Origin of the sequence: Anaerotignum sp. (assembly GCF_031981185.1) — a bacterium.
Taxonomy (GTDB): domain Bacteria; phylum Bacillota; class Clostridia; order Lachnospirales; family Anaerotignaceae; genus Chakrabartyella.
Map to the genome: position 1 here is coordinate 16,579 of NZ_DALYUL010000007.1, position 43,977 is coordinate 60,555.

General features: G+C 36.7%; 30 protein-coding genes, 2 pseudogenes and 1 other annotated feature. Of the genes and pseudogenes, 2 read left to right on the forward strand and 30 right to left on the reverse strand.

The window, feature by feature from the left end:
- Positions 1 to 197 (forward strand): annotated as a pseudogene (locus RTK36_RS05320) (class I SAM-dependent RNA methyltransferase); the annotation flags it as partial.
- Between the two features lie 103 nt (positions 198 to 300).
- Here the strand turns inward: RTK36_RS05320 and RTK36_RS05325 are convergent.
- From RTK36_RS05325 to uvrC, 6 genes are read right to left on the reverse strand one after another with little or no spacing between them, the layout of a single operon-like run.
- Positions 301 to 543 carry an HPr family phosphocarrier protein gene (locus RTK36_RS05325; RefSeq protein ID WP_066049829.1) on the reverse strand — a complete coding sequence of 81 codons (243 nt, stop codon included), beginning with the start codon at positions 541 to 543 and terminating at the stop codon, positions 301 to 303.
- Positions 540 to 1,499, reverse strand: coding sequence for a DNA-binding protein WhiA (gene whiA / locus RTK36_RS05330; protein ID WP_312045056.1), 960 nt, complete (start codon positions 1,497 to 1,499; stop codon positions 540 to 542). The genes RTK36_RS05325 and whiA overlap by 4 nt, the downstream gene beginning before the upstream one ends.
- A gap of 39 nt (positions 1,500 to 1,538) precedes the next feature.
- Complete coding sequence (gene rapZ, locus RTK36_RS05335; RefSeq protein WP_312045058.1) at positions 1,539 to 2,417, reverse strand: RNase adapter RapZ; 879 nt, start codon at positions 2,415 to 2,417, stop codon at positions 1,539 to 1,541.
- 27 nt (positions 2,418 to 2,444) lie between these two features.
- Entirely contained in the window at positions 2,445 to 3,353 is a 909-nt protein-coding gene (gene murB, locus RTK36_RS05340; RefSeq protein ID WP_312045060.1) for a UDP-N-acetylmuramate dehydrogenase, read from the reverse strand.
- 12 nt (positions 3,354 to 3,365) lie between these two features.
- Positions 3,366 to 4,295 carry an HPr(Ser) kinase/phosphatase gene (gene hprK, locus RTK36_RS05345; protein ID WP_312045062.1) on the reverse strand — a complete coding sequence of 310 codons (930 nt, stop codon included), beginning with the start codon at positions 4,293 to 4,295 and terminating at the stop codon, positions 3,366 to 3,368.
- Between the two features lie 54 nt (positions 4,296 to 4,349).
- Entirely contained in the window at positions 4,350 to 6,212 is a 1,863-nt protein-coding gene (uvrC, locus tag RTK36_RS05350) for an excinuclease ABC subunit UvrC (RefSeq protein WP_312045064.1), read from the reverse strand.
- A 401-nt stretch (positions 6,213 to 6,613) separates the two neighbouring features.
- Between uvrC and RTK36_RS05355 the strand changes: the two genes are divergently transcribed.
- The gene (locus RTK36_RS05355) at positions 6,614 to 8,179 is read left to right on the forward strand and encodes a CotH kinase family protein (protein ID WP_312045066.1); all 1,566 of its coding nucleotides are present in this window, start codon (positions 6,614 to 6,616) and stop codon (positions 8,177 to 8,179) included.
- 231 nt (positions 8,180 to 8,410) lie between these two features.
- On the opposite strand, the gene RTK36_RS05360 is transcribed toward RTK36_RS05355, so the two are convergent.
- The 24 genes and pseudogenes from RTK36_RS05360 to RTK36_RS05475 all read right to left on the reverse strand — a co-directional run.
- Positions 8,411 to 10,039: a putative polysaccharide biosynthesis protein gene (locus RTK36_RS05360; RefSeq protein WP_312045068.1), complete on the reverse strand. Its 1,629-nt coding sequence runs from the start codon at positions 10,037 to 10,039 to the stop codon at positions 8,411 to 8,413.
- A gap of 28 nt (positions 10,040 to 10,067) precedes the next feature.
- A complete protein-coding gene (gene typA / locus RTK36_RS05365; protein WP_312045070.1) occupies positions 10,068 to 11,897 on the reverse strand; it encodes a translational GTPase TypA in 1,830 nt (609 codons plus the stop codon).
- Between the two features lie 257 nt (positions 11,898 to 12,154).
- Positions 12,155 to 15,172, reverse strand: coding sequence for an EAL domain-containing protein (locus tag RTK36_RS05370; RefSeq protein ID WP_312045072.1), 3,018 nt, complete (start codon positions 15,170 to 15,172; stop codon positions 12,155 to 12,157).
- Between the two features lie 564 nt (positions 15,173 to 15,736).
- Positions 15,737 to 17,383, reverse strand: a complete 1,647-nt coding sequence (locus RTK36_RS05375; RefSeq protein ID WP_312045074.1) for a flagellin N-terminal helical domain-containing protein — start codon at positions 17,381 to 17,383, stop codon at positions 15,737 to 15,739.
- Positions 17,384 to 17,839: 456 nt separating this feature from the next.
- The gene (gene pheT, locus RTK36_RS05380; RefSeq protein ID WP_312045076.1) at positions 17,840 to 20,239 is read right to left on the reverse strand and encodes a phenylalanine--tRNA ligase subunit beta; all 2,400 of its coding nucleotides are present in this window, start codon (positions 20,237 to 20,239) and stop codon (positions 17,840 to 17,842) included.
- Between the two features lie 40 nt (positions 20,240 to 20,279).
- Positions 20,280 to 21,299, reverse strand: coding sequence for a phenylalanine--tRNA ligase subunit alpha (gene pheS / locus RTK36_RS05385; protein WP_331654967.1), 1,020 nt, complete (start codon positions 21,297 to 21,299; stop codon positions 20,280 to 20,282).
- A 50-nt stretch (positions 21,300 to 21,349) separates the two neighbouring features.
- Positions 21,350 to 21,563: a binding site (T-box leader), on the reverse strand.
- Between the two features lie 178 nt (positions 21,564 to 21,741).
- Positions 21,742 to 22,959: a DUF2812 domain-containing protein gene (locus RTK36_RS05390; RefSeq protein ID WP_312045078.1), complete on the reverse strand. Its 1,218-nt coding sequence runs from the start codon at positions 22,957 to 22,959 to the stop codon at positions 21,742 to 21,744.
- A complete protein-coding gene (locus RTK36_RS05395) occupies positions 22,956 to 23,267 on the reverse strand; it encodes a PadR family transcriptional regulator (RefSeq protein ID WP_312045080.1) in 312 nt (103 codons plus the stop codon). The genes RTK36_RS05390 and RTK36_RS05395 overlap by 4 nt, the downstream gene beginning before the upstream one ends.
- Positions 23,268 to 23,551: 284 nt before the next feature.
- On the reverse strand, positions 23,552 to 24,742 hold the full coding sequence (locus RTK36_RS05400) for a DUF2812 domain-containing protein (RefSeq protein ID WP_312045082.1): 1,191 nt from the start codon (positions 24,740 to 24,742) through the stop codon (positions 23,552 to 23,554).
- A 36-nt stretch (positions 24,743 to 24,778) separates the two neighbouring features.
- A complete protein-coding gene (locus tag RTK36_RS05405) occupies positions 24,779 to 26,101 on the reverse strand; it encodes an AAA family ATPase (RefSeq protein ID WP_312045085.1) in 1,323 nt (440 codons plus the stop codon).
- A 12-nt stretch (positions 26,102 to 26,113) separates the two neighbouring features.
- On the reverse strand, positions 26,114 to 27,148 hold the full coding sequence (queA, locus tag RTK36_RS05410) for a tRNA preQ1(34) S-adenosylmethionine ribosyltransferase-isomerase QueA (protein ID WP_312045086.1): 1,035 nt from the start codon (positions 27,146 to 27,148) through the stop codon (positions 26,114 to 26,116).
- 192 nt (positions 27,149 to 27,340) lie between these two features.
- Positions 27,341 to 27,607 carry a hypothetical protein gene (locus tag RTK36_RS05415; RefSeq protein WP_312045087.1) on the reverse strand — a complete coding sequence of 89 codons (267 nt, stop codon included), beginning with the start codon at positions 27,605 to 27,607 and terminating at the stop codon, positions 27,341 to 27,343.
- Positions 27,608 to 27,609: 2 nt separating this feature from the next.
- On the reverse strand, positions 27,610 to 29,229 hold the full coding sequence (locus RTK36_RS05420; RefSeq protein WP_312045088.1) for a SpoIID/LytB domain-containing protein: 1,620 nt from the start codon (positions 29,227 to 29,229) through the stop codon (positions 27,610 to 27,612).
- Positions 29,230 to 29,568: 339 nt separating this feature from the next.
- Positions 29,569 to 30,381, reverse strand: coding sequence for a TraX family protein (locus tag RTK36_RS05425; protein ID WP_312045089.1), 813 nt, complete (start codon positions 30,379 to 30,381; stop codon positions 29,569 to 29,571).
- Positions 30,382 to 31,055: 674 nt separating this feature from the next.
- Positions 31,056 to 32,321, reverse strand: a complete 1,266-nt coding sequence (locus RTK36_RS05430) for a tyrosine-type recombinase/integrase (protein ID WP_312045090.1) — start codon at positions 32,319 to 32,321, stop codon at positions 31,056 to 31,058.
- A gap of 84 nt (positions 32,322 to 32,405) precedes the next feature.
- Positions 32,406 to 32,654, reverse strand: coding sequence for a helix-turn-helix domain-containing protein (locus RTK36_RS05435; protein WP_312045091.1), 249 nt, complete (start codon positions 32,652 to 32,654; stop codon positions 32,406 to 32,408).
- A 37-nt stretch (positions 32,655 to 32,691) separates the two neighbouring features.
- A complete protein-coding gene (locus tag RTK36_RS05440; protein ID WP_312045092.1) occupies positions 32,692 to 32,883 on the reverse strand; it encodes a hypothetical protein in 192 nt (63 codons plus the stop codon).
- 16 nt (positions 32,884 to 32,899) lie between these two features.
- Positions 32,900 to 33,946 (reverse strand): serine/threonine-protein kinase, encoded by a 1,047-nt coding sequence (locus tag RTK36_RS05445; protein ID WP_312045093.1) that lies wholly within the window; start codon positions 33,944 to 33,946, stop codon positions 32,900 to 32,902.
- Positions 33,939 to 34,442 carry a hypothetical protein gene (locus RTK36_RS05450; protein ID WP_312045094.1) on the reverse strand — a complete coding sequence of 168 codons (504 nt, stop codon included), beginning with the start codon at positions 34,440 to 34,442 and terminating at the stop codon, positions 33,939 to 33,941. Before RTK36_RS05450 ends, RTK36_RS05445 begins: the two co-directional genes overlap by 8 nt.
- 285 nt (positions 34,443 to 34,727) lie before the next feature.
- Positions 34,728 to 40,820 carry a phage tail tape measure protein gene (locus RTK36_RS05455; protein WP_312045095.1) on the reverse strand — a complete coding sequence of 2,031 codons (6,093 nt, stop codon included), beginning with the start codon at positions 40,818 to 40,820 and terminating at the stop codon, positions 34,728 to 34,730.
- Between the two features lie 24 nt (positions 40,821 to 40,844).
- Positions 40,845 to 41,312 carry a hypothetical protein gene (locus RTK36_RS05460; RefSeq protein ID WP_312045096.1) on the reverse strand — a complete coding sequence of 156 codons (468 nt, stop codon included), beginning with the start codon at positions 41,310 to 41,312 and terminating at the stop codon, positions 40,845 to 40,847.
- 78 nt (positions 41,313 to 41,390) lie between these two features.
- Positions 41,391 to 41,561 carry a hypothetical protein gene (locus RTK36_RS05465; protein ID WP_312045097.1) on the reverse strand — a complete coding sequence of 57 codons (171 nt, stop codon included), beginning with the start codon at positions 41,559 to 41,561 and terminating at the stop codon, positions 41,391 to 41,393.
- A gap of 15 nt (positions 41,562 to 41,576) precedes the next feature.
- On the reverse strand, positions 41,577 to 41,789 hold the full coding sequence (locus tag RTK36_RS05470) for a helix-turn-helix domain-containing protein (RefSeq protein WP_312045098.1): 213 nt from the start codon (positions 41,787 to 41,789) through the stop codon (positions 41,577 to 41,579).
- A gap of 213 nt (positions 41,790 to 42,002) precedes the next feature.
- A pseudogene (locus RTK36_RS05475) lies at positions 42,003 to 43,977 on the reverse strand (hypothetical protein); the annotation flags it as partial.

The window sequence follows — 43,977 nt, forward strand, 5'->3', positions numbered from 1 at the left end:
AGGAAGTAGAAGAAATGTATCGTGCCTTAGGTGCAACAATGAAAAGTGATCGTACCTGGTCTACCTATGTGATAACTTCAATGGAATACTTTGAATCCTTATTTGGGAGACAGGCTGATAAAAAAAGAAAACTATTTAATGGTCGAATCAAAACAGATTACTATCAATTTGAAGGGCCAAGACCGCCTCGCCCATAATAAAAAAACTGCTTTGCCCTATTGGCATAGCAGTTTTTTTATACTGAAAATAGAAAAACCCTTCGTAAACGAAGGGTGTGAAATTATAAATAAAAATAATAGCTTAGCACAAAACAGCTGCCAATTCTTCAACAGCCAGTGCCTCATCTGCGCCATCTGCAATAATTGTAGCAGTCTGGCCCTCCTTCATGTTTAACGCAATGGTACCCATAATGCTTTTGGCATTAATCTTTTTTTCATCAATACTCACTTGGATTTCCGCATTAAACTTACTTGCAGTCTGCACGAAATAAGCAGCCTGTCTTGCATCTAAAGATGTTTTGATTGTCACTGTTCTCTGTGTCATTTTTCTTCACCCTTACCCTCTCTGAGCGTCTCTGCTAAATTGCTGATTTTACGCAGTCTGTGATTTACACCAGATTTGCCTACAGGTTCTGTTAAATAGGTTCCCAATTCCTTAAGGCTAGTATCCGGATATTCCAACCGGAGCCTCGCAACCTCCTCTAACTGCTCAGCAAGCTTGTCCAGCCCGATAGTTTGTTGGATATATGTAATATCTTCCAATTGTTTGACCGCCGCAAGTACCACTTTATTGAGATTTGCTGTTTCGCAATTGACTTTTCTGTTAATGTTGTTGCGCATTTCTTTTACAATACGCACGTTTTCCAGATTCATCAGTGCAATATGAGCACCAATAACGTTCAACAAATCTACAATTTGTTCCCCTTCTTTTAGGTAAACAATAAAATGATCTTTCCGCTCTACCACTTTCGAGTCCAGATCAAAAGTATTTACCAAATCTCGAAGCTGTATCGCTAATTCGTAAGATGATAAAACAAACTCTAAATGATAGTTTTTTTCAGGGTTGTTTACAGAACCAACCGAAATAAATGCTCCCCGGATGTACGCACGTCGGCAACATATACTGCTGACTACCGTGGGATACATCTTGTTTCGAATGATTGTAGTACCATTCTCGGTCAACCAAATACCCGTTGCTCTAAGTAACCTCTCAACCTGGTCAGAATCTTTTAGTATAAGAACATAGACCTTAGATTTGCGTTTTCTACCGCCGGATTTGATAAATATTTCACTCTTAATATTAAAAGTATTTTTCAATAATGTAAAGCATTTTTTCGCGACAAGGTAGTTCTCTGTTTGAATTTTTAAACAAAAAATATCTTTAAAACAACGAATTTGACCACAAATATTTATAATTGCTGCAAGTTCCGCTATATTGCAATGTCTTGCATTCCCAAATAGTTCGAATAACTCTTGCTTTACCTTAGATGAAAATGACAAATTTGAGCCTCCTAGCAAGTTATTACACACAAGAAAATTTTACGATTGTTTTTTATGACGTCCATCCTTTTCAATATCATTATGCTTTAGTAAAAGCGTGTGCTTTTCTTTATCTAAAGCATTATATAAAGCATTTGCCAATGTGACAGAACGGTGCTTGCCACCAGTACATCCTATGCTAATTACAAGACTATTTTTCCCCTCTTTAACATATAGAGGCAATAAAAATTCAACCATTTCAACCAATTTCTTCAAAAAATCTTGGCTTTCCTGGAAGGACATGACATAATCGCTCACAGGGGACTCGTTCCCCGTCATTTCCTTTAATTCCTGAATATAAAAGGGATTTGGCAAAAAACGAACGTCAAAAACCAAATCACTGTCAACAGGGATTCCATATTTAAAACCAAAGGAGCAGACGGTTACCACCAGATTATCAAACTGCTGATTTTCCACAAAGATTCGATTAATCTGAGCTTTTAACTCCCTCGTTAGCACGTTTGTTGTATCTAAAATATAAGTTGCCCTACTCTTAACTTCCTGCAGCATTTCTCTCTCCAGCAAAATGCCATCTTCGATTGAGCCTTTTTTGGATAGTGGATGGCTCCGACGAGTCTCCTTGTAACGCTTAATCAGGGCATGGTCAGATGCATCTAAAAATATAATTTCGTATTGATAGCCCTTCTCCTCTAGGGAGAACAAAACATGAAACAGGTCGTTAAACAGTTTGCCGCCACGTATATCTACCCCCATGGCCACCCTTTCAATTTCTCCTTCCTGTTCATAGCAAAGCTCGGCAAACTTTGGTATTAATGCAGGGGGCAGATTATCTACACAGAAAAAATTGATATCTTCTAAAAACTTAAGAACAGAAGACTTTCCTGCTCCGGACATACCCGTAACAATAACGAACCTCATATAAAATCTTCTCCTTTGTAATTACACTTAAAATTCCCCAACTATTTTCACTTCCGTCTCCAATGAGACACCGAATTTTTCAAACACAGTTTGTTGGCAAAAGGAAATTAAATCAAGGATATCTTGTGTTGTGGCATTGCCTTTGTTTACTACAAAACCAGCATGCTTCTCGGAAACCTGAGCACCTCCGATGCTCTTGCCCTTTAAATCCGCATCCTGTATTAATTTACCTGCAAAATAGCCCTCGGGGCGTTTAAACGTACTGCCAGCACTAGGAAATTGCAAAGGCTGTTTCTCTCTTCTTTGCTCGCCCAGTTCCTTCATTTTGTTCTTAATTTCATTTAAATTTCCTTTTTTCAAGCGAAGGGTGGCATTTAAGAGAATATATTCTTCTTCAGGTAAAATACTGTGACGATAAGATAGGTGTAAATCCCCAGCCGTAACAGTTTTCACCTCTAATTCTTTTGTTAAAACATCAGCCGAAACTAAAACATCTTTCATTTCGCCGCCATAAGCTCCAGCGTTCATGGTAACGGCACCACCCAAAGAACCAGGAATGCCCGATGCAAATTCTAGCCCCGTCAGACTATTTTCCGCCGCTTTTGCGGACAAAGTCGACAGCAATACACCGCCTTGAGCATTAATGATCTCACCGTCTATTGTGATTTCAGACATTCTACTGCCAATATGCACCACTGCTCCACGAATACCCTTGTCACTTACCAAAAGATTACTTCCATTACCAATGACCAAAATAGGTACTTGATGCTTCTGCAAAATTTCAATGCTTGCTTTTACTTCCTCCAAGCTCTCTGGCATAATAAAAATATCCGCAGGCCCACCTGTACGAAAAGTAGTATGTCCACTCATTGGTTCCGCCAAAGCAACGGCGTCCTCTCCAAGTTTAAGGCGTAACGCCTCCACTACTGTATCCATTAAGTCACCTTCCTATTCTGTACTACGATTGTTTTGTAATATTTTATTCTCAAATTCTACTGCTGTACTTGTTCCCATTTTCTTCTGGCGATTGCTGATGGCTGCTGATTCACAAATTACCGCAACGTTTCTACCTGGGCGAATGGGAATGGTATTACACAGTACTTTATTCCCCAAAATCTCAATATATTCCTCGCTTAAACCCAAACGATCGTAAGAGCATTGGTTCCCATCCCAAATTTCAAGTTTGATTACCAAGTCAATGGATTTCAGCTGTTTTACTGCACCAATTCCAAACAATTCTTTTACATTAATAACGCCAATACCTCGCAATTCAATTAGGTAGCGAATAAGTTCCGGGCAAGTGCCCACAAGGGTTTGATCTGCAATTTTTTTAATTTCCACTGCATCATCAGCAATTAAACGGTGCCCTCTTTTTATCAACTCCAAAGCGGTTTCACTCTTCCCGATACCACTGGCACCGGTAATCAGCACCCCTTCACCATAAATGTCAACCAAAACACCATGCATCATGACACGATCCGCCAGTTCCCCACGTAACCACATAATCAGTTCTGCGGCAAGGTCTGTGGTGGTTTTGTTTGTCCTAAAAATAGGGATACCATATTTTCTCCCATAATAGAGCATTTCAGGAAAAACCTCTAAATTTTTGCAAATAATCAGGCATGGAATATGATATTCAAATAATTGACAAATGGCTTCATCCCTTGCTTGGGCATTCAAAGTTTGTAAATACCCATGTTCAACCCTACCAATAATTTGCAATCTATCATTATCAAAACGGTGATAAAACCCTGTAAGCTGTAATGCGGGACGATTGATTTCTTTGCGGGTAATCACTCTTCCTGCAATATCTATTTCAGGTAAAATCGCTTCCAATTGAAATTCTTCTACTATTTTTGTTAGTTTTGCACTGTACATAAAAACCTCCTAAGGCGACAAACTTATACCTACTGCTATCATAACCTAAAAAGGTCAATTTTGCAATTCATCCTGATGGAAAAAGGCATAAACCTGCTCCGCCGAAGGAATGTTCATTTCTGTTACTTCCAAAAGATCTCCCACCTCTGCACGGGCGATATCCTCAATAGATCCAAAATGCCGCATTAAAGCCTTTCTGCGAACTTCGCCGATTCCTTTGATATCCTCTAAAACGGAATGAAGCCCTGCCTCTTGCCTTAGTTTTCGGTGATAGGTGATTGCAAAACGATGAACCTCATCCTGAATTCTTGTAAGAAGTTTAAACCCCTCAGAGGTGTATGGTATTTTGATTTCTTCCCCCTGAAAAAGCAGTCCTCTTGTGCGGTGCTTATCATCCTTTATCATACCGCAAACGGGAATATTCATACCAAAGGACATTAAGACCTCTTCGGCAGCACTTACTTGAATTTTACCACCATCCATAAATATCAAATCTGGCAGACGGGTAAAGCTGCTGGTTTTGCCCTCTGCTTTTTCTTTTAGAGCATGATTCAACCGTCGAGTAATGACCTCTTTCATGGAGGCATAATCATTTGCACCAATTACCGTCTTGATACGAAATTTTCGATAATCACTATTTTTCGATTTACCGTCTTCAAAAACTACCATAGAACCAACGGATTCAAAACCTTGGGTATTGGAAATGTCATATGCCTCAACCCGATGCAATGTCCCTTCGATATCTAAGGCTTGGCGCAGCTCTTCCATCGCCCCTTTTGTTCTCTGTTCTTCCCGCCTAAGCTTCTCGCCAAACTGTTCAAAAATCAACATAGCATTTTTGTGAGCCAGTTCAACCAATTTTTGCTTTTCTCCCTTTATTGGAACGGTAAAAATAACCTTTCCTTCTCTTTTTTCAGAGAAATACTCTGATAGAAGTTCTTTTTCTTCAGGTACTAAGTCCTCTTGCAAAATAATTTCCCGGGGAATATAAGCAGTTCCCGTATAAAATTGCTGTACAAAGGCAGTCAAAATTTCACTACGGCTTTGTTCTTCCGAAGCAGTCATGGTAAAATTCTCTCGCCCTGTCATTTTTCCGTCACGGATAAAGAAAACTTGAACCAAACACTCATGAAAAGCTCGCACCATTGCGATAACATCAGCATCTCCAACAGACATGTTTGCCATTTTTTGCTTTTGTGCTACACTCTGAACAGCACGAATTTTGTCTCTTAATGCGGCAGCTTTCTCGTAATCCATTTTTTCTGCGGCCTCTGCCATTTCAGCTTCCATTTTTTTTCGAATTCCATCATGCTTACCTTCCAAAAAATCCATAGCATCTTTGATAAATTCTTTATACTCGGCGGATGCTATTGCACCACTGCATGGCGCTAGGCATTGACCAATATGATGATTTAAACAAGGACGCTCTTTACCAATCTCTTTCGGAAGATTCTTTTTACATTTTCGAATGGGAAATAGCTTATGCAAAGTTTCCACAGTTTCTTTTACTGCCAAACCATCGGTATAAGGGCCGTAATATTTGGCTTTATCCTTATCCAAACGCCTAGTAATAAAAATACGCGGAAATTCCTCTTGAATGGTCACTTTGATATAGGGATATGTTTTATCATCTTTCAGCATGATATTGTAATAAGGCTCATGCTGCTTAATCAAATTACATTCTAAAATTAATGCTTCCAATTCGGAATCGGTGACAATATATTCAAACTCCACAATTTGAGGTACCATGGCTCTGGTTTTGGCCGTCAGATTTTTGTTGCTCTGAAAATATTGGCGTACTCTATTTTTTAAGTTAATTGCTTTCCCAACATAGATAATTTGGTCCTTATCATTCTTCATGAGATAAACGCCTGGTTTTTGGGGAAGCTTCTTTAATTCTTCGCTGATATCAAACATTTTAACACCTTCTCTGTAGCCTATGTATTTTTTCTATGAATTATAAAAAACTTAGAATACTGCTGAGTTATATTTTATGTTCCATTTTATTGTCGTCATAATTATTTTAATATACTCTTTTTCTTTGCATGTAATGTAACTTTTAAATGAAAAAAGACAAGCCGCAAAGGCTGTTTCTAGCTACCTTCTTCTCGCTTGCTTATTAAAACATTATAAAGGACTTCTTCTAAAATAGAAAGCGTTTTTGTAAATCCTTCGACATTTCATACAGATCTACTATAAATCTCTGTTTTTAATCGATAAATTGAAATTTAAGTATGAATTCTTTTCCATTTTTTTAAGGTACGTTTAATTTATACGCGCTAATATAGTCAAAAAAGATTTGAAAGGATGATGAATGAATGAAACGAGCAATATCAACTTTGGTTTGTTTCACGCTACTGGTTGGAACAACCGGTTGCAATACCACCCAAGGAGCAGAAATTGATACCAACAAATACGCAAATGCCCTTTTTGACAGTAGCCATGTACATACCATAAATATTCAAATAGATAAAGACAGCTGGGCGGATCTACTGGAAAATCCAACGGAGAAGACGAAATATAAATCCACCGTTGTAATTGATGGTAATACAATTGAAAATGTTTCCTTTGCTACAAAAGGAAATTCCTCGCTATCCCAGGTGGCGGGCAGTGAAAGTGACCGTTACAGTTTTAAAATCAATTTCGGTAAATTTGTGGAAGGCCAAACTTATGGGGGATTGGATAAATTAAATTTGCAAAATATTTTTTCTGATCCTACCTATATGAAAGACTATCTGGCGTTTGAGATCATGAAAGAGTCCGGTGTAGCATCTCCGCTTACAAGTTATGTATCTCTTTCCATTAACGGTGAGGTTTACGGCTTGTATCTGGCATTAGAGGATATGAGCAACTCTTTCTTGGAACGGACCTATGGAGCAGATTACGGAGATCTATATAAACCGGAATCCGAAATGTTAGGAAATATGGGGCAACACAATATGAAAAATATGAAGCTCCCCGTGGGTACGGAAATGCCGGAAGGGATGGAACGCCCCGAAAACGATTCGCAAAGACCAGTACCAGCTGATGGAGAAAAAACTACTATGCTCATGGGCGAAGGACAACGTCCAGAAGGAGGCAGGGATATGGGTGGAACGTCAAAAGGCGCTGACCTGGCATATACCGATGATGAATTTTCTAGTTATTCCGATATCTTTGATAATGCCGAAACTGATGCTACAGATGAAGACAAGTCACGCTTAATTCAAGCATTAAAGCAATTATCAACGGGCGAAAACTTGGAAAAATGTGTAGATATTGATGCCGTGGTTCGTTATTTTGTGGCACACAATTTTGTGTTAAATGGTGATAGTTATACTGGCTCTATGCTACACAACTATTGGCTTTATGAAGACAACGGAAACCTATCCATGCTTCCATGGGACTATAATCTTGCCTTTGGTGGATTCCATATGAAAAACAATAATGATGCAACCAGCATTGTAAATACTGCCATTGATACACCCTTAGACGAACAAAATGTAGGAAACCGACCCATGTGGGATAAGGTAATGGCAAATGAAGAAAATTTAAAGCTATATCATGAATATTTTAATACTTTAATTACTGATTACTTTGAGTCAGGTAAATTTGAGAGTACAGTCAATCGTGTTTCCACAATGATTCGCCCTTATGTGGAAAGTGATCCTACTGCTTGGTATACAGTAGATGAATTTGACACAGCAGTAGATACCATTACCCAATTTTGTCTCCTTCGTGCTCAAAGCATTCGCAGTCAGCTTGATGGCACCCTTGCTTCTACCACGGCAGAACAAGAAACAGCAAATTTGATTGATGCCAGTACAATTGACATCTCCGCCATGGGAAGTCAGGGAAAAGGTAGAGGTGATGAGGGAAAAAGAAATCCGGAAGAAGAAAAATGATAAGCTAATTTTAAATTGAAAAGTTTTGAATAAAGTTTATAAGGCTTGAAATTGTTGAGAACAGCAATTTCAAGCCTTATAATTTAGAAAACCTTCTATGTAGTAACAGCGTTTTCAGAAACACAATCTACACAGAAGGTTTAGATATAAAAGATAACCTATCTTATTGAATTTACAGACAAATATTCTATTACCCATGTAATCAGACACATTGACAAGAGAGAGTGCATTTTATATCATACGAAAGCGTCTTAGAATGCCGATGAGCTTCGTGCCCATAGGCAAGCTTCTCAAATCTTCCTCTGTAACGCCGCCAATTAATAGCATTACCAATCCATATATGCCTACAGCAAACAAAATCGAAATTAGCGTCGCTAAAGTATTGCTTGGGTAGAGCATATTCACAATGTGATATATTGCAAGGGATGCGATTCCCATAACTGTTGAACCGGCAATAGGTTTTAAAAATGTGCCCATCATGTCAAATCTGACTCCGGTAATTCTGGAAAGCATGATTACATCAAATACACCTGCTATAAAATAGCAGCCTGTTGTTGATAAAACTGCTCCCAGTACATTCAGCTGAGGAATTCCAATTAAGACATAGTTTAAAATAATCTTAACAATTGCCCCTAAAACTGCACCAATGACAGGAACTTTAATGTGCCCTATTCCTTGTAATATTCCTGTTGCAGTTTGACATAATGCCAAAAACAGGATAGAAACAGCGCCCACTGTTAAGAGTATACCACCGTCTTTTGCATTGGGAAACAGCAACTGAATAATGGGATCGCCTAAAATGCCAATCCCCACTGCTGCAGGTATGGAAATAATCATGGAAAGACGAAAAGTCAAATTCATCTTTCTGCGAACCTGTTTAAACTCTTTTAATTTCACAGAAGACGCAATGCTGGGCAAAGCCGCAGTAGCCAATGCTGTGGATATAGATACAGGCAAAGTAGTTAAGGTTACATATTTACCAGAAAGTTGACCATATAGATATAAGGCCTTTTCATGGGTATAACCTGTGTTCTCCAAAATATGCATTACCATCTTCATATCAATTAAGTTGGTAATACTAAATACCGCTGTACCGGCAATAATAGGCCAAGCTGTTTTCAAAAGCTGTATTACTGTATCTTTGCGGCTTTCTTCATAGGATTGATGACATCTTCTTACCTTTTTTTTAATTGTGGGTCGAATCAAAAGGTAGCTGAATAAAATCACCAAAAGTCCTGCCACCGCACCAATACCTGTACCCATAGTACCACCGGCTGCACCTAAGGGAATGTTTTTCTGGCCCGCAGGCACACCATAGCTCAAAAATAGATAGGCTAGGTAGACGCTGAAAAAAGCATTAAACACTTGCTCAACAATCTGAGAAATTGCTGTTGGCACCATGGTGTTCATTCCTTGAAAATAACCGCGGAATGCCGACATAATTCCCACAATGAAAATTGTGGGCGAAAGGGTTAAGATACAATAATAGCCTTCAGGCGCATTGGAAAAGCTTGCAACCTCTTGGGCGAAAATAGCAAGTAAAACGGAAAACATAAGACCCAAAACGCCCGAAACAATCAAAGCACTTTGAAATACCTTATGCGCATTTCGGTACTCCTTTAATGCTATTCTTTCCGAAACCATTTTTGATATGGCTGCAGGCAAGCCCGCTGAGGAGAGTATAAGCAAAAAGGTATAAATATAGTAGCCGGAACTGTAAATACCATTTCCCGAATCCCCAATCATATTGGTTAAAGGTACACGGTATACAAAACCTAAAAAGCGTACAAGGATGCTGGCCGTCGCTAAAATGGCGGCCTGCTTGACAAAGGAAGTTTTTCTTTTTACTCTTTCTTCCATATCACACCTCATACTCACTCATTAAAAATTAATTACTGCGTGCTTTCTGCTTTCTGCGAAGGTTATTGTCCAAAATCTTTTTACGCATGCGTAGGTTCAGTGGTGTTACTTCCAACAGCTCGTCCTCACCAATAAATTCCATGCACTGCTCCAAAGACATTTGAATTGCAGGGGTCAGACGCAAGGAATCGTCAGAACCGGAGGAACGTGTATTGGTGAGCTGTTTCTTTTTGCACACATTAATATCCATATCATCAACACGGGCATTTCTTCCCACAATCATTCCTTCGTATACCTTTACACCGGCACCGATAAATAAATTGCCTCTTTCTTGTGCGTTGTATAAACCATAGGTAATTGCTTCGCCGCTTTCAAACGCAACCAAGGAACCTTGAGAACGTATGGGGATTTCCCCTTTATAAGGCTCATATCCCTCAAAAATAGAATTCAGGATGCCATTTCCTTTCGTATCTGTAAGAAATTCATTACGGTAACCAATCAAACCTCTAGCAGGAATAATAAACTCCAAACGTGTATACCCGCCCTTGGAGGGATACATATTTGTCATTTCACCTTTTCTTGAGCCAAGTTTTTCAATTACGTTGCCTACAAATTCCTCAGGAACGTCGATAGTAACGAGTTCCATAGGCTCACACTTCTTTCCGTCTATTTCTTTGAATAAAACCTCAGGCTTGGAAACCTGAAACTCAAAACCTTCACGGCGCAATGTTTCAATCAAAATAGAAAGATGCAGTTCCCCTCTGCCGGAAACACGCATACAATCCATGGATTCGGTATCTTCTACTCTAAGACTAACGTCTGTGTTCAATTCTTTATACAATCTGTCTCTTACCTGACGGGAAGTAACGAACTTGCCATCCTGTCCAGCAAAAGGACTGTCATTAACAGCGAAATTCATAGACAAAGTAGGCTCTGAAATCTTTACAAAAGGCAGTGCCTCTGGCTTTTCGGGAGAACAGATGGTATCACCAATCATAATGTTTTCGATACCACTGATGGCAACAATATTACCAACACTTGCCTCTTTCACTTCGACTCTTTGTAAGCCTTCGAAAAGATATAGTTTTGAAATACGTATTCTTTTCAATGAATCTTCATCATGCATATTTAAAACAACAACCTCATCATTCACATGAATCGTGCCGTTTTCAATTTTGCCGATACCAATACGTCCAACATATTCGCTGTAGTCAATGGTAGAAATTAACGCCTGTAAAGGCGCATCTAATATACCCTTGGGGCCTGGAACATGATTGATGATTGCTTCAAACAAAGGCATCATATCCCCTTCTCTAGCAGAGGAATCTGCGGAAGCATAACCCCCTCTTGCAGAAGCAAAAATAAAGGGAGAGTCTAACTGCTTTTCACTGGCATCCAGCTCCATAAAAAGTTCAAGTACTTCATCCACAACTTCATCGGGACGTGCTTCGGGTCTGTCCACCTTATTCACGCAAACCACAACGGGATGGTCTAACTCAAGAGCTTTACGCAATACGAATTTTGTTTGAGGCATAGGTCCTTCAAAAGCATCAACAACTAAAACAACGCCATCCACCATTTTCAATACACGTTCTACCTCGCCGCCAAAGTCCGCGTGCCCGGGGGTATCAATAATATTGATTTTGGTGTCATGAAAGTTTACGGCAGTATTTTTTGAAAGAATCGTAATTCCTCTTTCTCGTTCAATATCACCACTGTCCATTACACGTTCCTGAACTACTTGGTTTGAACGAAAAATACCGCTCTGGCGTAGTAACTGGTCAACCAGCGTTGTTTTACCATGATCAACATGGGCGATGATTGCCACATTTCTAATATTTTCAATCTTTTGTTCCATAACAAGCTCCAATCGTTTCTAAAATTTAAACATCGTTATATTGTAGCACAGGGTTTGTCGCTATGCAATTATTCTTTGTCAAAAAAAGTAGTTTTTTTTAACTTTTTTCAATTTTAAGGAAATTATGAATTAATAATAGTAAAAGCCCCACCAAGAATTATTCCCAGGGGGGCAGTTGAATACTCTATGTTTTATGGTTTTGGTGCACTTTTGTCAAAAGCTGCAACCACAATCTGCCACAACCATAATATTTAGAGTCAATTTTTCATAGTTTGCATGTGTTCACTTTCTTGCAGATAATAGATGATTAATCTTTTACCATTCAAAATTGTAGGCTTTGCCTTTAGATGCACTTTCATATCGGCGCTTTTTAAATACTTATCTTCCTCATATAGCGCATCTGAATAATCAATATTTTGGAAAGAAAAATCGAAGTTTTGATTCATCTCGCCGAAAATGTCTGAGCAATTGGCACCTATACAGCTTTCCCTTGATTTGTCAATTAATTTGCAAGCCGTATCGTTAATATAGATAATTTCTCCGTTTAATGTATCACATATGAATACACCATCAGAAACTTCATCCAGAAACATAAAGGTCTGTTGCTGCTGCTCTTCATTTAACGGTGCCTTCATGCCTTCGTCGTAAATGAGAAACCGTTTTTTGCGGTTTACCCTAGCATTTAGCAAAGCAATTTCCGCATTATTGTACAGATCTTCGTAATTTGTAGCATGGTCTGGTGAGAAACAAACACCTGCGGAACAAGTAAGGGATAATTTTAAGTTTGCATTATCATATGCAATGGCGTGGCATATTTTTTCCAACTTTTGTTCCAAAATTTCCTGTTCTATACGGGAAGGGATAAATATTGCAAATAAATCCCCATCCATTCTGCTGATAAAGTTGGTTTCTTCAAAAATAGATTCCAACATTTCCCCAACGCCACATAGAACTTTATCCCCCATGCCATATCCTAAAGCAATATTAATAGACTTAAAGTGGTCAATATCGATTAAAATAAATACCCCTGTAAATCCTTGATTGCGGTTGAAAAAGTCTTGAATTCTGATTTTTAATTCCGAACGGTTTAACAGCCCTGACAAAAAATCAACCTCTGCGCGTTTTTTCATTTCTGCAATTGCGTCGTTAAATTGAACCTCTTTTTGAAACTGAGCAGTTTGCATACGGCACAAAGTATTGCTTACTGTGTTATCAAGGGTTTCTGATAAATACGGTTTTAAAATGCAATCCAAAGCTCCAAAAGAAACGGCTTTCGCTACCAATTCCGTTGATGCGTGAATTGTAATCATGGGTATATCAAATTGTTTCGCCAAATAACTGATTTCCTGTAAGTTCTCCGCCATTACGTTTTCAGTAACAGAAAAAATCAAAATGGCTATATTAGATCTCTCTTCCTTTAAGATATCATGCAATTCAGGTAATTCTTTTACTTGTAAAAGAGCATACCTGCGGGCAAAAACCCCCTGAAATCTTTCAAAATCTTCTGAAGTTGGATCGAATATCAACATATATTTATTTTCGATATCAAGTTTTAAAATATTCTCATTGCTGGTTGCAATAAGTTCTGCCTCGGAATCAATCAGGCTCAAATTCACCTCATTGATTAACTCTTCAAAACTATGTAAGGGTAAGGGTTTGGAAAAAAAATACCCCTGCACGCTGTGGCACCCAAGAATTTTCAATAAGTTCACTTGCTCTTCAGTTTCAACCCCTTCGGCAATTACCTTTAGGTTCATCCATTTTGCAAGACTGATAACAAAGCTCATGACGCTTCTTTTATCTCTGAATTTTTCTTGATCCTGTACAAAACGCATATCCAATTTAAGAACATCAATGGGTAGCTCAGAAAGCATATTCAAGGAAGAATATCCACTTCCAAAGTCATCCATTTCGATGGTAAAGCCCAATTCCTTTAACTGTTTAATTCCATTGATAATCTGTTCTGAATTTTCTGTATATGCACTTTCTGTGATTTCGATATAAATATGATTGGGTGTTAAATCGTATTTCTCAAGCAAAGATAATAAAATCCCATCAATATTGGGATTATAAATATCAGCCCTTGACATATTAACGGAAACAGGTATCGCAGGATTCCCTCGATCCATCCAAGAACGAATCCAACGGCAGGACTCTTCCAACACATATAAATCCAACTCGGTAATAAATCCATTATCTTCAAAAATTTTAATAAACCGATTGGGTGGAATCATTCCTTTTTCAGGATGCATCCAACGAACTAGAGCTTCGGCACTACAAATTTTTTCATTCATTAAATCATACTTTGGCTGAAAATAAACAACAAATTCTCTATTGTTTAATGCAGTCTTCATATTTGATAAAATGAATTGTTCGTCTAATAACTTTTGGCGAATATCATCTTTATAAAAAGCCAGATATGAGGCATATCTACCTTTGATTGACTCTAATGCAAGGCAAGCTCTGGCACACATTATGCTAACGGGTAACGTGGGATCATCTATTGTATAAATTCCAAATTTTATTACGCTATGTAAATTTTCGTTAAAACGGTTGATATACTCAACGCAATCAAAAAAATCATTTTCGTTATATTCTTCCCTATGCTCTACAAGAACTGCAAAAATATCCCCACCAATTCTGCCGCAGATACCACCCTTTTGAAACTTATCTCGAATCATAAGGGCTACATATTTTAAAAGGGCATCCCCTTCGCTAAACCCGAACAGCTCGTTGACCAATTTAAACCTCTCGATATCGCAACAGATGATGTCATATCTTTGTTCAGGATTTTGTTTTATTATTTTTTCTGCAAAGCTATAAAAGTGCTTTTTAGAATACAAACCCGTAAGGGTATCTCTCTGAACCAAATCAAGAATATTTGCAGTCTTTTTTAGCAAAACAGTGTTCTCTACCCTACGCTTAATTTCATCAGGGCCACATGCCATCTGAATAAAATCTTGTACGCCATATGAAAGAGCCTTTGCCTTAGCAGCAGCATCCAGAACCTCATTTTGAGAGATGACAACAACAGGAATACTGCGTAAAAAAGCATCTCTGTTTATTTCTGCTAAAAGTTCATACCCATTCATAATGGGCATAACCAAATCAAGCAGTATTACAGAAATGCCTGCATATGAATTCTGCAAAACTTCAAGGGCTGCTTCACCGTTTTCTGCTTCCATTATCTCATATTGAGAGCCTAAAATTAAGGATAGCATTTGTCTATTTACTTTATTATCATCAACAATAAGGACAGTCTTCGTGAAAGACACAGCAATATCCTCCTCAATTTTTTGGGGAAATCTGATTATCATTCTTTTTCTTCATAAATTCTAATTGTAAAAAAGCAATATAACCAATCATTTTTTTCAATTCCTTTACCTTAATTAATAGAAATACCATTTTGAAATCAATATTTTTTGTATTGATAAAACATGAGTTTTCCATTAAATTCTAGCATTATATTCGACAAAAGTCAACCAGTTTCAAGGTTATAATAATTCATCAGCATGCATTAAAAATAGGCATCATAGAAAAAGAATTTGATGAAGTCTTTTGTGAAAAAAATGCTCCAGTTCCCCATGGAACTTCAATTTTTTTCCTTTTACATCTTTCCTTTCTAGGTCTATTTAATATCACTTCCTACGAATTTATTAAAGTTCTCATTTATTATTCGTAGAAAATACACTTGTTTTTGAGTTTTATGGGGCAGAAATTTTCTTTCTTTATCATCTGATAAAATAAAAGTGAAATCAAAATAAAGTAATTTGAAAAAAGAAAAGCCCATACCAAAGGTATGGGCCTTAAATTTAAAATATGTACCGTTGCTTTTGGAATTACTGCAGTAACTGCAATACACCCTGAGGCAACTGGTTAGCCTGAGCAAGCATTGCCTGAGAAGCCTGAGTTAAGATGTTATTCTTTGTGAAGTCCATCATCTCTTTTGCCATGTCAACGTCACGGATACGGCTTTCAGCAGCTGTCATGTTTTCTGTTGTAACACCTAAGTTGTTGATTGTGTGCTCAAGTCTGTTCTGGATCGCACCCAAATCGCCACGAGTTCCGGATACTTTGTCGATAGCTGCTTTGATTTTGTCAATCGCTGCAGAAGCGCTATCCTGATTCGCAACAGAAATACCTTCGATTCCCAAGGATTTTGCGCTCATATCTTCAACGCTTACAGTAACTTTCTGGTAGCTATCGCTGGTATCACCTACCTGCAAAGTTAATCCGCCAGCTCCAACAGCTTTTCCTTCCGTGGAAATACCCAGAGTTTTTGCAAACTCTCCACCGTTTTTATCCTCGAAACTTAGCTTTTTATCTGTTGTATTTTTAAATTCCAAAGCGCCATCGGAGTTTAGTTTTACTTTGATTTTGCCTGCAAGAGCATCATCACCTGTTAAACCATTTGAATTGTCATAGTTTCCTAATGCCGTATCAATTGCACTTTGAAGTGTACTTTCAATAACAGAAACTCCATCACCAGCATTTAGACCAGATAATTCCACTTCTAAGGTCTGATCATCCAATTTCATTGTAAATTTACCATTAACATCTGTTTCAGAAAACTTCAAACTTGTTGTAGGCGCAGCAGATGCAACTTCAGATGTTCCCATTGTTGCCCCCAAAACGCTGCTTGCAGTACCGGTAAAGGAAATCTTAGAATCTCCGTCTTTCTGACCACTTGTAAAAGCAAAGGACTTAATAGCACCATCTGCGCCGCTTGCTTCAACCTTAATTTCGCTGAGGTTTGTACCATTTGTAGCATTGTGTTCTTTAATGGCCTCGTTGATTGTGTTCTGCAAAATAGTTGCTGCAGTTTTGCTTTCTGTTGCAGTAGTAGAAGTATCATCCCATTTTTTATTAAGTGCAGCTTTATCCGTATCACTAAGTTTAGACCAGTCAACTTTAACCTCTGTGCCATCAACATTAATTGTATCCTTTTCAAAGAAATCAATAGTTGCAGCACTAGGGTCAGCAGCAGCTACAGCACCAGTTGTAGCACCTTTGTATGTAACAATAGAAGCACCTGTCAGGCCACCAGCAGCACTGGAACCACCAACAGAACCATCCAACAGCTTAATGCCGTTATAGTTTGTGGATTCGGCAATACGATCAATTTCTGACTTTAAGGATTCAACTTCCTTCTGAAGGTTGTTACGATCTGTTTGGTTGTCATATGTACCGTTGGCAGACTGTGTAGCCAATTCAACCATACGATTCAGCATGGAGTGAACTTCTGTCAAAGCACCTTCAGCTGTCTGAACCAAGGAAATACCATCGTTTGCGTTCTTTGTAGCAGTTTCCAAACCCTTAATCTGTGCTCTCATTTTTTCGGAAATAGCCAAACCAGCAGCATCGTCACCTGCTCTGTTGATTCTGTAACCGGAAGACAATTTCTCAAGGTTTTTGCTTACTGCACTGTTGTTTGCGCCCAACTGTCTGTGGGAGTTTAAAGCTGCGATATTATGTTGAATTCTCATAATGTAAAACCTCCTTGTTTGTTAATGGAATGCATCCGTGCATTCCGTGATTTATTATCCAAGCAAAGCCCGTGCACTGGCTTCGCCTGTTAAATTGGTACTGATATCAATTACCAATGCATATACAACACTTTTTGTTGTACAACTATATTATCGGTAAAATTTTCTACCACTTAATAGTTTTTTCTAAATTTTTTTTATTTTTTTTCGATTTCCTGCAATGCACTTCTATTATAAATTCTTTAAGACGGCTTATTTTATCCACATAAGAAAAAGACCCCACTATCCAAAGGTAATGAGGTCTCTTTCTTCTTAGATATATATCTTGCTAGAAAGCTTGCACAGCTCCATGAAAATTCCGTTTATTCTGCCTTACGATCGGTGAAAAAATTCACTTCAATAAAGTCCAATTATCATCTATACGGCATTTCTAAACTGTTCATTTGTTGCTTTTAATTATTTATCTCTCAACTGCGCATCCAATTCTGTAGACAAACCGCTCAAAATTGCTTGCATTGCAGCAGAAATATCTGCATCTGCCAAGGTTCTCTCGGCACTGCGGAAGGAAATGGAATACGCAACGGATTTATATCCAGCTTCAATTTGAGCACCTTTATAAACATCAAACAGGGTTACCCTTTCCAGATATTCTCCACCGTTTTTCTGAATAATATCGCTGATTTCCTTAACTGTAACATCCTCTTTTACAAGCATAGCGATATCTCTTGTCATGCCGGGGAATTTAGGCAAAGGCTTATAGGTTACATTTCTATCTGCGTAAGCAGTCATCTTTTCCAAATCCAGAACTGCCATGTATGCCTTTGTGCCGATTTCATAATTTTTAGCAACAACGGGGTGCAATTCACCAAAGTAACCTACGGTTTCTCCGTTTATTTTCAAGCATGCAGTTCTACCGGGATGCATCCAAGGAGTTTCCTTTTCGGGCAAATATTCTGCTTTTCCAGCCAAGCCCAAAACATCAACCAAATGCTCCACAATTCCCTTTAAGTCGTAGAAATCCATATTTCCATACATACCAACGGTTAATGTGGGGATTTCGTGAGGCAATTCTGTCAAAGGCAACGCCTTAGGCAAATAAACCCTTGCAACCTCGAATAAGCCTGCCTGTTCGTTACGTCTATTGTAATTGGTGGACAGAGAGTTCAAAATTCCATTGAAGGAAACGGTACGCATAATGCTATAGTCTTCACCCAAAGGATTGGAAATGGTAATGGTTTCTCTCAATTTGCTGTCAGCGGGAATCAAAATCTTGTCGAATACCTTAGGGCTTTCAAAGCTATAGGTCATTGCTTCACAAAGACCATCAGCAATCATAGTATCCTTTACCAAGGAAGTAATGGTTTGCTCATAATTTTTCTTACCAACGGTAGGTGTGCCCGATGCTAAAGTATCGGGGATTTTATCATACCCAAAGAAACGAGCAACTTCTTCTGATAAGTCTGCCTGTGCTTCCAAGTCAGGGCGATAGGTTGGTACAATTACTGTATGCTTCATAGGGTCAACAACCATACCCAAGCGTTCAAAGGTTGCCTGCATTTCCTTCTCAGTAATCTCTGTTCCAAGGAATTTATTAATCCATTCTGGAGAATAGGAAAGCTCCCAAGGCTTACGCTGATTGGGATAGCTGTCCACCATGCCTGGAACAACCTCACCAATACCCAGCATTTCAACCAACTGAACTGCACGGTTTACCGCATCAATTGCCAAATTAGGGTCTAAGCCCTTTTCATATTTGCTGGAAGCATCTGTACGCAAACCAACATTTTTTGCAGTAATACGCACGTTAGGGCCATTGAAATTTGCAGATTCAAATAAAATTGCTTCCGCATCTTCACTAATCATAGAGTTTTCGCCGCCCATAACACCTGCAATGGCAACTGCCTTTTCAGGATCAGAAATCACCAGCATAGATTCATTCAGTGTTCTTTCAACCCCATCAAGCGTTACAATTTTTTCATCGGCTTTTGCATTTCTCACAATGATTTTTCTATCTGCAATACAATCAATATTGAATGCATGCATGGGCTGACCCATTTCCAGCATAACATAATTCGTAATATCTACAATATTATTGATGGGACGAACGCCTGCGGCTCTTAATCTTTTGCGCATCCAGCGTGGAGAAGGTCCAATTTTTACATTCTTTACTGCTCTTGCAATATATCTGGGGCAAAGGTCTGGGTTTTTGATTTCAACGGAAATCATTTCTTCAATTTTGCCTGTTCCCTCTTCTTTAACTGTGATTTCAGGGTATCTGAATTCAGTTTTATAGGTTGCAGCAGTTTCTCTTGCCAAACCTAAAATGCTAAAGCAATCGGGACGGTTGGAGGTAATTTCAAATTCCACAACCACATCTTTGATGTCTAACAATTCTAAGACATCCTTGCCCAATTCAACCGCTTCGGGGAAGATATAGATGCCATGTTCAGGTGCTTCGGGGAAATCATGACGATCACAGCCCAATTCTTCTACAGAGCAAAGCATGCCTTGGGATTCAACTCCACGCAGCGCACCAGTTTTGATTTCTTTTCCTCCGGTAATTACAGAACCATCTAAAGCAACGGGCACGTAATCCCCTACTTTGATATTTTGTGCTCCTGTTACAATGGTCAAATCCTTACCTTGACCTGCATCGATAGTACAGATTTGAAGTTTATCCGCATCAGGGTGCTTTTCAATGGCTTTAATATAGCCAGAAACAACATTTTTAATTTCTCCCGCTAAAGTAGTATAACCCTCTACCTTAGAGCCGCTCATTGTAATATCTTCTACATATTCTTTAATGCCTACGTTTACATCGGCATACTCTTTTAACCAGGACATCGGTAAATCCATGATAATAACTCTCCTTTCAAATAAAAGCTTTTGGGTTCTCTTAGAATTGTTTCAAGAATTTCACGTCGTTTTCAAATAATAAGCGCATATCGGTAATTCCATAGCGCTGCATTGCAACACGCTCAAGACCCATACCGAAAGCAAAACCGCTGTATTCATCGGGGTCAATCCCACTCATTTTTAATACCTTAGGATGCACCATGCCACAGCCCAAAAGCTCGATGTAGCCTTCACCCTTACATACACGACAGCCTTCACCGCCGCAAGCAAAGCAGGTTACGTCCATTTCTGCACTAGGCTCTGTGAATGGGAAATGGTGAGGACGGAAACGCACCTTTGTATCTTCGCCAAACAATTCTTTTGCAAATACAGCCAAAGCGCCCTTTAAGTCACCCATGGTAATGTTTTTATCAATTACAAGTCCTTCTAACTGATGGAAAACAGGAGAATGGGTTGCATCTACCTCGTCAGAACGATAAACTGTACCGGGGGAAATCATACGAATAGGCATTTTACCCTTTTCCATGGTACGAACCTGAATGGGAGAGGTTTGTGTTCTCAATAAAATTCCATTGCCGATATAGAAGGTATCCTGTTCGTCTCTTGCGGGATGGTTTGCAGGAATGTTCAAAGCCTCAAAGTTATAATACTCCTGCTCTACTTCGGGGCCTTCAATGACTTCATAGCCCATTCCCATGAAAATATTTGAAATCTCATCAATTACAATGCTCATAGGATGCTTATGTCCACTGGGTTGAGGTTTCCCAGGCATGGTAACATCAATCTTCTCATTTTCCAAGCGGTGGGTAATTTCAGCCGCTTCCAAGCGCTTCTTCGCTTCCTCCAATTTATTCTCAATGTCCTGTCTTACTTCATTGGCCAGCTGACCAATAATGGGACGTTCTTCTGCGGAAAGCTTTCCCATTTCTTTTAAAATGGCAGTTAATTCACCCTTTTTTCCCAGATATTTCACTTTCATATCTTCAATATCTTTCATTTCCGTTGCTTCATGGAAGGCCGCAATTGCCTTGTCATGGATTAATTTCAACATATCCTTCATAACGCTTCTCCTCTCAATTCTTTTTCCAAATAAAAATAGCCCTCATCCGACAAAGGGACGAAGACTTCCGTGGTACCACCCAAATTCCTGCAAACACAGGCACTCTTATGCGTAACGAGCATGAATCGGATTTTCCTACTATGGTTCAGAAAACCAGCTCCGGTGGGAACTTCTACAAGCTTCTGTGCCAAAAACGCTTTCAGCCGATGACGTTTTCTCTCTGCTGCCTTTTACTTGTATACTTTTCACCTTCATAGCCATTCATTCTTTCAATATCAAAATAATTTTATCACAACAAAATAGAAAGTCAAGGGTAAAATTAGATTACACTTAAATTCTATAAAAAAGAATAGCAAAACTTTTCTCAAATTTTATTGGGTGCTTGAGGGCAAAGCCCTCAAGGCTTTGATAATCTACCCTTGCTTTGAGTTGAATTTTCATATCAAACATTATTATCTTTGAAATTCGTTACTGCATCATAAATTTGTTCGACCACAGACTCAAGGCTACCGTTTCCGTGATATGAAACATAAATCACATCTTCCCCCGCTCTGGCAAACAGCATCTGAATATCCCCTGAATCAACCAAAGTTACTTCATCAAATTCTGTATTTTGCATTTTATGGTATTGCACTATATCATAGGAACCTTTTTCAACTTTATTTTGAAGCATTTCATCAAAAAGTATTTTAGAAAGGAACTGAAACCTCATATTATAATATTCTGTTTCCATTAAAGGAGAAGAGACTCCCGCGTTAGCTTTCTTCATTTTACCCTCTAGTCTTCCCTGCTCCTTAATTTGATAAGCTTGTGGTGATAATTCCGTCCAGTGATGGGAAACATAGCTAATATTATCTCCAACAAAATCTTTGCCATATTCAATTGAAAAATTAGGGGCAATTTCTAAAGCGGTGATGGATATGGTTGGAAGGTTACCATTGTAAGTAAATAAACTCTCATCCCAGTAGACTTTCTTGTTATACTGGGATGCTAAGAACATATAAGCGAGAATGATAATTGGCACTGCCAATGAAAAGTACTGCCTATAAGAAGGCTTATATTTATCATCGTGTTTCATTTTAATTCCCGCTTCCAATTGCTGTTTTAGCTTTTTTATCTTTCTATAATCCCAAAAGGACGAGCAAATAGCATAAAGAAACATTAAAATCATTGGGATTTGTGCAATGTTATATATTGATTTCACCCTATTATAAACAGGGTGTATATGTAACAAGGCGTATAAAGTCACACTGATGCAAGTGAAGGAAAGTATTGCTATATACCAAAACATATATTTTACACGCTTATTCAAACTAGCGAAAGTTTCGCTTTGGGTAATGGGTTCTGTATGAATTTCCATTGCATCCGTTCTAATTGCTTGGTAAATTTGAAAGAAGCAGAAGGTACAGATATATTTCCAACCTTGCGTTTCATAGTACTCACGTATTTCTTCATCTGGTTTTTCACGCTCTTTCTTTACTGGTTCTAACCGATATTTCGTTTTTTCCGGAATACCTTTTTCAAAAGAAGTAATCAATCCAATTTTTTTTATAAAAAAGCCTTTGGATGCCATATGGCTAAGGTACGCTTCTGTTTGAGCTATATCATATATATTTCCGGAAAGAAAATGTGCAGGTATTATTCTTCTTACAGTTTTCATAAAATGTCCCCCTCACTATCAAAAATGCAAGTCTTCAATCGCATAAGTTCGTCTTGATACATACCGTATCCCTTTTCAGTAATGCGATAAATACGTTTTCTTCCCTCCACAGCTGTTTCTTCAAAAATTTTTTCCTCTTCAAAACGAGCCAGAATAGTATATAGTGTGCCCGGACCAATTTTCACTCTACCCTTTGTTCGATGGTTAATAAATTGGGCGACATCTGTACCGCACATTTCCCTTTGTGAAAAGGCCATTAAAATATAATACATACTTTCTGTTAGACCTTCAAAAGCTTTTTTCGCCATGGTATCACCCCTTATAATATCAATAAATGATATTAATTCTTAGTATAATATCGTATAACGATATTTTCAAACAATTTTTACCATTTATTTCCTTGCAAACTGCAAAAATAAAAAAGCAACCGAATGCGGTTGCCATTGTATATCAAAGAGTTTTTATCATTCGAAGGGGGTTGAAAACGAAGGATTATCCGAATGAAATCTAAAGTATAAGAATTCTAAGTAACTGCCATTTATTATCTTTTTGTAGCAGGAACATATCTATTCATTGGAAAGTTGCCTTCATACTATTTAGAATACTCAAACTGGATAAGCGATTGATAAATCTCATCACCAAATTTGGATAAATTCTTATCCTCGAAATCAGATAAGTCCTCATCACTATAGTACTGCACACAAATCACCTTATTATCTACGGAAGCAAAGAATCCTTGATAGTATCCAGAATGACAATAATATGCTTGATCAAATTTTGTATTTTCTATGCTTTCCCATTCTATGTCTTTCATATAATAGAAACTTTTTTTGTATTTCATATAGTCATTTATAAATGGATCCACAAGAAATTGAAAGCGAAGGGTATAGTAGTGCGTATCTAGTTCCATTGACTTTTCTTTCCCTTCTATCTGTCCACTTTCTTCCACCTCATAAATTTCCGGTGCCAATTCAGTCCAACGATATTTAATTATACTATGCCGAATTTCTTCAGATGTATCTTTATCTTCCAACTGCAAATGAGGGTTTGTTTCTATTGTAGACAAGGAAATGCCAGGATGCTTACCTTGATATTCTACCAGAGGCTTTTCCCAGCCAGCAAGGTGGCTATAAAAATAGATAGAAATCATAAATATCCATAATAACATAAATGCAATGTTAGTGAGTACCCGTCTATATTGGGTGGGATATGTATCCTTTTGACTATAGTCACAGCCAAATTTTAGACAATGCCTTATGTTTTTAATATTCTTATACTCTAAAATTACCGCAAAAATCCACATAATCAGCAATATTAAAATGTATAAAATACCGCTGTCCTCTATTGCGTAGTAAGCTGGAAACTCAAACAAAGGGGCATCATATACTATAAAAGACAAAATTAAAAAATAAAGTATGAGGCACAACAAAATATTTCTGTTCTTCTTTTTAGCTTTGATCAAGTTCTCCTTTAAGGCATCAGGTTCAATGGTGAGTTCTTTCGCTTCTTCGCTCTTGGCTTTTAAAATGTAAAGAGAATTATCAATTTTACATATATATTCCCATCCTGCTTCCTCAAATGGGGTGAGTTTTTCTTTATCCAGACTTCCACTGGAACCATCTAGGAACTCTGCGTGATATTTTGCTTTCTCTCCTATCCCTCTTTGAAAAATTCCAAAACCAAATACTTTCTTTAAAAATAATCCTTGCTCCGCCATATACGCCAAATAGTTTTCCAGTTGCGGAAAATCATAAATATTAACAGGTATTTGTCGTAAAACCAAAAAAGCACCTCCTTGCTGCGACAATAAAAATTATATTTAAGAATCCCCTTTCAAGCGTCTCATATGTTCTTTAATTCTTTTTTCCACCCCACTGTCAGATAGTTCATAATAAACTGTTCCTAACAATTCATCAGGCAGGTATTGTTGTTTCACATAATGGCTGGGATAGTTATGAGCATACAAATAACCAATACCATCGCCCATTTCTTTTGAACCACCATAGCTGGCGTCTTTTAGATGGGGTGGTACCGAAGAAATGCGAATGTTTTTTACATCCTCTAAGGCTTTATTGATTCCCATATAGGCTGCGTTACTTTTCGGCGCACAGGCAACATAGGTCACTGCTTGAGCAAGGGGAATCCGTCCTTCTGGCAATCCAATAAAATCAACAGCCTGCATGGCCGCAACGGCAACCTGAAGGGCATGGGGGTCTGCATTCCCCACATCCTCAGAAGCACAAATTATGATCCTTCGGGCAATAAACTTTGGGTCTTCTCCGGCATAAATCATTTTTGCCAAATAATATAAAGCGGCATCAGGGTCGGAACCCCTCATGCTTTTGATGAATGCGGATATGGTATCATAATGGTTATCACCATTCTTATCATAGTTTAAAGCCCTTTTTTGAATGCACTCTTCTGCAACTGGCAATGTAATATGGATTTTACCATCACTCCCTTTGTCGGTAGTCAGTACCGCAAGCTCCAATGCATTTAATGCCGTTCGGGCATCCCCATTGGCAGTGTCTGCAAGAAAAGCCAGTGCATCTGGATCGATCTCCCCTTGATAAGCACCCATTCCTCGCTCAACATCACTTATTGCCCAAAGTAGAAGTTTCTCAATATCCTTTTGCGCTAAGGGCTTTAGCTGAAAAATAATAGAACGGGAAACAAGGGCTTTGTTCACTTCAAAATAGGGATTTTCTGTGGTTGCTCCGATTAATATAATGGTACCATCCTCCACATGGGGTAAAAGGGCATCCTGTTGGGTTTTATTAAAACGATGAATTTCATCAATAAACAATATGGTTTTTGTTCCATACATCCCTTGTCTGTCCTTTGCATCAGATACAACTTCTTTAATATCTTTAATCCCCGCGGTAGTTGCATTGATTTGTCGGAATTCACTTTTCGTTGTGTTTGCAATAATCTTCGCTAGGGTAGTTTTCCCTGTGCCGGGAGGTCCGTAAAAAATAACGGAACTGATTCGGTCCCCTTTGATTGCACGGTATAACAACCTATCCTTTCCCACAATGTGCTCTTGACCCACAAATTCCTCTAGGGTTTTTGGACGCATGCGGGCAGCCAAAGGAGAATCCCCATTTCCTCTTAAGCTTCGGTTATATTCAAAAAGATCCATTTCCTCACCGCCTTATGGTTTTGTCAAAAACAAACAAGCATCTCCAAATGAGAAGAAACGATATTTCTCCTTCACTGCCTCGGCATATACAGTCATGGTTAAATCCTTTCCAACCAAAGCAGAAACCAGCATAATTAATGTGGATTCAGGCAAATGAAAGTTTGTAATCAGGCAATCTACTATTTTAAAGTTATAGCTTGGATAAATAAAAATCTGTGTCCAGCCACTTTTTGCCTGTACTAATCCATTTTCATCCGTAACAGATTCTAAAGTTCTTGTACTGGTTGTTCCAACAGAAAAAATGCGTCCGCCATTTTTCTTTGCTAGATTAATAATATCTGCCTGCTCTTGCTCAACCAAGTAATACTCCGAATGCATTTCATGCTCCAAAATATCTTCGGCTTTTACCGGTCGAAAGGTTCCCAAACCAACATGTAAGGTAACATGGGCAATATGAACTCCCATTTCTTCAATTTCCTTTAAAAGCTCAGGGGTAAAATGCAGGCCTGCCGTAGGTGCAGCAGCAGAACCTTCATGCTTGGCATAAACGGTTTGGTAGCGCTCTTTGTCCTCCAAGCGGTGAGTAATATAAGGTGGCAGCGGCATTTCTCCCAATTCATCCAAAATTGCTTCAAAAACACCTTCATAGGAAAAACGAATGATTCGATTTCCACCTTCAATGACCTCTAAAACCTCAGCAATCAGTTTGCCATTGCCAAAGGAGATTTTGTCTCCCGGCTTAGCTTTTTTTCCGGGTCGAACCAATACCTCCCACGTATCCAAATCTTTTCTTGTTAAAAGGAGAATCTCCATCACTGCTCCAGTGCCAACCCGCTCTCCATATAGGCGCGCAGGTAACACACGGGTGTCATTAATAACCAAGCAATCCCCTTTACGCAAATATTCTTTGATATCTCTAAAATGTTTGTGATGCCATGTCCCAGTATCTTTCTCAACAACCAATAGTCTGGAAGAAGCTCTATCCTCTAATGGTTCCTGCGCAATTAATTCTTCGGGTAAATCATAATAAAAATCACTTGTTTTCATGTTAAACTCCTAAATTCATTATTTTCTGATAGTAATATTATATTTTTATGCTCACTTATCTTAAGGCATAGTATTCCATTTTATACCTTTCCCTTTAAAACAAAAGGAACAGATAAGTTTATTATAATAGGCAATAAACTTATCTGTTTTAAATTTTTTCTAAAAAAGTTTGAAGTTATGCCACTGCTAAGTTTACTTCTCTTTTTCCCAGACTTCAATATGTTTTAAAACTTTTTGCCATAAATTATTTTTCCCACAACCCAATAATACCTCTTCAATATGCTCTTTGTCACAGGGAATCTTTCTTGCTGTGCCGCCGCAACGCAAGCCTTCATCAAGAAAAATCCAAAATTCATTATCCTTCGGTTCTTCTGTTAGACCTCTATCGGTAAAATAGACTTTGTTTTCACTATCATCTGCAAAACCATGCTGTTGCAATAAGAATTCTCTTAATTCCATGCTTATCCCTCGATTGTAATGCCTGTATAATAGTATTTCAATATTTCGTCATATTTATAACCCAACTTTGCCATAGCCTGCGCGCCTTTTTGGCTTAATCCCACGCCATGCCCTCTGCCGATTCCTTCAATGATAAAACGGCCACTATTGTCAACTGTACTGATGTCCACAGAATAAATTTCGTAATCCGAAGATTGGGATACATATGATCCAGCGGTACTCCCTCCAGAAATGGAGATGTTTCTTCCATTCATTGCGGATAAGGAGCCTTCGGTATTGGCGACAATACCATTTTTTGCAGCAACTTCTGCCAAGGTACCGCTACCTGTATTTGAAGTTTTGTTACCGCTTACGCTTCGCTTACCATTTTCGCCATATATACCAATTTCGCCACCCTTACCATTTATTGTAAACATTTTCCCTGGAAGACTGCCGCTGGAAGCTGCGGAAAAATAGGTTCGAATGCCTTCCTTGGTAAGTGTTTTTGAACCTCTAGAACCTACAATCTTCATTTCCTGCACTCTTCCACCCGTGGAAAGCTTTGTAATCACAATATCCTCAGCACTACCAATATTCTCACCCTTTGCCGAAAGCAGTGCATCTAAGTCGTTTAGAGTTAAGGTAACTTTCCAAGAGTTATCTCCATCCTCTGCTATCTCAGGTACCGCCCTCAAATATGGCAATGGATTGGCCCAAACATTTTCGCTATTTTCAGTATAACCCCCTGTGGAAGCACTGAAATATGCCTCAATAGGACTTCCGTTGTAAACAGCAATCTCTCCTGACGTTGCATTTACAGCCTGAGTGCTTCTAGCTGACTCACCACTATATCCATTGTAAACCTGACAACTTATTGTATCATTAAATTCATAACCTAAGCTACGATAAGCGCTAATCTTCATCATCGCATAAGTTCTAGCAGAGATTGTCTGAGCCTTTAAAGCCTCCATTTCATAAGAAGCGGGCATCTCGGCAGGAACAACCCCATATAGATACATGTCCAAATCCACTATGTTTACCGCTGTCATCGTTCCACCATGCATGACAAATGTAAGCATGCCCCTGTAGCTCTTGCCATTTATGCTAAAGGTATCCTGCTCTCCTGTTCCCATAAATGCAGGGTTTATATCCGTGGGGAAAAGAAAAGATGTTTGACTTCCATCTAAACGTATGCCTGTAAAATTCACTCTAGTTGCACTGTATCGACTGGCAGATTCCACCTCAGAAACAGAACTGCTAGAAACATAAACCGTCCATACGTCATTCCCCAGATAGGCCAAGTATGCCTGTTGACCTAAGCGTGACAAAATGTCTGCTAAATCAGAAGCATTCCCTTGACTCATTTCTTCCTCAATTGCAACATATTCACCGGAGGCAATGTTAGCGGTAAAACCTGTGCTTGAGGAAATTGATCCCTCTTCCCTGAATGAGCCATTTTTTTCTGTTCCAATCAATAACTCTCTTCCACCGATTGAGGCAGTGGCTTTGTTTTTGCAGATACTTTCCAGCCCGATTCGTACAACCTGAGGTACATCATAAGCAAAAGCAACTTGAGACATGGTCGATAGCCCAATTGTCAAAGTCAATGCCGCTGTAATCAGTTTTTTAAAATTCCTATTCATGGCAAGTTCCTCCGTATACCATCTGTATTATTTCAGAATAAAATCTTTTTTCAGTATACCAAAATGTAGTTGTTTTCGATAGAGTAATTCTCAACAAAAACACTACAGTTTTTCCAATTTTTTTACCAATTATTGGATCATATATAAAAAGTATTTTTTATCTTTCCTTCAAAGACAAGGTAAAGCAGCCGATCAAATCAGAAAGAGTTTTTACAGTATCTTACAACAAGAACAACGGGAACTGCAACCCAAACGAACGCAGGATATTGAGTTATAAAAACAGGGTAGCAGGATAAGTTTTTCTCCTATCTTGCTACCCTGTTTTTATTTTAGTGAACCTTATACTTTACCCAAGACAAAGTTGGCTACGTAAAACAGCAAGAACGTATGTGCAGGATAAAAAACGTAGAAAAAGTATTTCATACCATATCCCTTTTCATTATTGTAGCGCAACATGAGAGGTAAAGCTGCTATCATCAGCCACTGTATGGGTATCCCGAGTTCACCATAGACCACCTCATTGCTGAATTGCGCAATAGAGAAAATGACATACATGACGCAGAACAAGCTCTTTTTTTCCTTGAGGAAGTACATCAGAATGCCCAGTGCGATAAATTCAAAACCATATTCATTTAGGAAAATATTGGGGATAATGCCGGCTATCGTATCACCACTCAATCCAGGCATAAAGGGAAAAACGGTGTGCAATATTATCTCAGCATAGAAGTATAGAATTTGTACAGCGAATATGGCTCCAAGCATGATGCCGCCTTTTGTGCGGTCTTTTTGAAAAATTTCAATTGTACTGATAAGCAACCCTACCCAAAACATATTTAGAAAGATATTGTGATTGCCATACCCAAATCCATTGGTGGGCAAATAATAGTCAATGGCATATGCAAATCCTGTCATAAACAAGCTACACAGGTAGAGCCGTAGCAGATAGATTTTTCGATTTTTCGTATAGTGATAACCCCAGACCATGCAGAACAGGAACAACGGATACGCAACCCTCCCAATACATGTGAGTATTAAAGGCGCTCCTACAGATGGAGAAAAGAAATATAGATAGATGTGGTCAAGTAGCATAAATAACACGGCTAGCATTTTTAATGTAAAGGTGTTCAAACCTCTATTTTCTCCTAATATCATTTTTGCATTTTCTCCTTTTCATACAACGTAAACTATATAATTGATTATAGCAGGACTTGTTTATCTTTACTAGCAAAAATGTTATGGCCGTTCTACCTATCTGGTGTGGCGGTCGGCGTTAGGTTTTGCGGTGGCTGAGCCCCACGCCCCCAGACCTAAAAATCACGTACATATTTTTAATATAATGATGGTCCATTTTCTGCTATAACTTCCCTGTTTTATTGTTATTTTTCATCATTGACAGCAGTTGAAATATAGATTTTGGCTACCTACTCCATTTAGTCTAATTACTTTTTTTTATTTAATTAGGAACTAAAATAAGTGCCTGCATGGTCATATTTCTATTCACACACAGACACTTATTCAAATGTCCAAAATAATATTCAATGGTCTTTTCAATAGTTGTTTTTAATAACTTATCGTACCCCCATCTGTACCCCACTTTCGCACAAAACGGTACTGTTTTGCGATACTTTACGATACTTATCCAATCATGTGAATATCCTTAAACCCTTTAATACACTGTATCATCTATTAATTTTCGTAATATCATAGGGAGTCGTCTGATAGACGTAGTAGGAATATCATAGTAAAGGGTTGATGTTATCTAAAGCACCTATTTCTTAGGGTTTTTAGCGGTTACATACTCCGATTTAAATGGGAGTACCCCATTTTTACCCCACTTTAGAAATATCAATTACTTTGTTTTCATTATTTTTTTCTTTTACGAATCTTGCTTCTACAATGCTGTCTCCGCTCGCAAAAACTGCATCCAATATATTTTCTAATTTCTGCATGTCTTCTTGTTTTTGATTTCCTAAAACATGTGTATATAAATCCATGGTCATTTGTAAGGTCGCATGACCTAGAAACTGTTGTACTGTTTTAGGTGGAACGTCTGCCTCGAAACATCTTGTCGCAAATGAATGTCTAAAACAATGTGGAGAGAAGTATTCAAACTGCTCCAATTCATCCCTGCAAAGATTTATTTCTTCCAATACTCTTTTGAGTGCATCAATCATTATTTGGTCATTAATAGGTGTCCCAAACTTTGTTACAAACAATAGATTTTCATAGCCTTGTAGCGGTTTAGCAGATTTTTTAGCCATTACATTATTTCTCTGTATGAATTGTTTCTTCAATGCCAATTCACATTGTTTGGTAATTGGAACAGTCCTATTACTCGTTTTTGTTTTAGGTGGATTGGTGTGAAAATTTTTTCCACTATCACCTTCTAATTTTTGATACAGGAGAGTCTTATTAACGGTTATTTCCTTTTTATTGAGGTCAATATCATCCCATGTTAAAGCGCATAATTCTCCTTGTCTCAAACCTGTCGAAATTGCCACAACAAAAAGGTTATCATAAAATGTGCCTTTACAGCATTCAAAGAATTCTGTTTGCTCTTCTCTTGTTAGAACCCTCATATCTTTCTTTTCATCTCTCACTAACTTGATACCCTTGCAAGGATTCTTAATCACATAGTTATCAATCATGGCTTTATCGAATATATCCAAAAGCATGATTCTAACTTTATTCTGTGTTTCATACTTATATCCCTTTTTATCAAGGTCTTTAAGCAATGATTTGACATTTAACTGAGTAATCTCTTTTAGCTTTTTTCTACCTAATGTTGGCTTAATATGTTTTTCGAATATCTGCATATAATGCATTTTCGTGTTATTGCGAATAACTTTGTATTTATGTATTTCCATCCAGCTTTCGAACCATGTTGTTAATGTAATTGAATTATCCACAACATTGTTTCCTTGGGCATCATCATACACAGCGGTATTTAATTTCCGTTTTAAATCAGAAAGGTTTCTATCATACAACTCTTGTCTTTTCCCGAATCTATCAACATATCTAGCTGAATACATCCCATTAGGTTTTTGTCTAAGTCCTGCTCCTAATTCTTTTCCTTTAAGGTCTTTTCCCATTTGCTACCTCCCTTTACTAGTAATAAAGAAAAGACCACTAAATAATAAGTTAATCTTATTATAAAATGGTCATATTTTCAAGCCTTAATATTTATCACATTGTTCTAATAACCAACTATCGAGTCTTTCTTTATGAGCATACCATTTAGCTCCAATTTTCAATGAAAATCCATTTCTTGGCAATTTTAATAATTCTCTTGCTTTTGTTTCTCCAATACCTAAATAAGCACATAATTCATTGATTTGCAATAATGTTTTATCATTCATTACTTTTTCTATATGTGTCACAACCTTTCTTAAATCAAAATGCTGTTGTACGTGGTTATAAAACAAAAAGCACCTACTGGTTAGGTAGATGCTTTGAATACTATTATTTAACTATTTTTAACCTATCTTTCGCTATTATCTTAGAATATCCATTGCCCAGTTCAATTATTTCTGAATTGTTTCTGTAGTCGATACACTTTGATTTTACCATTCTGCTGTGTAAATCATTTTCCTGATGTTGATTTGAAATGTATTCACGAGTTTGCCGCTTTGAGGAAATAGTTACTCTCTTCATAGCAATTCCACCTTTCTTAATCAATCCCTCCTACAATCTCACTTAATTTTTTATCTAAATCACCATGTTCAGAGCTATAATCCAAGCAATATCCCTTCACTTTAGTAGCTTTACCAGTACTAAGTTTTTTTCTTAAACACTCAATATGATTAATTTTAGTATTTACATTAATGTCGTATCTATATTCCTCAGTGATTTTGGTGTAGGGAGTATTATTGTCTCCTGTGTAAATCCAATCCAAACTACAATCAATTGTACTTAAGTCATTCATCAATTCTATAGTATTTTGATATCTCTTAGTATGGTCAACTTCTAAAGCTTTTAACACTATTTTTTGTAGTTTTTTAGGAATGTGTGGCAAAAAGTTCTTCCGATCAGGGAATTTCCCTTTTAAAACTGCTATTCGTAAAGAATCCTGATTTGTAATCCCTTGTTTTCTTAAGGTGTTTTGCAATATATCTATACCATTACATAACCTATATATTGTTAACCCGATCTGATAGATATCCGATTGGACATCTCTTCCAGAATGCTGATACCATTCTGGGTCTGCATGTACTAAATATGTATTTGGTTGATCAGCAATTCCATTTTCATCTAAATATTTCGATAACCCAAAATCAGTAAGTAATGCTCTTCCTGTAGTATCAATTAAAATATTTGTTGGTTTTATATCAAGATGCACTAATCTTTTAGAATGTATATAACTAATACCACTTAATAAATCTAAAGAATATTTAATAATTTCTCTTACTGTCAAATAACGATGCTTAGCTAAAGTATTCAACGATCCCTTACTATAATATGGCATTGCAAGATAAATGTTGTCTTTGTCTTGTGACGCATATTGAATTTCTACAATGTTAGGATGTTTACAGTTATATAGCATTTTTGACTCGAGAAAATACTCTTCCGACTTGAATTTCTTTTTATCCAATTGTTTAATTACCAATTCTACACCTAATTGATCATCTTTTGCCAGAAAAACATGAGAATTTTTACCTTCTAAACTACCTATTTCTCCTGTTTTTGTAAACTTAATAAAACTTATAGTATCACTCACCAGTAACACCTACTTCCATTGCAGCTAATGCCACTATTACAGCATCCTTATATTCTGCACTTACTTTCTTATTATCATCAGTTTTATAGTTGTCTATATCAACTACTGCCTTTAACATCTCTTGAGCATTACCTTTTTTTACTTTTAGCACAGAAGCAATATTAGATGTCACACCTAGAAAATATTTCCTAATAGTGCTATTTGAAAACAATTCCATTAATCCTCCTTCTACATTAAATCTAAAAATCAAGGCATTGTTTATGGATCCTCTAGCATTACCTTCAATTAGCTTAATGCCCGCATAACAAATTTGATATTGTGATATTATTGTACTAATTGTATTTCTAATATAACTGAGTTGACTTGGAAGATCAATAGATACAGGTATTTTTAATTTTGATATGCTAATAATTTCGAATTCTTCTTCTAGATTGGCTACTATCGAATAATATATCTCAGTTGGCGTCACTCTAAAGCCAATAGCTTTTTCATTCATTTTTATCCCACCTTACACACTTCGCGCTTAATTATAATATTTTGATTTATTTACATATTATAACATTTTCATCTGCAAGTTAAAATACTTTTAATGGGATTTAGAAAAATATTTTTGTTTGACTAAAGTTATTCTTAAGAATTTAGAATCTACCATTACGCACTTTGTTTAATCTTTTCATGCGTAGTCCTGACTTTCTCTCCCATCGTATAACCATAATAACCCAATCTATACATGATTATTTCATTATACGACAGGGGGTTTTATTTTAATAATATATTTTTCTTATCTATTGTACCCACTTGTTGATTTTTGAGCTATATATTGTGGCAATGTAAGAATTGCCTCTTGAATTTGTTTCACTTCCTGAATATCAGAAAAGTTTACATTTTCAATATGAATAGGTTGTAATGGATGTGTTTCTTTCCCTTGATTTCCATTAACACTATAATCGCTCATAATCCCTGTAGGTACATTGAAATTGTTTGGTAAATACCCAGTATAATTCCCCAAGTTGGAAGATAAACTCGAAAACAACGATTGATTATAAGACGACATCTGATTGAGTCTATCTACAATATTACTCTGCTGTTCTTTTGTTAAAACAAGTTCTCCGCTTTGTCCAATTATAACTTCTTCATCTGATTTAAGCTTCTGGTTTGAAAGCTCAAATAATGCTTTAGATTTATCAGAGGTATCTCCAATAATCCCGCCAGAGTGGTGTTTAGTCAAACTACCAATAACTTTACCAATCCCGCCAATAACCTTACCAATTACTTTGCCAATACCGCTACCAGAACTGCCGCTACTTGAGCTACTGCTCGAATCATCATCGTCAGAACTAGATTCTTTTGCGGTTGCTACGGTTTCTGCCGCACTAACTATTTTATCTGTAGAAGTAATCAGCGTATCATTTAATGTTTCAATGTTATCGCTATTTGTATCAACAGAAGAACTGTTATCAGACAGTTTTGTACTATTGGTATCAACATAAGTGCTATTGCTTTTTACATTTGTTGAGTTATCTTTTACTTCTTCGGTATTGGACTTTTGTCTACTAGATGAAGTTTTTAAATTGGTATTGTTTTCTTCTAATGTGCAAGTGTTATTAGATGTACTACCTGTTAATAAATCAAATACTCCCGTAACTTTACTAACGATTTTGTCCCAAAAACTATTTGATGATTTCTGCTTTGATTCGGATGCAGGAGTTGGAGTGCTTTCCTTATTGGCTGCGTCTGTAACTTCTATTCCAAATGCTCCACCAATAGCTTTCGTCATATCTTCAAATGACTTTATTATTCTGGTAAACTCGGTGTCAAGATGATTAGCTAATTCAGTAGTAATTGTTTCTATGTCTTTAGTCTTTTCATTGATTGATTTTTCTACATCGATATAATCATCCTTAAAATCAGTGAGCACACTAGTATCTTGACCAATGATTTTACTCTTCCAATTTGAACCAAGTAACATCGCTGCTTTTTGTTTATTCTCTTGCTCTTCAACAGCATTTGCTACTTCTTCCCATTTGTTTTTATATTCTTGTAGACTATCAATTTCATCTTGCAAAGCTTTTTGTTTGTCTTTTAATTTTTGCTCTGACTTATAATCCTTAATAGCATTCTGAGCATCGTTTACTGCTGTCTGATCGACTTCATATTCAAATCCACGATTCTCTCTGTAAATATAAGCAGTCTTTTGAGAACGAGCTTTTTCTGCATTAGCTTCTAATTCTTGAAGTTTAAGTTTTCTTTCTCGCTCATCATTAGCTTCAGATAAGGCATCTTTTTCCTTTTGAAGCTTACTAATTTCATCGTCTATCACACTTGTAATAGCAGATAGGGTAGAGTCTCTATCAGATTTTTGTTGCTCTAATAATTTCTTTTCACTTTCAAGTTGTTGCTTTTGTAATTCAAGAACTTTGTCATAATAAGTTTTCCAAGCGTTTTCTAAATCACGAATTTCTTCAATATTAGTAGCATAATCCTCATCAATTAATACCTGTCTTCTTTGCAAGGCTTTTCTTTGCATATTTTCACGAATAGCAATTTGTTGAGCCTCAGTACCACTAACAGAAGATAACAGCTCTAATAAGTGTTCTTGACTATCTACTTCTTTATTATAAATTTCTTCGTTGAGATCTTTAATTTCATCTTTGTATTTAGATAAGTTATAGTAACTATCCCACCAAGACGTAGATGATTTTTTATTTTCCTCATTTAAAGATTGAGTAGACTTGATTAACTCTTCGTATTCTTTGATTAAGTCATTTGTCTTTTCTTGATTCTTACCCTTTAGGTCGTTTAAATGCTCTAAATTGCTAATTTCTAAGTTATTTGAATCGGGATTGTAACTAACATCAAATCCTTGCTGTTGAAGAAGTTTAACATTATTACCAATCTCTTTATCTCTTGCATTGTTGAGATTGTGTAATGCCGATTGCTCCTTTTGTGTGAGAGCAATTCTTTGTTGAAGTAGGGCAATTTTATCTCTTTCGCTATCTGTATTGTCATATTTCTTTTCATTGGCAGAAATGTCGGATTGAATCTTATCTAATTCAGCTTGTAGTTTAGCATACGCATCAATTTCAGCTTTATAAGCTTCAACTTCTTTAGATGATTTAGATGTAGATGATTTAGATGGTGGTGCTTTATAATTAACCTTAATGTCCATAGCACTACTAATGGCGTCTTGCACTTCTTGTTTAGCTGCATTTGCAACATCCGACATTCCAGACCAAGCGTACGAATTTTCTCCCTGTGCTTCTGCTTTCTTAGCTTCATTGAGCATTTTAAGAGCAACAATACTTCCACCAAGTTTTTCAGTAAACTTAATTATATTTTCAATGTCACCATCAAAATTTAAGGCTGTTCCATTAGCTGTCATTTTAGCTAATTGCAAAGCGTCAATCATACTAGTTGTGATTTCAACTACACCATTTTCTTGCAAGAATGATCTTATTTCATCTTCTGTTACATCAACCAAATCTTTTCCTGCTAGAAAAGCCTCTATCTTGCTTTTTGCTAAAGCACTTGAAGCTATAGCACTTGCATTAGCTACGCCTTTTTGTTCCAACATTGCAACAGTTGCGTTATATGTTTCATCTGTAATATTCTTTAAAACATCCTGACCATAGAACCATTCAGTAGCTAAATCATTAAATGCCTTTTGACAAGCTTCAATATCAGTAGGGGAATTGGCTATTGTTTCAATGAAAGTATTATAAGCACCTTCATATTGACCAAATGTGGCTACAAAATTTTCGTTTATTAAGCTACCAAAATCAAGGTCACCTTTGTCTTTTATATCATTGTAAATTGCAGATATTTTTTCAAAGCCATCAGATAAACTTTCAATGCCAGAGATAGTCATGGACATTGTGATTGGTTCTTTTGCGTCTTCTTTAAGTTCATTTACTTCTTTGAGCTTCTCATTTAGCTCATCCCATGTTAAGTCTCCAATATTTCTTATAGAATAAGCAATTTCAAGTTGTTTGTTAGATAGGGATGAAACTTTGTCTTTATCAAAAAGCTTGTTTAAAGAATCAATGTTCGCTACTTCTGGTTCATGATTGAAGTAGCCATCCAATCTATTTTTAATAGACTGTACTCTATTATACATGTCCTCATAACCAGCAATAACTTTGCCAGTGGAATCTACTAAGCCCTCCGAATCTGTTTCAATACCTGTATATGTATCAGAAATTACTTTTTCAGTATTAGTAATAGTATCAGCAATTCCATCAACATTAGAATTCAACCGTTTCCATGTACTATCATTAACTAATTCTTCATTTGTGCCTGAGAAGGCATTTTCGTAATCATAGAGGGCTTGTTTTGCTCTATCTAAGGCTTCACGCTGTTGCTCTGCAAAATCAATATTCTCGCCAACATAGTCTAGCCTATCCACTTTGACAGCGGTTTGAGAACCGCTCCCATAAGTATTAGCTTGAGAAATACTATTTTCAGATTTCTTACCTAATGCATTAGAAGCATCAGTTGCAGCTTCTTTCCCTGCTACATCAGCAAGTGCTTGTTTGATCCGAAGTTCACGCTCAAGTTCATCATTTGTAGATACCAGGCGATCATATTCTTCTTTTTTTACAATAGATAGATTATCATATCCAATAGCATTCAGCTCTTTCAATCTATCAGATGTAGTTTTAATTTCCTCATTAATACTTGAAATCTCTGAAGTTAACTCACTGAAGGCTTGTTTTGATTCATTGGCTTTTTCAGCGTTTTCTTTCATCTTACTGGAAACAACACCAACAAGCATACTTAATGCCATAATTGAGATACCAATAGGATTACTTAGAAATACAGCCTTTAGTGTCATACCAAATCCACTTACCGCTGCTGTCAGACTGAATGTACTTGTAGTCGCTGCTACATTAGCTACTGCTTGTGCATTAGTGGATTGAGTTAAACCCATTTGTGCCAATTTAGCTTGTGCTTGCACTTTAGTAAGACCAGTCGTGCGTAAAATTGCTATACGGTCTACATCATTTAAAGCTTTACTTGCCAATACCTGCCTTAGTTGTGTTTCCGAAAGATTGAGAGATACATTTTTCAATACATTTAATGCATTCTTATATTCAGTTGTATTTTTTGTCATTACAGACATATCTCTAACTGTATTTAAAGCAAAACCAAAATTACTTGCTCTGATAGCAGAATTATGAAAAGCAGCGGATAACATAGTAATTGCTTTTACAGCTCCTATTGCTACAATACCCTTTAAAGAACTTTCCACTAATCCAAGATTGTTGGCAAAATCTAATGATGCAGTCCCACAATTAAGTAATCCCTTAACTGTTTCACCATCAATTACTGATTGGTATGTCTCCGTCATACTAGCCTTGAATCTATTTAATGCCGCCTCACTAGACTGCAAGTATGTTTCATATTCCTTTTGTGCGGAACCGCTGGAATTTAAACTATTCTTATAAATCTCTTGCGCCTCTGCCATATTATTGAGAGTTGCACTAATACCTGAAGCCCTATGCGTACCTGCAATAAGATTAAGCAATGCGGATTGGTCAACATCACTCATATCCTTATATACTTTACCAATATCTACATATATATCGTATATGCTCCGAAATGTCTTCTCATCATCTTCAAGGATATTAACCCCACCAGAATCGTTCACATTAGTTAGTGCTTGAATTTTTTCTGCTAATTTAGAAGTAGATGTTATTACACCATCTGTTTCTTCGCCCATTGCCTCTAATTCAGCCGTTGCGCCCCGAATTCTTAGGGCTGAGGTGCGTAAGCCTAATGATAAACTGTCTGCATCTTGGAATTGCCTATTGCCCGCAGCAAGCAAAGCGATGAACTCATTTACATCAGTATTGGCATCAGCAAAAACGCTACCTACTGCCTGTACACCTTTAGCAATCTCCGCAGTTGTAATACTTGCCGTATTACCTATCTCATTGTATTTGTCAATTAAAGCATCTGCTTTATCAACTACATCCGTAAATCCATCTATGTCATCATAAGCTTGTACACCAGAGATGATTGCCTTTGCAGAATCGGATGCAGTCATATCACCAACATTTGATAAAATAGTAGATTTTTCCGTAAGTTGGTTACTTTTCGATAAATCATATCCCGATTTAGAAAATTCAGTAGCTCCCTCAATAAGTTCTTTTTGAGAAGTTGCTAATTCTTTTGCTTTTTTATTACACATATCAAGATATTCTGGATAATCACTTCTGCTCAATTCATCCTGAACCTTGTTAAGGTTGGTATAAGCCTTATCCAAGGCTAATGCTTCTGTCCACGCATTTCTAAGTTGGCGTATACCAGCCATAATTAAACCATAACTACCGAATAATTCGCCAGCTCTACGTACTCCCCTTTTTAGTGTGTCTGTTAAATTAAGACCCGCTAAACCAGTTGCTTTTAGCTCAGAGCGTAACGCAGATAGCTGAAGTCTAACCCCCCTCAGCTCTTTAGAGGTATTGGCAAACTTTGCACTATCAAGGAGAGCATTATATTTTGATGTTACATCGACATCTTTAAACATGGCACTATTGGTTTTCGCAAGAACCTTAATATCATTTATTAACTTTTCCTTTTTAATTTCTAAATTAATTTTCATCGGTTTTGCTTGCTTCTGCGCTTGCTGAGTTGCAAGTTGTACATCTTTATTTACATTTTTTGAATCTACTTTTAATTTTAGTCCCGTTGATGCATTTAAACTTGATAAGTCTTTGGCAATTTGGGCTTTTGTCTTTGATTTTAGCAAAGTACCAATTAGGGGAACTTTAATTCCCCCTAAATTCTGTGCATCGTTTTTTATTTGTTCCTTACTTTTACGCATATTGAGAGACGCTATGATCTTCATTACAAAATTATTTTGTGACATTTATTTAAATTTCTCCTTTACAATTTATTTGCACCAACTAATTAAGTTTAGTAAAAACTTCTTCAATCCCATTTTCTCAAATACTATATTTAGCTCTGGTGATTTTTCCGCTTCCTCTGCAACCCTAGTGTAACTAGCTTTTAGAACTTCACACGCATTCTGATCATTTTTTAATATCTCGTAAAGAAATTGTCCTTTGTCAATATCCTTCATCTTATCGAATTTTTTAACCAGCTCCAAAGACTCATACTTTGGATGCATTAATTCGTCTCCTAATAAGCGAATCGCAGAAACCGTAAGTTTATGCTTCTCAATTGCCGCCTCGTAGCAATTTACATATTCATCAGCCAGATTCTCATTGACCATATGTGCAATCTCTGAAAGCTTTAATTCCCCTAATACCTCTATGTATTTATCATCCAAGTTATTTATTGCATCAAATACCTCTTTTTCTGTGAATTTCTGTACCTCAAGCTCTTTTGTTGTTTCCATGTTTTTTATCCTCCTTAAAATTTTTCTTGACTTTTCCTTTTGTTTGTTTTATGATTTAATTGTATATTTTACAATTTTTTAATTAAAACTGTTATATAGCCATAATTCCGATTCTTCACCTAGCATTTTTTTCAATTTTTCTATTTGTTTTAATTCATCAATATTTGATGTTTTATAATATGCTTTATTAATTAACTTAACTAAAAACTCTTTTGTAGAATCTTCTAACATAATTTGATTTTTTCCCAAATAATGCCCTCCTCTCTATTCTTTTAAAATCTCACTAATCCTTTTAATACTATTTCCATTCAGAAATTCATGAACTTTTTTCAATTTTTCATTAGGCAATTCCTTCTTCCCGTGTATCCATTTACTACATGATGTATATTCCACGTTAATATACTTACTGAAATGTTTCAGCGTAACCCCATTCTCTTTTAAATATTTACATACCACTTCATTTAAAGTTTCCATCACACATATTTTTCCCCTTTCATATTTTCAGTTTTGTCAAATTTGCATATAAATAAAGGTTGTCAAACTTTATTGCTAAAAATAACAACTTTTTTTGCAAATTTCACTTCCTTCCCTATATAGAAACTCACATAAAAAAAAGAATGTGCTAAAAGGCTAGTAAAATAAGCACTTTTAAACACATTCCATAAATTTCTTTTTCGTTAATTTGTTATCTTATACTTTTTCAACATTTTTTCTTTTTTCATTTCGTAAATCTTGCTTCATTTTATCGTTTGCTTTTGAGCAATTTCCACTACATGTTTTTTGGCTATTTTTTTCTTTGACGAATAACTTCTTGCAGAATACGCATTCTGATACCGTCTTTTCTTCTGTATATTGATATAAATAAGGTAAAGAGTTATATACATCTTTTACTTCTAAAACACTTTTACCAGCATTTGCGTCCTGAGATTTAGGAAACCATATCTTATAGTGTTTTCTGGATTGATAATCATAATCTAAAACTTCATAATTTTTCAGCCTGATAATCGCCTGATCAAAACTTTTAACACCAGCAATCGAATTTACAAGATTTGCAGTTACTTTGCGTTTTGCTTTCTTACTAACATAAAAATAATCTAATGTCCTGTCCTTCCTAGCTTTATACAAGCATAATAGGACAAAGAAGATCAATCTATCATTAGCGTTGTATTTTAATTTACCCTTTTTAGCAACGGTTGAAAATGCTTCTTTATCATTTATTAATTCTAGTTCTTTATCTGAAATGTTTACGGTTTTATCTAAGATGTCTAAGATTCTCTTATCCACTGACTTAGTAAATTCATCGTCATGCTTTAACGATTTCTTGGCTGTTACGTAGGACATTCTAGGTTTGGATTTTACCTCTTTATCTAGTGTTAGATTTCTCTTGATATTGTTCACAATAACATGTCCAAAACAATTAAACAAAATATTTTTGCTTTTATTACAATGATATTTGTTGTAAAATTCAACATCAACCATATAATTTACAGCTAGATTTTCATTTTGGAAACCATATTTATTGGTAAAAATCTTTAGTATTTCCTTTGAACAATGATATGTAAATATATCAAATTTCACCATTTTATCACGATAGTCAATTTCGCAATCGTTTGCTTGGGATAACATCTGTTCTTGCTTTTTTAACTCTCGCAGCAATGTTTCTAGTTGGATATATTTTTCGTCACTTGTATTCACCTTATATTTAGGCTTTTCCATCTTATTTAATTCATTATTTTTCAGCATCTCAGGATTAAACTTCTTATCTTTCTCACCATCAAAATAAGTATAATTATATCTGGAATGCTTTTTAATATAACAACTTATTCTATCAACCACATTGCCTCCAGTACCTAAGTAAGGTTCATTACAACTTTCCTCTTTTTTATTCTTAGCCCAACGGAAAAAATATGGCACTTTAGCATCATTTTTTAGTTGTTTATATAAAACTTTATACCGTCCTAAATCAATATCCACTCCTGTTTTCGGATAATCAATGACGTAATTATTTTTAGCAGTTAAGACATTTATTAAATCATAATTGGGCAAACCCCTCTTATTAAATTCCTTGGTTATTGCATTTGAAATTTCTCCAATATTACTGTTCTCGAATCCAGTTTTCAGGGTTTTATAAATTGTATCATTCGTAATAGTAGTTGGTTTAGCCTTGCTCATTTCATAATATAGAGGTGGTACATCATCTGAAATGTCAAATAATATTGAAGATGGTGTAATTAATATTTCATCCCCGTCCCAATCACACATCAAATATTTACTAATTAAATCATGCGAACTAACAACTGTATCATATCCATGAAACCAGTCTTTGCATTCTTTGGATTTAATTAACTTCCTTTTTGCATATTCATGAGCTGACAAATGGGGACTTCTTAGACAGCATACGTTCTCATACTTTTCATTTTCTGCATAATGTGCGTTATAGACCATATTTTTAGGAATTAGACCTTTTGGTTTCTCTACTCCCATAAACAGCCACTCACAAAAAGCATATAAATCTGGACAAGTATAACAATAAAATCCTTCTACCAGAATCTTTCCAGCTAATGCTTTATGTTTTTCGCCCCTAACAATCTGCTCAATATGCTTTTTAATCCAGCTATGATTAATTAGTTGGGGATACATTGATAACGCTTCTTGAAATGGTTTT

Excerpts from the sequence above, each read along its gene's own strand:
- RTK36_RS05325 (WP_066049829.1), bottom strand. The coding sequence starts at position 543 with ATGACACAGAGAACAGTGACAATCAAAACATCTTTAGATGCAAGACAG.
- rapZ (WP_312045058.1), bottom strand. The coding sequence starts at position 2,417 with ATGAGGTTCGTTATTGTTACGGGTATGTCCGGAGCAGGAAAGTCTTCT.
- murB (WP_312045060.1), bottom strand. The coding sequence starts at position 3,353 with ATGGATACAGTAGTGGAGGCGTTACGCCTTAAACTTGGAGAGGACGCC.
- hprK (WP_312045062.1), bottom strand. The coding sequence starts at position 4,295 with ATGTACAGTGCAAAACTAACAAAAATAGTAGAAGAATTTCAATTGGAA.
- uvrC (WP_312045064.1), bottom strand. The coding sequence starts at position 6,212 with ATGTTTGATATCAGCGAAGAATTAAAGAAGCTTCCCCAAAAACCAGGC.
- RTK36_RS05355 (WP_312045066.1), top strand. The coding sequence starts at position 6,614 with ATGAAACGAGCAATATCAACTTTGGTTTGTTTCACGCTACTGGTTGGA.
- RTK36_RS05360 (WP_312045068.1), bottom strand. The coding sequence starts at position 10,039 with ATGGAAGAAAGAGTAAAAAGAAAAACTTCCTTTGTCAAGCAGGCCGCC.
- typA (WP_312045070.1), bottom strand. The coding sequence starts at position 11,897 with ATGGAACAAAAGATTGAAAATATTAGAAATGTGGCAATCATCGCCCAT.
- RTK36_RS05375 (WP_312045074.1), bottom strand. The coding sequence starts at position 17,383 with ATGAGAATTCAACATAATATCGCAGCTTTAAACTCCCACAGACAGTTG.
- pheT (WP_312045076.1), bottom strand. The coding sequence starts at position 20,239 with ATGGATTTACCGATGTCCTGGTTAAAAGAGTATGCCGATGTAAACGTA.
- pheS (WP_331654967.1), bottom strand. The coding sequence starts at position 21,299 with ATGAAGGATATGTTGAAATTAATCCATGACAAGGCAATTGCGGCCTTC.
- RTK36_RS05390 (WP_312045078.1), bottom strand. The coding sequence starts at position 22,959 with ATGAAAACTGTAAGAAGAATAATACCTGCACATTTTCTTTCCGGAAAT.
- RTK36_RS05395 (WP_312045080.1), bottom strand. The coding sequence starts at position 23,267 with ATGGCGAAAAAAGCTTTTGAAGGTCTAACAGAAAGTATGTATTATATT.
- RTK36_RS05405 (WP_312045085.1), bottom strand. The coding sequence starts at position 26,101 with ATGGATCTTTTTGAATATAACCGAAGCTTAAGAGGAAATGGGGATTCT.
- queA (WP_312045086.1), bottom strand. The coding sequence starts at position 27,148 with ATGAAAACAAGTGATTTTTATTATGATTTACCCGAAGAATTAATTGCG.
- RTK36_RS05415 (WP_312045087.1), bottom strand. The coding sequence starts at position 27,607 with ATGGAATTAAGAGAATTCTTATTGCAACAGCATGGTTTTGCAGATGAT.
- RTK36_RS05420 (WP_312045088.1), bottom strand. The coding sequence starts at position 29,229 with ATGAATAGGAATTTTAAAAAACTGATTACAGCGGCATTGACTTTGACA.
- RTK36_RS05425 (WP_312045089.1), bottom strand. The coding sequence starts at position 30,381 with ATGATATTAGGAGAAAATAGAGGTTTGAACACCTTTACATTAAAAATG.
- RTK36_RS05430 (WP_312045090.1), bottom strand. The coding sequence starts at position 32,321 with ATGGGAAAAGACCTTAAAGGAAAAGAATTAGGAGCAGGACTTAGACAA.
- RTK36_RS05440 (WP_312045092.1), bottom strand. The coding sequence starts at position 32,883 with ATGAAGAGAGTAACTATTTCCTCAAAGCGGCAAACTCGTGAATACATT.
- RTK36_RS05450 (WP_312045094.1), bottom strand. The coding sequence starts at position 34,442 with ATGAATGAAAAAGCTATTGGCTTTAGAGTGACGCCAACTGAGATATAT.
- RTK36_RS05455 (WP_312045095.1), bottom strand. The coding sequence starts at position 40,820 with ATGTCACAAAATAATTTTGTAATGAAGATCATAGCGTCTCTCAATATG.
- RTK36_RS05460 (WP_312045096.1), bottom strand. The coding sequence starts at position 41,312 with ATGGAAACAACAAAAGAGCTTGAGGTACAGAAATTCACAGAAAAAGAG.